Source organism: Reyranella sp., from assembly GCF_965229815.1.
GTDB lineage: Bacteria > Pseudomonadota > Alphaproteobacteria > Reyranellales > Reyranellaceae > Reyranella.
Genome location: NZ_CBDDJN010000002.1, coordinates 2,012,240 through 2,065,494 on the forward strand (window position 1 = coordinate 2,012,240; position 53,255 = coordinate 2,065,494).

Annotated in this window: 56 protein-coding genes and 1 tRNA gene (1 of these 57 cut by a window edge); 36 read left to right on the forward strand and 21 right to left on the reverse strand. The window is 69.1% G+C overall.

Annotated features, from left to right (window positions below):
- Positions 1-323 carry the beginning of a carbohydrate ABC transporter permease gene (locus tag ACO073_RS10110; RefSeq protein WP_421997134.1) on the reverse strand. Its footprint begins 631 nt before the window's first position, so 323 of the gene's 954 nt are visible here — the first part of the coding sequence; it begins with the start codon at positions 321-323; the stop codon falls past the left edge of the window.
- A 57-nt stretch (positions 324-380) separates the two neighbouring features.
- A complete protein-coding gene (locus tag ACO073_RS10115) occupies positions 381-1,712 on the reverse strand; it encodes an ABC transporter substrate-binding protein (protein WP_421997135.1) in 1,332 nt (443 codons plus the stop codon).
- 87 nt (positions 1,713-1,799) lie between these two features.
- Here ACO073_RS10115 and ACO073_RS10120 point away from each other — a divergent pair, with 87 nt between their 5' ends.
- The 11 genes from ACO073_RS10120 (at position 1,800) to ACO073_RS10170 (ending at position 11,742) form a co-directional block, all read left to right on the forward strand.
- Positions 1,800-2,573 carry a FadR/GntR family transcriptional regulator gene (locus ACO073_RS10120; RefSeq protein ID WP_421997136.1) on the forward strand — a complete coding sequence of 258 codons (774 nt, stop codon included), beginning with the start codon at positions 1,800-1,802 and terminating at the stop codon, positions 2,571-2,573.
- Positions 2,574-2,601: 28 nt separating this feature from the next.
- On the forward strand, positions 2,602-3,702 hold the full coding sequence (locus tag ACO073_RS10125) for a Zn-dependent alcohol dehydrogenase (RefSeq protein ID WP_421997137.1): 1,101 nt from the start codon (positions 2,602-2,604) through the stop codon (positions 3,700-3,702).
- Positions 3,703-3,909: 207 nt separating this feature from the next.
- A complete protein-coding gene (locus tag ACO073_RS10130; protein WP_421997138.1) occupies positions 3,910-4,950 on the forward strand; it encodes a rod shape-determining protein in 1,041 nt (346 codons plus the stop codon).
- A gap of 44 nt (positions 4,951-4,994) precedes the next feature.
- On the forward strand, positions 4,995-5,882 hold the full coding sequence (gene mreC, locus ACO073_RS10135; RefSeq protein ID WP_421997140.1) for a rod shape-determining protein MreC: 888 nt from the start codon (positions 4,995-4,997) through the stop codon (positions 5,880-5,882).
- Positions 5,882-6,454: a hypothetical protein gene (locus ACO073_RS10140; protein WP_421997142.1), complete on the forward strand. Its 573-nt coding sequence runs from the start codon at positions 5,882-5,884 to the stop codon at positions 6,452-6,454. The genes mreC and ACO073_RS10140 overlap by 1 nt, the downstream gene beginning before the upstream one ends.
- The gene (gene mrdA, locus ACO073_RS10145; protein WP_421997143.1) at positions 6,454-8,358 is read left to right on the forward strand and encodes a penicillin-binding protein 2; all 1,905 of its coding nucleotides are present in this window, start codon (positions 6,454-6,456) and stop codon (positions 8,356-8,358) included. The genes ACO073_RS10140 and mrdA overlap by 1 nt, the downstream gene beginning before the upstream one ends.
- Positions 8,355-9,488, forward strand: coding sequence for a rod shape-determining protein RodA (rodA, locus tag ACO073_RS10150; protein ID WP_421997144.1), 1,134 nt, complete (start codon positions 8,355-8,357; stop codon positions 9,486-9,488). The genes mrdA and rodA overlap by 4 nt, the downstream gene beginning before the upstream one ends.
- A gap of 82 nt (positions 9,489-9,570) precedes the next feature.
- Positions 9,571-9,646, forward strand: a tRNA-Lys gene (locus ACO073_RS10155).
- A 109-nt stretch (positions 9,647-9,755) separates the two neighbouring features.
- Positions 9,756-10,355: a LemA family protein gene (locus tag ACO073_RS10160; protein ID WP_421997145.1), complete on the forward strand. Its 600-nt coding sequence runs from the start codon at positions 9,756-9,758 to the stop codon at positions 10,353-10,355.
- Positions 10,352-11,131, forward strand: coding sequence for a TPM domain-containing protein (locus tag ACO073_RS10165; protein WP_421997421.1), 780 nt, complete (start codon positions 10,352-10,354; stop codon positions 11,129-11,131). Before ACO073_RS10160 ends, ACO073_RS10165 begins: the two co-directional genes overlap by 4 nt.
- Positions 11,131-11,742, forward strand: coding sequence for a TPM domain-containing protein (locus tag ACO073_RS10170; RefSeq protein ID WP_421997146.1), 612 nt, complete (start codon positions 11,131-11,133; stop codon positions 11,740-11,742). The genes ACO073_RS10165 and ACO073_RS10170 overlap by 1 nt, the downstream gene beginning before the upstream one ends.
- A 4-nt stretch (positions 11,743-11,746) precedes the next feature.
- Here ACO073_RS10170 and ACO073_RS10175 read toward each other — a convergent pair whose 3' ends face one another.
- The 3 genes from ACO073_RS10175 to prmB all read right to left on the reverse strand — a co-directional run bounded on the left by ACO073_RS10175 (position 11,747) and on the right by prmB (position 17,233).
- A complete protein-coding gene (locus ACO073_RS10175) occupies positions 11,747-12,256 on the reverse strand; it encodes a DinB family protein (RefSeq protein ID WP_421997147.1) in 510 nt (169 codons plus the stop codon).
- A 135-nt stretch (positions 12,257-12,391) separates the two neighbouring features.
- The gene (locus ACO073_RS10180) at positions 12,392-16,186 is read right to left on the reverse strand and encodes an autotransporter domain-containing protein (RefSeq protein ID WP_421997148.1); all 3,795 of its coding nucleotides are present in this window, start codon (positions 16,184-16,186) and stop codon (positions 12,392-12,394) included.
- 144 nt (positions 16,187-16,330) lie between these two features.
- Positions 16,331-17,233, reverse strand: a complete 903-nt coding sequence (gene prmB / locus ACO073_RS10185) for a 50S ribosomal protein L3 N(5)-glutamine methyltransferase (RefSeq protein ID WP_421997149.1) — start codon at positions 17,231-17,233, stop codon at positions 16,331-16,333.
- Between the two features lie 20 nt (positions 17,234-17,253).
- On the opposite strand from prmB, the gene ACO073_RS10190 reads away from it, so the two are divergent.
- Positions 17,254-17,643, forward strand: a complete 390-nt coding sequence (locus tag ACO073_RS10190; protein WP_421997150.1) for a TlpA family protein disulfide reductase — start codon at positions 17,254-17,256, stop codon at positions 17,641-17,643.
- Position 17,644: 1 nt separating this feature from the next.
- The gene (locus tag ACO073_RS10195) at positions 17,645-18,793 is read left to right on the forward strand and encodes a CaiB/BaiF CoA transferase family protein (protein WP_421997151.1); all 1,149 of its coding nucleotides are present in this window, start codon (positions 17,645-17,647) and stop codon (positions 18,791-18,793) included.
- A 15-nt stretch (positions 18,794-18,808) separates the two neighbouring features.
- Here ACO073_RS10195 and ACO073_RS10200 read toward each other — a convergent pair whose 3' ends face one another.
- The 4 genes from ACO073_RS10200 to ACO073_RS10215 all read right to left on the reverse strand — a co-directional run bounded on the left by ACO073_RS10200 (position 18,809) and on the right by ACO073_RS10215 (position 22,864).
- On the reverse strand, positions 18,809-19,276 hold the full coding sequence (locus tag ACO073_RS10200; RefSeq protein WP_421997153.1) for a thrombospondin type 3 repeat-containing protein: 468 nt from the start codon (positions 19,274-19,276) through the stop codon (positions 18,809-18,811).
- Positions 19,277-19,438: 162 nt separating this feature from the next.
- On the reverse strand, positions 19,439-19,786 hold the full coding sequence (locus tag ACO073_RS10205; protein WP_421997154.1) for a hypothetical protein: 348 nt from the start codon (positions 19,784-19,786) through the stop codon (positions 19,439-19,441).
- Positions 19,787-19,967: 181 nt separating this feature from the next.
- Positions 19,968-21,317, reverse strand: coding sequence for a tetratricopeptide repeat protein (locus tag ACO073_RS10210; RefSeq protein WP_421997156.1), 1,350 nt, complete (start codon positions 21,315-21,317; stop codon positions 19,968-19,970).
- Between the two features lie 23 nt (positions 21,318-21,340).
- Positions 21,341-22,864 carry an amidase gene (locus tag ACO073_RS10215; protein ID WP_421997157.1) on the reverse strand — a complete coding sequence of 508 codons (1,524 nt, stop codon included), beginning with the start codon at positions 22,862-22,864 and terminating at the stop codon, positions 21,341-21,343.
- A gap of 149 nt (positions 22,865-23,013) precedes the next feature.
- On the opposite strand from ACO073_RS10215, the gene ACO073_RS10220 reads away from it, so the two are divergent.
- Both ACO073_RS10220 and ACO073_RS10225 read left to right on the forward strand, forming a co-directional pair.
- Positions 23,014-24,174: a thiolase C-terminal domain-containing protein gene (locus tag ACO073_RS10220; RefSeq protein WP_421997158.1), complete on the forward strand. Its 1,161-nt coding sequence runs from the start codon at positions 23,014-23,016 to the stop codon at positions 24,172-24,174.
- Complete coding sequence (locus ACO073_RS10225; protein ID WP_421997160.1) at positions 24,171-24,599, forward strand: Zn-ribbon domain-containing OB-fold protein; 429 nt, start codon at positions 24,171-24,173, stop codon at positions 24,597-24,599. Before ACO073_RS10220 ends, ACO073_RS10225 begins: the two co-directional genes overlap by 4 nt.
- Positions 24,600-24,602: 3 nt before the next feature.
- Here ACO073_RS10225 and alkB read toward each other — a convergent pair whose 3' ends face one another.
- Complete coding sequence (gene alkB / locus ACO073_RS10230) at positions 24,603-25,238, reverse strand: DNA oxidative demethylase AlkB (RefSeq protein ID WP_421997161.1); 636 nt, start codon at positions 25,236-25,238, stop codon at positions 24,603-24,605.
- 106 nt (positions 25,239-25,344) lie between these two features.
- On the opposite strand from alkB, the gene ACO073_RS10235 reads away from it, so the two are divergent.
- Positions 25,345-25,884 (forward strand): methylated-DNA--[protein]-cysteine S-methyltransferase, encoded by a 540-nt coding sequence (locus tag ACO073_RS10235; protein ID WP_421997162.1) that lies wholly within the window; start codon positions 25,345-25,347, stop codon positions 25,882-25,884.
- Positions 25,885-25,902: 18 nt separating this feature from the next.
- Positions 25,903-26,286: a c-type cytochrome gene (locus ACO073_RS10240; protein ID WP_421997164.1), complete on the forward strand. Its 384-nt coding sequence runs from the start codon at positions 25,903-25,905 to the stop codon at positions 26,284-26,286.
- Here the strand turns inward: ACO073_RS10240 and ACO073_RS10245 are convergent.
- Entirely contained in the window at positions 26,267-27,481 is a 1,215-nt protein-coding gene (locus ACO073_RS10245) for an MFS transporter (protein ID WP_421997166.1), read from the reverse strand. The genes ACO073_RS10240 and ACO073_RS10245 overlap by 20 nt on opposite strands.
- A gap of 84 nt (positions 27,482-27,565) precedes the next feature.
- On the opposite strand from ACO073_RS10245, the gene ACO073_RS10250 reads away from it, so the two are divergent.
- From ACO073_RS10250 to ACO073_RS10275, 6 genes are all read left to right on the forward strand, one after another.
- Positions 27,566-28,447 carry an ABC transporter permease gene (locus ACO073_RS10250; protein WP_421997167.1) on the forward strand — a complete coding sequence of 294 codons (882 nt, stop codon included), beginning with the start codon at positions 27,566-27,568 and terminating at the stop codon, positions 28,445-28,447.
- Positions 28,444-29,259 (forward strand): ABC transporter permease, encoded by an 816-nt coding sequence (locus ACO073_RS10255; protein ID WP_421997169.1) that lies wholly within the window; start codon positions 28,444-28,446, stop codon positions 29,257-29,259. The genes ACO073_RS10250 and ACO073_RS10255 overlap by 4 nt, the downstream gene beginning before the upstream one ends.
- Positions 29,260-29,280: 21 nt before the next feature.
- Complete coding sequence (locus ACO073_RS10260; protein WP_421997170.1) at positions 29,281-30,318, forward strand: extracellular solute-binding protein; 1,038 nt, start codon at positions 29,281-29,283, stop codon at positions 30,316-30,318.
- A gap of 86 nt (positions 30,319-30,404) precedes the next feature.
- Positions 30,405-31,382, forward strand: a complete 978-nt coding sequence (locus ACO073_RS10265) for an ABC transporter ATP-binding protein (protein WP_421997171.1) — start codon at positions 30,405-30,407, stop codon at positions 31,380-31,382.
- A gap of 4 nt (positions 31,383-31,386) precedes the next feature.
- Positions 31,387-32,097: an AroM family protein gene (locus ACO073_RS10270; protein WP_421997172.1), complete on the forward strand. Its 711-nt coding sequence runs from the start codon at positions 31,387-31,389 to the stop codon at positions 32,095-32,097.
- Between the two features lie 127 nt (positions 32,098-32,224).
- Positions 32,225-32,545 carry a cytochrome c gene (locus ACO073_RS10275; RefSeq protein WP_421997174.1) on the forward strand — a complete coding sequence of 107 codons (321 nt, stop codon included), beginning with the start codon at positions 32,225-32,227 and terminating at the stop codon, positions 32,543-32,545.
- Between the two features lie 3 nt (positions 32,546-32,548).
- Here ACO073_RS10275 and ACO073_RS10280 read toward each other — a convergent pair whose 3' ends face one another.
- Positions 32,549-33,118, reverse strand: a complete 570-nt coding sequence (locus tag ACO073_RS10280; RefSeq protein ID WP_421997176.1) for an NADPH-dependent FMN reductase — start codon at positions 33,116-33,118, stop codon at positions 32,549-32,551.
- An 86-nt stretch (positions 33,119-33,204) separates the two neighbouring features.
- On the opposite strand from ACO073_RS10280, the gene ACO073_RS10285 reads away from it, so the two are divergent.
- From ACO073_RS10285 to ACO073_RS10305, 5 genes are all read left to right on the forward strand, one after another.
- Positions 33,205-34,284 (forward strand): DUF917 domain-containing protein, encoded by a 1,080-nt coding sequence (locus ACO073_RS10285; protein ID WP_421997177.1) that lies wholly within the window; start codon positions 33,205-33,207, stop codon positions 34,282-34,284.
- Positions 34,285-34,300: 16 nt separating this feature from the next.
- A complete protein-coding gene (locus ACO073_RS10290) occupies positions 34,301-35,377 on the forward strand; it encodes a DUF917 domain-containing protein (protein WP_421997422.1) in 1,077 nt (358 codons plus the stop codon).
- Positions 35,374-36,912, forward strand: coding sequence for a hydantoinase/oxoprolinase N-terminal domain-containing protein (locus ACO073_RS10295; RefSeq protein ID WP_421997178.1), 1,539 nt, complete (start codon positions 35,374-35,376; stop codon positions 36,910-36,912). Before ACO073_RS10290 ends, ACO073_RS10295 begins: the two co-directional genes overlap by 4 nt.
- A 201-nt stretch (positions 36,913-37,113) precedes the next feature.
- A complete protein-coding gene (locus ACO073_RS10300) occupies positions 37,114-37,431 on the forward strand; it encodes a hypothetical protein (protein ID WP_421997179.1) in 318 nt (105 codons plus the stop codon).
- Positions 37,432-37,630: 199 nt separating this feature from the next.
- Positions 37,631-38,107 carry an invasion associated locus B family protein gene (locus ACO073_RS10305; RefSeq protein ID WP_421997181.1) on the forward strand — a complete coding sequence of 159 codons (477 nt, stop codon included), beginning with the start codon at positions 37,631-37,633 and terminating at the stop codon, positions 38,105-38,107.
- A 30-nt stretch (positions 38,108-38,137) separates the two neighbouring features.
- On the opposite strand, the gene ACO073_RS10310 is transcribed toward ACO073_RS10305, so the two are convergent.
- Positions 38,138-38,800: a Crp/Fnr family transcriptional regulator gene (locus ACO073_RS10310; protein ID WP_421997183.1), complete on the reverse strand. Its 663-nt coding sequence runs from the start codon at positions 38,798-38,800 to the stop codon at positions 38,138-38,140.
- Positions 38,801-39,033: 233 nt separating this feature from the next.
- Here ACO073_RS10310 and ACO073_RS10315 point away from each other — a divergent pair, with 233 nt between their 5' ends.
- Positions 39,034-39,363, forward strand: coding sequence for a hypothetical protein (locus ACO073_RS10315; RefSeq protein ID WP_421997184.1), 330 nt, complete (start codon positions 39,034-39,036; stop codon positions 39,361-39,363).
- A gap of 14 nt (positions 39,364-39,377) precedes the next feature.
- On the opposite strand, the gene ACO073_RS10320 is transcribed toward ACO073_RS10315, so the two are convergent.
- The 3 genes from ACO073_RS10320 to ACO073_RS10330 are packed head-to-tail and all read right to left on the reverse strand — an operon-like array spanning position 39,378 to position 42,406.
- Positions 39,378-39,779, reverse strand: coding sequence for a GNAT family N-acetyltransferase (locus tag ACO073_RS10320; RefSeq protein WP_421997186.1), 402 nt, complete (start codon positions 39,777-39,779; stop codon positions 39,378-39,380).
- Complete coding sequence (locus ACO073_RS10325) at positions 39,776-40,474, reverse strand: alpha/beta fold hydrolase (protein ID WP_421997187.1); 699 nt, start codon at positions 40,472-40,474, stop codon at positions 39,776-39,778. Before ACO073_RS10325 ends, ACO073_RS10320 begins: the two co-directional genes overlap by 4 nt.
- A gap of 15 nt (positions 40,475-40,489) precedes the next feature.
- Positions 40,490-42,406: a potassium transporter Kup gene (locus tag ACO073_RS10330; RefSeq protein ID WP_421997188.1), complete on the reverse strand. Its 1,917-nt coding sequence runs from the start codon at positions 42,404-42,406 to the stop codon at positions 40,490-40,492.
- 134 nt (positions 42,407-42,540) lie between these two features.
- Here ACO073_RS10330 and ACO073_RS10335 point away from each other — a divergent pair, with 134 nt between their 5' ends.
- Positions 42,541-43,755: a cytochrome P450 gene (locus ACO073_RS10335; protein ID WP_421997190.1), complete on the forward strand. Its 1,215-nt coding sequence runs from the start codon at positions 42,541-42,543 to the stop codon at positions 43,753-43,755.
- On the opposite strand, the gene ACO073_RS10340 is transcribed toward ACO073_RS10335, so the two are convergent.
- Together ACO073_RS10340 and ACO073_RS10345 are read right to left on the reverse strand one after the other, a co-directional pair.
- Positions 43,742-44,140 carry a TfoX/Sxy family protein gene (locus ACO073_RS10340; RefSeq protein WP_421997191.1) on the reverse strand — a complete coding sequence of 133 codons (399 nt, stop codon included), beginning with the start codon at positions 44,138-44,140 and terminating at the stop codon, positions 43,742-43,744. The two genes, ACO073_RS10335 and ACO073_RS10340, sit on opposite strands and share 14 nt — an antisense overlap.
- Positions 44,137-44,856, reverse strand: a complete 720-nt coding sequence (locus ACO073_RS10345; RefSeq protein WP_421997192.1) for an HpcH/HpaI aldolase family protein — start codon at positions 44,854-44,856, stop codon at positions 44,137-44,139. Before ACO073_RS10345 ends, ACO073_RS10340 begins: the two co-directional genes overlap by 4 nt.
- A gap of 135 nt (positions 44,857-44,991) precedes the next feature.
- Between ACO073_RS10345 and ACO073_RS10350 the strand changes: the two genes are divergently transcribed.
- Complete coding sequence (locus ACO073_RS10350; RefSeq protein WP_421997193.1) at positions 44,992-45,618, forward strand: glutathione S-transferase family protein; 627 nt, start codon at positions 44,992-44,994, stop codon at positions 45,616-45,618.
- 108 nt (positions 45,619-45,726) lie between these two features.
- Entirely contained in the window at positions 45,727-46,722 is a 996-nt protein-coding gene (locus ACO073_RS10355; RefSeq protein ID WP_421997194.1) for an NAD(P)H-dependent flavin oxidoreductase, read from the forward strand.
- Here ACO073_RS10355 and ACO073_RS10360 read toward each other — a convergent pair.
- Complete coding sequence (locus ACO073_RS10360) at positions 46,699-46,965, reverse strand: usg protein (protein ID WP_421997196.1); 267 nt, start codon at positions 46,963-46,965, stop codon at positions 46,699-46,701. The two genes, ACO073_RS10355 and ACO073_RS10360, sit on opposite strands and share 24 nt — an antisense overlap.
- Before the next feature lie 268 nt (positions 46,966-47,233).
- Here ACO073_RS10360 and groES point away from each other — a divergent pair, with 268 nt between their 5' ends.
- Both groES and groL read left to right on the forward strand, forming a co-directional pair.
- On the forward strand, positions 47,234-47,551 hold the full coding sequence (groES, locus tag ACO073_RS10365) for a co-chaperone GroES (RefSeq protein WP_421997197.1): 318 nt from the start codon (positions 47,234-47,236) through the stop codon (positions 47,549-47,551).
- A gap of 49 nt (positions 47,552-47,600) precedes the next feature.
- Entirely contained in the window at positions 47,601-49,244 is a 1,644-nt protein-coding gene (gene groL, locus ACO073_RS10370) for a chaperonin GroEL (RefSeq protein ID WP_421997199.1), read from the forward strand.
- Positions 49,245-49,708: 464 nt separating this feature from the next.
- Here groL and ACO073_RS10375 read toward each other — a convergent pair whose 3' ends face one another.
- Entirely contained in the window at positions 49,709-50,869 is a 1,161-nt protein-coding gene (locus ACO073_RS10375) for an IS110 family transposase (RefSeq protein ID WP_421997200.1), read from the reverse strand.
- 488 nt (positions 50,870-51,357) lie between these two features.
- Between ACO073_RS10375 and ACO073_RS10380 the strand changes: the two genes are divergently transcribed.
- On the forward strand, positions 51,358-51,768 hold the full coding sequence (locus ACO073_RS10380; protein ID WP_421997424.1) for an NUDIX hydrolase: 411 nt from the start codon (positions 51,358-51,360) through the stop codon (positions 51,766-51,768).
- Positions 51,758-52,219 (forward strand): hypothetical protein, encoded by a 462-nt coding sequence (locus ACO073_RS10385; protein WP_421997201.1) that lies wholly within the window; start codon positions 51,758-51,760, stop codon positions 52,217-52,219. The genes ACO073_RS10380 and ACO073_RS10385 overlap by 11 nt, the downstream gene beginning before the upstream one ends.
- Positions 52,220-52,223: 4 nt before the next feature.
- Here the strand turns inward: ACO073_RS10385 and ACO073_RS10390 are convergent, their stop codons facing one another.
- Positions 52,224-53,231: a hypothetical protein gene (locus tag ACO073_RS10390; protein WP_421997202.1), complete on the reverse strand. Its 1,008-nt coding sequence runs from the start codon at positions 53,229-53,231 to the stop codon at positions 52,224-52,226.
- Positions 53,232-53,255 lie beyond the last annotated feature (24 nt).

The window sequence follows — 53,255 nt, forward strand, 5'->3', positions numbered from 1 at the left end:
TGCGCCAGCACCGTCCAGAAGGACAGCTTGACCTGCACCCAGATCGAGTTGAGGAAACGCGAATCGAGGCTGAGCTGGCGATAGTTCTCCAGCGGCTGCGAGAAGTCCCACAGCGTCTCGGGCCGCGTCAGGTTGAGCGGCGTGAAGCTGGTGGCGAGCAGGTAGAGCGACGGCAGCAGCGTGATCAGCGCCAGCACGGCGAGCGAGGGCGCGACGAGATAGACGAAGAAGCGCTGTTGCTGCCTTGAAATCCTCCCCAACGACGTTGGGGAGGTGCCCGCGAAGCGGGCGGAGGGGTCATGAGCGTCAGTGACGTTGCTCATGACCCCTCCGGCCCTGCGGGCCACCTCCCCAGCGGAGCTGGGGAGGAATGAGCCTCATTAGTTGTCAACCTTGATCCCGGCCTTCTGCAGGTCCTGGACCGACTGGGCCTGGGCCTGCTTCATCGCCTCCGGAGCGCCCTCCTGCTTGGTGGCGATGCGCTCGATCGCCTTGTTGATCTTGTCGCCGACCTGCGGGAACACCGGCACCGTGCGGTACTTCATGTAGCCGCTCTTGCCGCCGAGCTGCAGGACCTCGAGAAACAGCGAGGCGACGTCCTGGCCGTTGAGGGTCAGCACCTCCTTGAACTCGGGGCTCTTGATCACCGACATGCGGCAGACGCTGGGATAGCCGTGGTTCTTCACGACCATGTTCAGCGTCTCCTTGGACAGCGCCCACTTGATGAACTCCCAGGCCGCTTCCTTCTTCTTCGAGCCGGCGGCGATGCCGAGCCCGTGGCTGTTCGAGCCGGGGAAGTTGCCCGACGGGCCGGCCGGCATGAGGCCGTAGCGCACCGTCTTCTTCACCGTGCTCTCGGCATGCTTGGCCAGCGGCACCATCCAGGTGATGGCCTGGGTGCGGATGTTGGCGCGGCCCGACATCTGCGAGCGCATCGCCTGGTCGTCGGAGTAGGACAGGATTCCGTCCGGCCCGTACTTCATCAGCAGGTCGGCATACCAGCCGCCGGCCTTCGCGGCCTGCGGCGTATCGAGCGTCGGCGTCAGGTTCTCCGGCGGCGCCTTGAACACGCCGCCGCCCATGCCCATCAGGTACGGGATCCAGTTCCAGTGATGCAGCTTGTCGGCGGTGAAGGCCGCGACGTTCTCCTTGTTGTGCACGGCGTCGCACACCTTGACCAGCTCGTCGAAGGTCTTGGGCAGGCCGAGACCGGCCTTCTCGATCTGGTCGTAGCGGGCCGCGGCCAGGATCATGGCGCCGGCCTCCCAGGAGAAGCCGAACGTCTCACCCTTGGCGTTCTGCATCGCCGATTGCGGCCCGCCGGCGAAATCCTCCGGCGCCCAGTCGGCCGGCGTCAGCTTGCGGTCCTTGGTGAAGGTGTCGAGGTTGGTGAGCCAGCCGGCGCCGATCCAGCGGCCGGAGTAGATGAAGGTGACGTTGACGACGTCGAGCGCCGAGCCCTTGGTCGACAGCTCGAGGTCGGTGCGCTGGTTGTAGACAGGGAAGGCCTGCATGGTGAAGTTCACCTTGATGCCGGTCTTCTCCTCGAACTGCGGGAAGTACTTCTTCAGGTACTCGAAGTAGGTGGTCTGGAAGCACGCGGCGTTGATCGTCGTGCCAGCATAGGGTTTGCCGCCTTGGGCGTGGACGGCAGGTGCAGCCAGGGCGCCAATCGCGCCACCGAGAATCGTACGACGGCCAGGATGGGTCATGTGGGCTTCCTCCGAGACGATGTCTTGATGGCATCGTTTTATTATGTCTGACATATAGTCGTGCCACTTCCCTTCGTGTCAACGGGCATGACCGACAGAACTTCGAAGAATCGGGTCTCGGCTCCGCTCAGCGGAGCGACGCGCATTGCCGAAAAACTCGGCGCGGCGATCCTTGGCGGCGTCTACCGGCCGCATGACCTGGTGCCGGGCGAACTGGAGCTGAGCCGCCGGTTCGGTGCCAGCCGCACGGTCGTTCGCGAGGCCTTCAAGCTCCTGGCGGCGAAGGGCCTGATCGTGTCGCGCCGGCGCGCGGGAACCTATGTCCGCCCGCGCGAGGCGTGGCACATGCTCGACGCGGATGTGCTGGCCTGGCGCCTGCGGGACGGAGGCGCCGAGCCGAAGCTCGTATTCGACCTCATGCACGCGCGCGCTGTGATCGAACCGGCGGCGGCCGCAATGGCCGCGCGCCGTCATACGCCCGAGACGCTCGCGCCGATCGAGGACGCGTTCGCCGACATGGAGCGGACGGCGCACAGCGCCGCCCTGTTCGCCGAACCCGACGTCCGCTTCCACAAGGCGATCCTGACCGCGACGGACAACGACGTGATGACGGCGTTCGGGGCGTTGATCGAGGCGGCGCTGGCCATCTTTGTCCGTGTTGCCACCCGCCATCCTGGCGCACCGGCGCCGTCGGTGCCTCTGCACGGCGCGGTTGTCGAGGCGATCCGGCGCCGTGACGCCGAAGGTGCGCATGCTGCCATGATGGCCCTGTTGGAAAGGACGTCGCGCAACGTCGAGCGCAACGTCGAGGCGGTGAATCGCGCGACAGTCCGGCAGACATCGGTGGCGGGCCGGCTATAGTGGCCGCCTGCATCCGGAGGAAAACGCCATGAAGGCCGCCGTTCTGTTCAAGCCCAACGAACCCCTGCAGGTCGTGGAGTGCGAGCTCGATCCGCCGAAGGCGAACGAGGTGCGCGTGAAGATGAAGGCGTCGGGCGTCTGCCAGAGCGACTGGCACGTCATGAACGGCGACTGGCCCTCGCCGATGCCGATCGTGCCGGGGCACGAGGCGGCCGGCGAGATTGCCGAATGCGGCCCGGGCGTGACGACGGTGAAGCCGGGCGACCACGTGATCTTCTCGTTCCGTCCCCATTGCGGCCGCTGTCGCTACTGCAGCCAGGGCCGCACCGTGCTGTGCATCGGCCGCGCCGCGGTGCCGCCGGGCGCGCTCTACGACGGGACGCTGCGCATCAAGCACAACGGGCAGGGCATCAACCAGATGGCGCGCATCGGCACCTTCGCCGAGGAGGTGGTGGTGCCGGAGGAGATGGTCGTGCCGATCCGCAAGGACATGCCGTGGCCGCAGGCGGCGCTGGTCGGCTGCTGCGTGGCGACCGGCGTCGGCGCGGTGACGCGCCATGCCAAGATCGAGGCGGGCTCCAGCGTGCTGGTGATCGGCTGCGGCGGCGTCGGGCTGAACGCCATCCAGGGCGCCATGCTGTCGGGCGCGAGCCGGATCATCGCCGCCGACCTGCTCGACAACAAGCTGGAGATGGCGAAGACCTTCGGCGCCACCCACACGATCAACACCAGCACCAACGAGGATCCGGCCAAGAAGGTGAAGGAGATCACCGGCGGCCTGGGCGTCGACTATTCGTTCGACGCGGTCTCCGTCGACAGGACCCAGGCGCTGGCCTTCGACGCGCTGGCGCCGGGCGGCCATGCCGTCGCCGTCGGCATCTCGGCCGCCACGGTGCGGGCCTCCTACTCGCCGTTCATGATGGTGTTCACCGAAAAGAAGGTGAGCGGCACCTTCTACGGCTCGGTCCGCCCCGACCTCGATTTCCCGGTGCTGGTCGACCACTACATGAACAAGCGCCTGAACATCGACGGGCTGATCAGCCGGACCTACCGGCTCGCCGAAATCAACGAGGGCTTCAAGCGCATGATGGCGGGCGAGGTCGCCCGCGGCGTCGTGGTCTTCGACTGAGCGCCGGACCGCGCGCCCCGGCACGGTGCGCGCCGGTCTCGGCATCAGGCCTGCGATTGGGGTCAAATCGGGGTTGCGGGGCGGTCCTCCTTGAATCGCCTTGCGAGACCCCGCTGACCGGTCTAAACCCGAGCGCGCTTTCCGCAGCGGGCCCCGCAGATGCACTGCCCGACCTGTTTTTCTCAGCAATGACAGAGACTTAACGCAATGCTCTCGCGCGTCATCGGGCTTTTTTCGGCGGACATGGGCATCGACCTCGGAACGGCCAACACGCTGGTTTATGTGAAGGGTCGCGGCATCGTCCTGAACGAGCCCTCGGTGGTGGCGCTCACCACCCAGACCGGGAAGCGCCAGGTCCTGGCTGTGGGTGAAGAGGCCAAGATGATGCTCGGCCGCACCCCCGGCAACATCCAGGCGATCCGGCCCCTGCGTGACGGCGTCATCGCCGACTTCGAGGTCGCCGAGGCGATGATCAAGCACTTCATCTCGAAGGTGCACAATCGCCGCTCCTTCGCCCATCCCCAGATCGTGGTCTGCGTGCCCTCCGGCTCGACCGCCGTCGAGCGCCGCGCCATCCAGGAATCGGCCGAGAGCGCCGGTGCCCGCAAGGTCTGGCTGATCGAGGAGCCGATGGCGGCGGCGATCGGCGCCGGCCTGCCGGTCACCGAGCCCACGGGCTCGATGGTCGTCGACATCGGCGGCGGCACCACGGAAGTGGCCATCCTGTCGCTGGGCGGCATCGTCTACCCCCGCTCGGTCCGCGTCGGCGGCGACAAGATGGACGAGGCCATCATCGGCTACATCCGCCGCAACCATAACCTCCTGGTCGGCGAAAGCTCGGCCGAGCGGATCAAGAAGACCATCGCCTCGGCCTGCCCGCCCGACGACGGCGAGGGCCGGACCATGGAGATCAAGGGCCGCGACCTCATGAACGGCGTGCCCAAGGAACTCGTCATCACCGAGCGGCAGATTGCCGAGAGCCTGCAGGAACCGGTGAGCGCCATCGTCGAGGCGGTCAAGGTCGCACTGGAGAACACGGCGCCGGAGCTGGCTGCCGACATCGTCGACAAGGGCATCGTGCTGACCGGGGGCGGTGCCCTGCTGGCCAACATGGACACGGTGCTGCGCCAGGCGACCGGCCTGCCGGTGTCGGTGGCCGAGGATCCGCTGCTCTGCGTGGCCCTGGGGACCGGCCACGCGGTGGAGAACATCGACCGTCTGCGCGGCGTTCTGTCGTCCATGTACTAAATCCGCCGCGCGCCTCCTCCCGCTTGGAGTAGAATGGGCAGGAAATGGCGATCCGGGACGATTTCGAGGTAGCCGCCGCCCAGGTCCGCGCAGCCGTCCAGCGCTTCGCGCTCGGCCTGCTCGTGATCGCCGCGTTCGGCGCCATGCTGCTGGGCAAGGCCGACACCGTCCTGGTCGAGCATGCCCGCGTCCTCGCCCTCGACATGGCCAGTCCCGTGCTCGAGGCCATCGCGCGTCCGGTGGCCGTGGCCAACCGGGCCATCGCCGACCTCAAGGAGTTTGCCTCCCTGCGCGAGGAGAATGCCCGCCTGCGCGAGGAGAACGCCCGGCTTCTGGCCTGGCAGACGGCGGCGCGCCGGCTGGAGAATGAGAACGAGGGACTGCGGGCGCTGGCCAACTTCCGCGAGGGGCCGGAGGCTGCCTTCATCACCGCCCGCATCGTCGGCGACAGCGTCAGCGCCTATGTCCGCGGCGCCCTGCTGAACGCCGGCCGGCGGGCCGGCGTCGCCGCGGGCCAGGCGGTCGTGACCGGCGAGGGCCTGGCCGGACGGATCGCCGAGGTCGGCGACAACAGCGCCCGCGTCCTGTTCGTGACCGATGTCAGCTCCCGCCTGCCGGTGCTGGTCGAGCGCACGCGCGAGCGGGCCATCCTGGCCGGCGACAATTCCCCGCAGCTGCGCCTCACCCTGCTGCAGAGCGTGGCCGGCGTGCAGCGCGGCGACCGCATCATCACCTCCGGGCACGGCGGCAGCTTCCCGGTCGGCATCCCGGTGGGCGAGGTCGTCGACACCGGCGAGGGCGGGGTGCGGGTGCGGCCGTTCGCCGACTTCTCGCGGCTGGAGTTCGTGCGGGTGGTCGACTACGGCGTCACCGGCCTGGTGACCTCGGGACCGTCCGCGCCGTCGGTGGCGGCCGGCCAGCGGGGGCGCTGATGAAGGCCGAGGGGCTGCTCTCGACGCTCGACCGCTGGGGCCGGGCGGCGCTGCCCGGCACCGTGCTGCTGTTCTTCGTCCTGATGACCCTGGCGCCGCTGCGCGCGCCCTACCTGTCCGACGCCCTGCCGCTCCTGCCGGCGCTGGTCGTCTTCCAGTTCAGCCTGGTGACGCCGGAGCGCCTGCCGGGACCGCTCCTGCTGGCGATGGGCGTGCTGCTCGACCTGCTGCTGGGCGGGCCGGGCGCGCCGGTCGGCGTGAGCGCGCTGGGCTTCGTGCTGATCCGGGCCGCCGTCATGGCCAACCGGCGCTATCTCGTCGGGGTGCCGTTCCTGTTCCAGTGGGTCGGCTTCTGCCTGCTGGCCTTCGGGTTCGTGGTGCTGGTCTGGGTCTTTACGTCGCTGTGGACCTGGACGGCCATCGACCCGCTGCCGGCGATGATCCAGTATGTCGTCGTGGTCGTGATCTATCCGCTCATCGCCCCGCTGATGGCGCGCGTGCGTGCGCGCGATCCGCTGAACGTGCCCGAGCCGTCGCGCGGCACGGCACGGCCGGGCGAGACCACGTCGTGATGCGCTATCGCAAGGGCGACGGCGAGCGATCGGGCCTGTTCACCCGGCGATCGCTGCTGCTCGGCGGCGCCCAGGCGGTGCTGCTGTCGGCGCTGGCCGGCCGCCTCTACCAGCTGCAGGTCATCGAGACCCGCCGGTTCTCTATGCTGGCGGAGGAGAACCGCATCAACCTGCGCCTCCTGCCGCCGTCGCGCGGGCTGATCTTCGACCGTTCGGGCCAGCCGCTGGCCGTCAACCGCAACAATTTCCGCGCCATGGCGACGTCGGACCGCGGGCGCGGCGCCGAGATCCTGGTCGACCGCCTGGACCAGATCCTGTCGCTGGGCGAGGCCGACCGGAGCCGCCTGCTGCGCGACCTCAGGCGCAGCCGCAACGCCCAGCCGATCGTGGTGCGCGAGAATCTCGGCTGGGAAGAAGTGGCGCGTCTGGAGTTCAACGCGCCCGACCTGCCGGGGGTCTTCATCGACCTCGGCCAGACCCGCAACTACCCCGAGGGCGAGCTGACCAGCCACATCGTCGGCTACACCGGCCGCGTGTCCGACGAGGACCTGGCCGGCCGCGACGACCCCGTGCTGCAGCTCGCCACGATGCGCTTCGGGAAGAAGGGCGTGGAGCGCGCCTTCGAGGACAGCCTGCGCGGCCGCGCCGGCGCCGTCCAGGTCGAGGTCAACGCCGTCGGCCGCGTCGTGCGCGAGCTCGACCGCACGGAGGGCCAGCCCGGCGCCAACGCGCTGCTCACCATCGACCTCGAGCTGCAGCGCCTGGTCGCGGAGAAGCTGAAGGAGCACCAGAGCGGCTCGGTCGTGGTGATCGACGTCGTGACCGGCGACCTGCTGGCGATGGTCTCGACGCCCGGCTTCGATCCCAACACCTTCGCCCGCGGCATCACGCAGAGCGAATGGCGCGAGCTGCTCGACAGCCCGGAGCGGCCGCTGCACAACAAGGCGATCGCCGGCGTCTACCCGCCGGGCTCGACCTACAAGATGGTGACGGCGCTGGCCGCGCTCGAGGCCAAGGTGATCGAGCCGTGGACCCGGCTGCCCTGTCTCGGCTTCCTCGAGCTGGGCAAGATCAAGTTCCACTGCTGGCTGCGCGGCGGCCACGGCTCGACCAACGTCGTCGAGGCGATCGCCCAGTCCTGCGACTGCTTCTTCTACGAAGCCGCCCGCAAGGCCGGCGTCGACCGCATCGCCGAGGTCGCCGGCCGGCTGGGCTTCGGCCGCCAGAGCGACCTCGGGATGCCGGGCGAATCGGCCGGCATCCAGCCCAGCCGCGCGTGGAAGCAGGAGAAGCTCGGCAAGTCCTGGCAGCACGGTGACACCTTCAATCTCGGCATCGGCCAGGGCTACATGAACGCCACCCCGATGCAGCTCGCCGTCATGACCGCGCGTCTCGCCAACGGCGGCTACGACGTGCAGCCCAACCTGCTGCTCGCCCAGGCGACCTCGCGCGAGGAGCTGGTGCCGCCGCAGCCCTACGACAAGCCGACGGCGCCGTCGCTCCGCTTCGATCCGCAGCATCTGGCGCTGATCCGCGAAGGCATGATCCAGGTCGTCCAGTCCGGCACCGCCAACCACCTGCGCGTCGATGCCCAGAACAAGCCCATCGATCCCGCCTACCGCTTCGCCGGCAAGACGGGCACCGCGCAGGTCAAGCGCATCACCGAGCGCGAGCGCGAGCTCGGCATCACGCAGGCGCAGCTTCCCTGGCACCTGCGGCACCATGCGCTGTTCGTCTGCTTCGGCCCGCTGGACAAGCCGCGCTATGCCTGCGCGGTCATCATCGAGCACGGCATGGCCGGCGGCCAGACGGCGGGACCGATCGGCCGTGACGTCCTGGTGGAGACGATGAAGCGCGATCCGTCGCGTCGCATCGACGGGTTCCGCAAGATGGCGTCGCGATGACGCTGGCGCTGGACGCTCCGGCGCCCGTCGGGTTCGCCGAGAAGATCTGGCGCATCAACTGGGGCCTCGTGCTGGTGCTGACGACGATCGCCGGCATCGGCGTCCTCGCGCTGTACTCGGCGGCGGGCGGCCATTTCGATCCCTGGGCGGCCCGGCATGCGGTGCGCTACGGCGCGGCGCTGGGCATGATGCTGGTGGTGGCGCTGATCCATCCCAAGATCTGGCTGGCGCTCGCCTGGCCGATCTACATCGTGTCCATGCTGCTGCTGGTGGCCGTCGACATCGTCGGCAAGATCGGCATGGGCGCCCAGCGCTGGCTGGTCATCGGGCCGCTCCAGGTCCAGCCCTCCGAAGTCGCCAAGGTCGCGGTCATCCTCGTGCTCGCCCGCTACTATCACGGCCTGCGCCGCGAGGAAGCCTCGCAGCTGCTCTACACGCTGCCGGCGGTCGCGGCCATCCTGGCGCCGGTCGGCTTGGTGATGGTCCAGCCCGACCTCGGCACCGCCCTGATGGTGCTGCTGGGCGGCAGCGCGCTCCTGTTCGTGGCCGGCGTCCGGCTGTGGATCTTCCTGGCGGCGGCGCTCGGCGCCGTCGCCTGCCTGCCGGTGGCCTGGTCGTTCATGCACGAGTACCAGCGCAAGCGCGTGCTGACCTTCCTCGATCCCGATCGCGACCCGCTGGGCGCCGGCTACCACATCACGCAGTCCAAGATCGCCATCGGGTCGGGCGGCCTGTTCGGCAAGGGCTTCCTCAAGGGCACCCAGTCGTCGCTGAACTTCCTGCCCGAGAAGCAGACCGATTTCATCTTCACCACCTTCGTCGAGGAATGGGGCCTGCTCGGCGCCATGGTCCTGCTGGCGCTGTTCGCCCTGGTGCTGGTCTGGGGGTTCTCCATCGCGCTGCGCTGCCAGCACCATTTCGGCCGGCTGGTGGCGCTCGGCGTCACGGCGATGATGTTCCTCTACGTCTTCATCAACACCGCCATGGTGATGGGTCTGCTGCCCGTCGTGGGCGTGCCGCTGCCGCTGGTCAGCAACGGCGGCACCGCCATGGTGTCGGTGATGTTTGCCTGTGGCCTGCTGATAGGCGTCAACGTCTATCGCGATGCGCAACTGCCGCGGAAGCGGTAGCGCCGGGGGCTTCCCGCCCGACTCGACAAGGGGCTGCGTGCTTGGTATAGCCGCGCCGCTTTCGGCCATGTCCCGTGAGTTCGGGCGCATAGCTCAGTTGGTAGAGCAGCTGACTCTTAATCAGCGGGTCCCAGGTTCGAGCCCTGGTGCGCCCACCATGGACCGAAGCGCAAGCAGCCCCGCCCCGCGGGGCTTTTTGCTGTTCCCGCGGCTGTGCGCACGGCGCGCAGCCTGTATGGTGCGGCCTGCAAACCGGGGAGGACCCAGATGACCCTGCTGTTGCCGCGAGTCCGCGCCGCCGCCTTCGCCGTGCTGGCGCTCTTCGTCCTCTCGTCGTGCGGATACAACAACATCCCGACGCTCGAGGAGCAGGCCAAGGCCAAGTGGGCCGACGTCCAGAACAACTACCAGCGCCGCGCCGACCTCATCCCCAACCTGGTCGCGACGGTTCAGGGCTACGCCAAGCAGGAGAAGGACGTGCTGACGGCCGTGGTCGAGGCGCGCGCCAAGGCGACGCAGATCAAGGTCGATGCGTCGCAGCTCTCCGACCCGGCCAAGCTCAAGCAGTTCCAGGACGCGCAGAACCAGCTCACCGGCGCGCTCGGCCGCCTGATCGCGGTCAGCGAGGCCTATCCCGACCTCAAGTCCAACCAGAACTTCCTCGCCCTGCAGTCGCAGCTCGAGGGCACCGAGAACCGCATCGCCGTGGCGCGCCGCGACTACATCGAGGCGGTCCGCGTCTACAACACCGAGCTCAAGACCTTCCCCGGCCTGCTGTGGGCGGCGACCTTCTTCCGCTCCTACAAGCCGATGGCAGAGTTCACCGCCGGCGAAGACGCCCAGAAGCCGCCGCAGGTGAAGTTCTGACCGACCGGCCGCGGCGCCAACCGGTTGTCCGGAGCCTGCGGCTCGCGCTGGCGGCGCTGGTCTCGGTCGGCCTCGCGGTCGCCGCGCTCGCCGCCGACTTCCCCGCGCTCACCGGCCGCATCGTCGACCAGGCCGACATCATCCCGGCGCAGACGCGGCAGGCGCTCGAGCCCAAGCTGGCCGATCTCGAGGCGAAGTCCGGCATCCAGCTCGTCGTCGCCACCGTGCGCTCGCTGGGCGGCGAGGAGATCGAGCCCTACGCCAACGCGCTCTTCCGCCACTGGAAGCTTGGCGAGAAGGACAAGAACAACGGCGTGCTGCTGCTGGTCGCCCCCAAGGAGCGCCGGGTGCGCATCGAGGTCGGCTACGGGCTCGAGGGCACGCTCACCGACGCGCTGGCCTCGGTCATCATCAACAACGGCATCGCGCCGCGCTTCAAGGCCGGCGATTTCGCCGGCGGCATCACCCGCGGCGTCGACGACATCATCACCGTCCTGACGACGGACGCCTCGGAGTGGCAGAAGCGGCCGTCGCTGCGGCTCGACTACCAGCCGGCGCAGAAGCCAACGAACTGGTTCGGTCTCGTCCTGCTGCTGGTCGTGGTCGTTCTCCTGATCGTGTCGCGCCGGTTCCGGACGATCTTCTTCGCCATGCTGGTCGCGCGCGGCGGCACCGGCTCGCACCGCGGCGGCAGCTCGTGGGGCGGCGGGGGCGGCGGCGGCTTCTCGGGCGGCGGCGGCTCGTCGGGCGGCGGCGGCGCCTCGGGGAGATGGTAATGGAGCTTTCGTCCGAGGACCGCCGGCGCATCGCCGATGCCATCCGGGCGGCCGAATCCAGGACCGCCGGCGAGATCGTGTGCGTGCTGGCGCGCAGTTCCACGGAACCGGCAGCGCTCGCCATCCTGGTGGCCGCCCTGGCAGCGCTGGCCCTGCCGTGGCTGCTGGTGGGCCTGACCCGCCTGCCGGTGCAGGACATCCTCTGGCTCCAGCTCGCGCTGTTCCTGGCGCTCGGCCTGGTCCTCTGCCTGCCGGGGGTGCGCGTCGCCCTGGTCCCACCGGCGATGCGCCGCGCCGTGGCCCACCGGGCGGCGATGGAGCAGTTCGTCGCCCGCGGCATCGGCCGCACCCGCGGCCGCACCGGCATCCTGATCTTCGTGTCCCTGGCCGAGCGCTATGCGCGCATCGTCGCCGACGAGGCGATCGCCAGCCGGGTCGCGCCGGCCGAATGGCAGGAGGCCGTCGACGCGCTCGCCGGCCACATGGGCGGCGGCCGCATCGGCGAAGGCTTCGTGGAGGCGATCGGGCGCTGCGGCGCGGTCCTGGCCGAGCACTTCCCGCGGGCGCCCGACGACCGCGACGAGCTGCCCGACCGGATCTACCTGATCTGAGCCTTCAGGCGCGGCCGGCCTCGGCCTCGCGCTGGTAGTAGAGCAGGTCGAGCTCGGGAGCGGTCCTGCCCAGGCTGGTCAGGATCATGTGCGCCTGGCCGCGATGATGGGTCTGGTGGTTGAACCAGTGGTCGAGCGCCGGCATGAGCTTCTGCACGAAGGCCTCGGGCGTGGAGACCCGGCGATAGCGGATCACGCCGGCCAGCCGCTCCTCGTCGAGGCCCGCGGCGTAGGCGACGATGCGCCGGTCCTCGGCCTCGCGCGCGGTCCTGAGCGCGTCGAGCTCCTCGTGCAGGATGGTGTCGAGGCGGTCGGGCGCCTCGCCCTCGCCGGTGAAGCGCTTCATCCAGATGCGGTCGGTGACCAGCAGGTGATTGAGCGTGCCGTGCATCGACCGGAAGAAGGCGCCGCGATCGGCGCGATAGTCGCTGTCCGGGAGTTGCCGGGCCGCGTCGTACAGCCGGCGGTTGGCCCAGGCATTGTAGCCGGCGAAGGTCGTATAGTGCTCCTTCATGCCGGCATTGTGCGGCAATGCCGGCCGCCGGCAAGATTGATTGATTCGTTCAACCTTATGGCATCGAGCGTTCGGTCGGAATCGGCCGAACGCTCGATGTCGAAGGCGGGGCTAGCCGACTTATCGCAAGCCGCTCTACCAGACGATCCGCAGCCCGCCGGTTCCGGCGAGGGCGCTGGCGTTGGAGGAGAACTCGCCGTCGAACTGGCCGTAGAGGCGGAACGACCGGCTGAGCTCCAGGTCGAAGCCGGCACCGACGACCAGGGCGTTCGGCGCGGGCTCGGCACCGATCACCTGGAAGGGCGCGCCGGGCAGCACGGTGCCGAGGCTGACCGTGGCCGTGCGGCTGGTGTTGAACTCGTGCGCCCAGCCCAGCCGGAGATGCGGCCGCAGGACGGCATCGTCGACGGCGGTGATGGCAGCCTCGATGCGGGCGCCCAGCACGGAGCGGATGGAGGTGGTCGTCTGGGCCTGCACGCTGACCGCCAGCAGGCCCGGCGCGCCGGTTCCCGCCGTTCGCGAGCTCTCCGTATAGGCCGACTGGCTGAGCGCCTGCGCGGTCAGCCCGGCGAAGGGCGTGACCTGCACGTCCGCCAGGTCGAACCGCCACCCGCCTTCGACGCGGCCGCCATACTGCGAGCCGGCGAAGGAGGCGCTGGCGATCTCGCTGAGCGCCCCCGTGCCGATGAAGCGGCTGGAGGTGAAGGTGTTGTAGGCATAGGCCAGCGCGGCATCGACATAGGCGGGGCCCACCGAATAGCCGCCGTAGACCCCGGCCACGATGGAGCGCGCGCCGCCCGAGCTCAGCAGGTCGGTCAGGTTGTAGCCGGCGGACGTCGTCCCCAAGGTGAATCCGAGAAGAGCGCCCGGTGCCACCGCGAGGTCCATGCCGAGCGCGGCGCCGCCGGCGTTCATGTCGATGCGCGAGCTGCCGGCGCTCGCGCTGCCGTCGATGCTGCCCGAGCCGCCGAAGCCCTGCGCCCAGGCATTGTAGCGGGGCGCGAAGCTCTCGCCCTGGCAGGCGTCGCCGTTGCAGGGGGCAGCGGCCGCCACGGCGAGATGCGCGCTTCCGGTGGCCGCGCTGCCGCCCGGCGCGCGTGAACGGCCGGTCTGCTGGAAGATCGTGTCGAGGAACTGGCCGAACACGGTGAACGAGGCGGACTGCGGCGCGGTCGCGACCTCGCCCGTCAGCTGCGACAGCGTGTTCGGCGCCGTCGACAGGAGAAGGTCCATGTAAAAGGCGCCGAGCGGTCCGGTGAGCGACGGCGAGTAGTTGGCCTCGAGAACGTTGGCGACCGCCTGCGCGTTGGCGCCGCCGCCGGGGATCTGCGGGAACGGGATGCGCGACACGACGATGTCGACGCTCGTCGGATTGTAGACGGCCGACGCGCTGAGGAAGGTGTAGGGCTCGCTGACGAGCGTGAAGCGGCCGGTTGAGCTCGAGAAGGTCAGGACGCCGGCATAGGTCGTGTCGAGGGCGTAGAGGCCGGGCTGCAGGGCGAGCTGCACCGTGCCGGCGAGGTTGGCCACGCCGGTGCCGGGGACGCTGCTCGCGACCTGCAGCGTATCGTAGGTGCCCGGCGCGGTGCTGGTCGAGGCGCGGATGCCCAGCACGGCGGCGGAGGTCTGGGTGAACGTGCCGTCGACGACATGGGCGAGCGCGCCGCCGGGGGCGAGCGTGGCGGTCGTGCCGATCGTCCCGCCGTTGACGAGCGTGTTGCCGCCGGTTCCGGACAGCAGGACGAGCCCGTTCAGGGTGCCGGTGTTGGTGACCGAGGCGCCGCCGCCGCTTCCCATCGCGAGCACCGTGGAGGCGGAGATCAGGCCGGAATTGGCCAGCGTGCTGCCCGGCCCCAGCAGGACGCCGGTGGCCCCGCAGCCATTGGCAGAGATGCTGCCCGAATTGACGAGACGGGCGCCGGCGCCGGCCACGCTGATGCCGGTGCCGCAGGTGCTGATCGCGCCGCTGTTCGTCACGGCGACGTTGCTGCCGAGGGCCGCGATCCCGGTGCCGCCGCTGCCGACGCTGATGCTGCCGCTGCTGCCGATGATCGTGCTGCCGGCGCCGCTGATTCCGGTGCCGCCGGCGCCGACCGAGATCGATCCGGAATTGCCGACGACGCTGGAGCCGACGGCCTGGATGCCGATGCCGCCGCTCCCGGCATTTATGGCGCCACTGTTCAGGGCGGTCGTGCTGATGCCCTGGGCGTCGATGCCGATGCCGCCGTTGCCGACGTTGATGGTGCCGCCGTTGGTCAGGTGGCCGTTGACGCCCCGCAGCACCAGCCCGCCGCCGCTGGTGCCGACGGTGATCGTGCCGCTGTTGGCCAGGGTGACGCCGGTGCCGAGGGCGAAGATCGCGGGCGTGAAGGTGCCGCCGCCGATCGTGCCGGTGTTGGTGAGGATGAGCGAGTCGCCGACGGCGAGCATCCCGCCCGTCCCGAAGGTTCCCGAGCTGCCGACCACGATGGTACCGCTGTTTGTGATGTTGCCGCCGCTGCGGATGCCCACGCCGTTCTCGCCGGCCACGACGCTGCCGCTGTTGCCGACCGTCGTGGCGGCGTTGCCGCTGATGCCGATGCCCCCGGTACCCACCGCGATGCTGCCGGTGTTGAGCACCGCGCTCGAGCTTCTGGCCTGGATGCCGAAGCTGGCGGCGCCCCCGGTGATCGTTCCGCTGTTGGTGATGGACGAATCGGCGCCCTGGGCGTCGATTCCCAGGCCTTCCCGCCCGACGGCGATGGATCCGGCGTTCACGAAGACGTTCCGCCGGCCCTGGCCGACCATGCCGCCGCCGAACGTGCCGACCGAGATCGTGCCGCTGTTGGTGAGCGTGCTGTCGCGGCCCGTCACGATCATGGCGGGAAGGGCGGCGCCGCCGATGATCGTGCCCGTGTTGACCAGGGTCATGCGGTTGCCGTCGCCCAGCATGCCGGCGCCGGCGATGAACCCGTTCTGGACGACGATCGTCCCGCTGTTGCGCAGGACGCTGTCGCTGTTGGCGTAGAGTCCGACAGCCTCCTGGCCGGTGACGATGCGCCCCGCATTGGCGATCGCCGAACTTCTGCCCGCGAAGACGCCGGCGCTCATCGCATCGACGGAGATGACGCCGTTGTTGGTGACGGTGCTGCCGTCGCCGGTCTCGATGCCGACCCCGAACGCGCAGCCCCGGCCGGCGATGGTGCCGTTGTTGGTCACCGCGCTGCCGGTGCCTGTCGCCAAGACGCCGGTGGCGCAGCTTCCGAACGCGATCGTCCCGTTGTTGATGACGGTGACGGCGCTGTCGGTGCTGAGGATGCCAAAGGCGCCTTCGCCCACCGTGATCGACCCGCTGTTGACCAGCCGGCCGCCGTTGCCTTCGCCGTCGATGCCGATGCCGCCGTCGCCCATCACGATGGTGCCGGAGGCGGCATTGGTGACGTTGAGCGCGGTCAGTCCGACGGAACTGTCGCCACCGCGCAGCGTGCCTGTGTTGAGGATCGAACCGGTCCCCGTCACGATGATGCCCTCGGCGCCATTGCCCATCGTCATCGTGCCGCTGTGCGTGACGCTCGATCCGCTGTCGACGAAGATGCCCACCGCACCGTCGCCGCCCTGGATCGTGCCGCTGCTCGTGACCTGGTTGTTGATGCTTCCCAGGAGGCCGGAGCCGAAATCGCCGACCGCGATGGCGCCGCTGTTGCTCACGCTGTTGCCGCTGTTGAGCATCAGGCCGCTGCCCACCGTGGCTCCCGGCAGGACGTTCACGGTCAATCCGTCCTGGACGCCGGCATCGAAGCCGCCCGGCGAGGCGCCCGAGCAGGTGACGGTCGTGCCGGATTGCAGGCAGTCGGCCTCCGCCGCTCCCGCAAGAACGGTCAGGAGCAGGCCCGTCGCTACGACCAGCCGCCGCATCCAGCACCGTGCGGCGTTCTGGAAAATGGACGTCACGTTTCCCCCGAGCCTCTCCCCGACTCGCCGCGGAGTCTGGCCGCCGGTCGAGTCCGACGCAAGCGCGCGTCGCGGCAAAGTGCAGAGCCGGGACCGCAGAGTGCAAATTGATCGGATGGCCAACGCGGCAACGACGCTCGACCTCTAATCCTGTGCCGCGAGCAGGTCCGTCCTGGTGATCCAGAAGACCTCGCCTTCGCTCTGCTCGGTGTCGAGCCACAGGAAGGGCAGGCGCGGGTAGGCGTCGAGGAGCCGGTCGCGGCCGCGGCCGATCTCGCAGATCAGGGCCCCGTCGCGGGTCAGGTGGTGGGGCGCTTCGGCCAGGATGCGGCGCACCAGGTCGAGGCCGTCGTCGCCCGCCGCCAGCGCCATCCGCGGCTCGTGCCGGTATTCCGGCGGCAGCCGCCGCATCGCCCGCGCGTCGACATAGGGCGGGTTGGTGAGGATGAGCTCATAGCGCTGCCCGGCCAACGGGGCGAACAGGTTGCCGCGGTGAAGGTCGATGCGGTCGCCGAGCCGGTGGCTCGCCACGTTGCGCCGGGCCAGCGTCAGGGCACCGGCCGACAGGTCGGTCGCGTCGATCCGGGCGTGGGGGAAGGCGAGCGCCGCCAGCACCGCCAGGCAACCGGAGCCTGTGCAAAGATCGAGGATGCGCCCCACCTTTCGGGGATCGCCGATCGGCAGGACGCCGTCGGCGAGCATGTCGCCGATGAACGATCGCGGGATCAGTGCCCGGCGGTCGGCATGGAAGCGGATCCCGTGCATGTAGGCCGCGCCCACCAGGTAGGGCGCCGGCAGCCGGAGCTCGATTCGCGCCTCGATCAGCGTCAGCAGGCGGGCCCGTTCGGCTGCCGTCGGGCGCAGGTCGAGATAGGGTTCCAGCCGGTCGATCGGCAGATGCAGCGCCTCCAGCACCAGGAACGCGGCTTCGTCATGGGCGTTCGTCGTGCCGTGGCCGTAGACCAGCCGGGCGGCGCGGAAGCGACGGACCGCGAGCCGGAAGATGTCGCCCAGCGTCTCGACGGAGGGTTTGTTGGCGCGCGCCATGCGGGCCTACATTACCCGACATGAAACGCCGTGCCTTGCTTTTCGCGGTGGCGCCCGCCGTCCTGCTGCCCGGCGCCGCGCAAGCCCTGCAGGACCTCAAGGTCGTCTACATCGGAGGCCTCGACTGCCCGCCCTGCCGGCGCTGGAAGCAGGCCAGCCTGCCCGATTGGCTCGCCTCGCCCGAGTACCGGCGGGTCGCGTGGATCGAGGTCGAGGCGCCGAAGCTCAGGGAAGCCTATCAGGAGCGCTACTGGCCGGGCGATCTCCGGCCGATCCTCGACCAGCTGCCGCGCAGGGGCGGCACGCCGCGCTTCCTGATCGTCAAGGACGGGCGGGTCGTCGCCAACGAGTTCGGCTCGTCGAAATGGACGGCGATCGTCACCGAGCTCAAGAACCTTCTGGGAGAATGACATGGCAGGACTGGCCGCCGGCGCCCTCGACGGCATCGTGGTTCTCGACCTCACGACCCATCTGTCCGGGCCGTTCTGCGGCATGCAGCTGGGCGACCTCGGCGCCGACGTCATCAAGATCGAAAGCCCCCAGGGCGATCCGATGCGGGGCGCGCCGCCCTTCGTCGGCGGCGAGGGCGCGCCCTTCATGCTGTGGAACCGCAACAAGCGTGGCATCCAGCTCGACCTCAAGAATGCCGACGACGTGGCCCGCTTCTGGGAGCTGGTCGACGGGGCCGACGTCGTGCTCGAGAACTTCCGTCCCGGCGTGATGAAGCGGCTGGGCCTCGGCTGGGAGGCGCTGCATGCGCGCAATCCGCGGCTGGTGCTGGGCTCCATCTCCGGCTTCGGCCAGACCGGGCCCTATGCCGGGCGGGGCGGCTTCGACCTCATGGTGCAGGCCATGTCGGGCCTGATGTCGGTCACCGGCCCAAAGGACGGTCCGCCGTACCGCATCCCGCTGGCCGTCTCCGACGTCGGCGCCGGCCTCTATCTCACGATCGGCGTGCTGGCCGCGCTGCGCGCCCGCGAGCAGACGGGCGAGGGGCAGTGGGTCGAGACCTCGCTGCTCGAGGCGACGGTCTCGCTCGGCGTCTACGAAGCGGCCAACTACTTTGCGACCGGCGAGCGGCCCGAGAAGCTCGGCCAGGCCCATCGCGGCTCCTCGCCCTACCAGGTGTTCCAGACGGAAGATGGCTGGCTCACCATCGGCGGCGCCCAGCAGAACTTCTTTCGCAAGCTCTGCGCCATGATCGGCAAGCCCGAGCTGGCCGACGATCCGCGCTTCAAGGCCAATGCCGACCGGGTGCGCAACAACGAGGTGCTGGTCGATCTGCTCCAGGCCGAGGTGCGCAAGCGCTCCACCGCCGACTGGATGGCGGCGCTGGAGGCGGAAGGCATTCCGGCCGGCCCCGTCCTGCATCACGACGAGGTCTTTGCCGATCCGCAGATCCGGGCACGCGACATGGTGGTGGAAGTCGAGCACGCCAGGGCCGGCCGGCAGCGGACGCTCGGCGTGCCCCTGAAGCTGTCGGCGACGCCGGGCGCCGTGCGGCGCCCGGCGCCGACCCTCGGCCAGCACGATCGGGAGATCGGGCGCAAGGCCGACTGACGCGACGGCGCGCGTCTACCCCGGCTGTCCCCATCCGGAGCGGCTGCGACGCTGCTGGCGGTCGGGAATGCCGTCGTTGTTGCGGTCCTTGTCGTAGCGGTTGGGGATGCCGTCGCCGTCGCCGTCGCGGCGGCCCCAGGCTGCGCGCCGCTGCTGCGCCTGCTGGGTTCTGTACGAACTGCCGTAGTATCGAGACGGGGCCTGCTGTGGCGACGCCACTGGAACCGGCACGTATTGCACCGGCGCCGGCTGCGCGTACTGGATGGGCGCCGGTTGGGCGTAGCCCGGCGAGCCGAACAGGTTGCCGAGCACGCCGCCGGTCGAGCCGTAGCCGGGCTGGCCGTAGTAGCCGTTCGAAGAGCCGTAGTTCTGACCGTAGCCCGGATACGCGCCGTACGAGGTGCCCGGATAGCCAGTCATCTCGACGCACCCGGCTCCCGACGCGAGCACGCCCAGCGCCGCCAACCCTTTGACTTTGCGCATTGCCATTCTTCCACAAGGAAGGGGATGTTTCGAAGGTTCCTTCCGCATGCGGATACGATGTGGCTTCGGGCGGCGCCGCGGCGTGATGGCGGTGAAACGAGGGCACGAAAAACGGCTCCCGACCGAGGCCGGGAGCCGTTCTCTGATGCAATCGAAAAGCCGCTAGCGCTGGTAGCGATCCGAGACGCCGTCGCCGTTGGCGTCACGATCGTAGCGGTTGGGAACACCGTCGCGGTCGTAGTCGCCGCGCGCGCCGTAGCGGGAGGTCCGCTGCGGGGCATTGTAGCTGTCGTAGTAGCTGGCGTTCGGAGAGCGGTTGTAGGCGTAGCTGCTGCCCGTCGTGTAGTACGCCGTGTTGGCCGGCGCAACGTAGCGCCCGTTGTTGTAGTAGCCGCTGTTGTAGGCCGTGCTGGGATAGCCATAGGTCCCGGGATAACCGGTCTCGCCCGTGCAGGCTGCCGTCGTCGAGGCGACGAAGGCGGCGGCAACCAGCCACTTCACGTTCAGCATGTCATCCTCCTCAAGGGTGTGCCCACATCGGGCGTGCTGACCTAACGGGCTGGGTCGCCTTCGGTGTCGCGGGGCGCGAGGAAAAATCGCGGCGGAGGCGCGGCAACCGCTGCGCTGCCCGAGGCGTTTCGCGCGCTTCGATCTCCTCGTCGTCCCGACCGACAATGTGTGTTCGACAGGCCTAGAAGCTGTGGCGTGCCGCGGCCGTGGCGTATCCGACGCGGCGCGACGGCGGCACAGGGTGACGCCCCGCCACCCGCTCCAGCACCAGGCGGACATCGTCGCCGCTCTCGGCCCTGAGGGCGGAGTCGAGGAAGACCTGCTCCAGCACGTCCTGCTGGGCGTGGCTGCCGCCCAGGCGGAACATCTCGCCGATCACGGGGCGCATCGTGCGGAGCGCGTCGGCATGCCGGCCCTGGCCATGCGCCTGGACGGCCTCGCAGACCGGCAGCGCGACCTTGCCGACGAGGCGCTCGACGGTGCCGTTGCCGCGCGCGAAGGCGCGCATCGCCTCGAGCAGGCGCTCGCCCGCCGCCTCGCGACCGGTCGCCATCAGCGCCATCATCCAGTGCGGCAGCGTGAAGGCCGAGAGGCAGTCGCCGATGCGCGCCTCGGCCTTGTCGGCCAGCTCGACCCAGCGGTCGCCGACATCGACTCCCTGGCGCTGCAGGCGGAAGAGCATGGAGATGGCGTTCTGGACGTCGATGTACATGTCCGGCATCGCCTGGGTGAGCGGCGAGCCGAGGTCGCGGAAGCCGTGGTCGTAGAGCGATAGGACGTCGTCGAACTCGCGCCGCTCCAGGTGGAACATGGCGCGATGCCAGAACAGGTGGTGCTTGAGGTTGTTGGCGCCGCCCCATTTCGGTTCCAGCCGCTTCAGCCAGTCGATGCCTTCGACCCGGCGGCCCTGCATCTCGAGCACATGGGCGACGGCGTGGGCAGCCCACAGGTCGCCGGGGTCGACCTCGATGGCGAGCCGTCCCGCCCCCTCCGCCAGCGTGTAGTTGCCCGCCTCCTCGTGGGCGAAGGCGCGACAGGCCAGCACCATGCCCCAGCCGGCGAGCTCGTCGCTCCAGTGCGGGAAGACCCGCTCGACCGCCGCCTGCATGGCCGCCGGCCGGCCCAGCCAGAAGGCGTTGAAGTGGTGCAGGCGGAAAGCCAGCACGTCGTGCGGATGCTCGGCGCAGATCGTCTCCCAGAGGTCGAGCATGCGGTCGAGGTCGCCGTCGACCCAGCGCGACAGCGCCTCGACATGGGCGGCCTCTCGGGTCGTCGTGCGCCGCGAATGGCTGCGCGCCTCGGCCAGCGCCTCGGCCGCAGCTCCCACGTTGGCCCGATTGTAGGACAGCATCGCGAAGTAGCCGCGCAGCACGTGGGCCATGGCGAAATTGCCGTCGGCCTTGAGCGCCGCCGCCAGATGGCGGGCGGCGTCGGTCCGGTACTTGAGATAGGCCATCACGGCACGGTCGTAGGCGTCTACGGCCGTGCCGGAATCGGTCGAAAGGGTGAGGCCGTGCAGATCCTTGTGCATGATCCTCTCCTCGAGAGGTGGGGTCAGAGCGCTCCCGGGGCGGGCCCGCGCGTCGGCTTGGCGTTGAGCTTGGGCGGATGCGTGACGATCGACTTCAGGTCGGGCCGGGCCTTGCGCAGCTTGGCGATGTCCGGCAGCGGCCGGGCGAGGCCGGGGATCGCCTTGAAGGCCTGTTCCATCGCATGCGCGGCCCCCAGCACCTCGCCGTCGCCGCGGAAGCGGCCGATCACCTGCAGGCCGAACGGCATCTTCCTGTGGTCGAGGCCGCAGGGCAGCGACACGGCCGGGTTCGAGGTCAGGGTGACGAAGTACTTCGTCGCCATCCAGTGGTAGTAGTTGCGCAGCTTCTTGCCATCCATCTCGTCGATGTAGAGCTGCTTCCACGGGAAGGGCGTGAACCCGACGGTGGGACCGATCACCAAGTCGTAGTCCTTGTAGATCTCCTGGAAGGCGCGGAAGATCCGCGTCTGCTCGCCATGGGCCCAGGCGAAGTCGGCGAGCGAGAGCTTGGCGCCGATCTCGTAGTTGGCCACGATGTTGGGCCCGAGCATCTCGCGATTCTTGGTGTAGGCCTCCTGGTAGCGCGACAGGAAGCTGACCGCACGGATGACGTCGAAGCACCGGTCCGCTCCGCCATAGTCGACCTCGACCTTGTCGAGGCTGCGGAACAGCGGCTTCATCGCCTTGATGCGCGAGCGGAAGGTTTCGCGAATGCCCTTCTCGACCGGTGCGCCGCCGAAATCCTCCGTGTAGGCGACGCGCAGGCTGCCGAGATCGACCGGCCAGGGCTCGGCATAGGCGTCGGGCTCGAGCGGGAAGGAGAGCGGATCGGAATCGTGCTGGCCGACCTGCGTGGCGTAGAGCAGGCAGGTATCGGCCACGGAGCGGCCCATCGGGCCCAGCACCGAGATCGGCGTCCAGCCCATCGCGCGGCGTTCGACGGCGACCATGCCGGGCGAGGGCCGGAAGCCCACGATGCCGCAGAATGCCGCGGGATTGCGCAGGCTGCCGCCGGTGTCGGACCCGGTGCAGACGGGAAGCATGTCGGTGGCCAGCGCCACTGCCGAGCCGCCCGACGAGCCGCCGGGGTTGAGCGAGGGGTTGAACGGATTGCCGGTGGCGCCCCAGACCGGGTTGCGGCTGTTGGAGCCGGCGCCGAACTCGGGGACGTTGGTCTTGCCGACGACGACGGCGCCCGCGGCGCGAACGCGCCCGACCATGACGTTGTCGTAGGTCGGCACGTAGTCGCGATAGAGCGGCGAGCCGTAGGTGGTGAGGAGGTCCTTGGTCTCCTCGAGGTCCTTGATGCCGGTCGGCAGGCCGTGCAGCAGCGGCAGGTCCTCGCCGCGGCGCACCGCGGTCTCCGCGGCCTTGGCTTCCTGTCGCGCGCGCTTCACCGACATCGCCGTCACGGCGTTGACGGCCGGATTCACCGCATCGATGCGGTCGAGGCAGGCTTCCAGCAATTCGACCGGCGAAATTTCCTTGGTGCCGATGCGGCGGCGCAGTTCGACGGCGCTGAGCGAGACGAGTTCTTCTTTCGACATTCTTCCCCCGAGGTGGGCGGGAAGCTTAGAGCACATTTCGCCCGGCGGGTATTGTCCCGCCCACCGCCGGCGTGCCGTGCGCCATCGACGCGGCTCCGCCCTTTCCGTTTGGCCGGCGGAAGGGCACGATGGCGGCAGGAGGAAACGACATGGCGCATGCGCTGCGAGAGAAGGCCGCGATCAGCGGCATCGGCGAGACCGCCTATACGCGCGGCACGGCCAAGAGCGGCCTGGCCCTGCAGCTCGAGGCCAGCCTTGCCGCGATCGCCGACGCGGGCCTCGACCCGCGCGACATCGACGGCGTGGTGCCGTACTTCCCGGGCGCCGGGATCGCCGAGGACTTCATCGCCAATCTCGGCCTGCCCGATCTCGCATTGTCGGTCTTCGTGCCGATGGGTGGCGCCACCTGCGTTGCGGCGATCCAGACGGCGGCGATGGCGGTGGCGACCGGCGTCTGCCGCAACGTCCTGATCTCGGTCGGCCGAACCGGCTATTCCGGCGCGCGCGTCAGCACCCGCCTGCAGCAGTTCCCGCAGTTCGCGCTGGCGGCGGAATTCGAAGCGCCGATCGGCATGTTCGCGCCGGCGCAGCTCTACGCCCAGGGCGCCCGCCGGCACATGGAGCTCTACGGGACCACCTCCCGGCACTTCGCCGAGGTCGCCGTGGTGACGCGCGAGCATGCGATCCTCAACGGCAACGTGGTGATGAACAAGCCGCTCACCGTCGAGGAGCACCACGCCTCGCGCCTGATCGCCGATCCCTTCCGGCTGTTCGACTGCAGCCTCGAGAGCGACGGCGGCGCCGCCATCATCGTGAGCGCCGCCGACCGGGCCCGCGATCTCAGGCAGCCGCTGGTCACCGTGATGGGCGTGGCCGAGGGCCATCCCGAATCGCCGGCCTCGATCGCCCAGCGTCCCGACCTGCTGGAGTTCGGCCTCGCCCGTGCCGCGCCGCGCGCCTGGGCCATGGCAGGCGTCGGGCCGAAGGACATCGATGTCGCCGAGATCTACGACTGCTTCACCTTCACGGTGATCAACCAGCTCGAGCTGCTGGGCTTCTGCAAGAAGGGAGAGGGTGGGCCGTTCGTCATGGACGGCCGCATCCGCCTCGGCGGCGACCTGCCCATCAACACCCATGGCGGCCTGCTGAGCCAGGGCCACGTCGTGGGCCTCAATCACGTGATCGAGCTGACGCGCCAGCTGCGCCGGTCGGCGGGCAAGGCGCAGGTGAAGGATGCGGAGGTCGGCCTCGTCACCGGCTACGGCGACATGGGCGACGGCTCGATCGCCATCCTGCGGAGGGCGGCATGAGCGCTTCCGTCGCCCCGCCGCCGGCACCCGAGCGGCCGCTGCCGACACCGACGCGCGAGAGCCAGCCCTACTGGGACGGGCTGCGCGAGGGCCGGCTGATGCTCCAGCACTGCGCCCGGTGCGACAAGATCCGGCACTATCCGCGGCCGGTCTGCCCGCACTGCTTCTCGATGGAGAGCAGCTTCAAGGAGGCGCCGACCGGCGGGAAGATCCACGCCTGGACGGTCTGCCACCATCCGTTCAACTTCTTCTTCAAGGCCTCGGCGCCCTACATCGTGGCGCTGGTCGACATGGACGCCGGCGTGCGCGTGAACGCGCCGTTGCACGGCGTGGCCGAGTCCGACCTCGCGATCGGCAAGCGCGTGAAGCTGGGCTTCGAGCCGGTCACGCAAGAGGCGACCCTGCCGTTCTTCACCGCCGAATGACGCTCACAGCGCCTTCCGGAAGGTGAGGTTGTAGCGGCGGCGTCCGGTCAGCGGATGCTCGCCGTCCTTGAGCGCCGCCACGCCATGGAAGGCGAGGCGCGAGGGGCCGCCCCAGACGACGACGTCGCCGTGCTGCAGCGGCACCTTCGTCGGCCGGTCGGAGCGCTTCAGTCCGCCGAACTGGAAGGTGGCCGGAAGGCCGAGCGACACCGACACGACGGGATGGGCGTAGTTGCGCTCGTCCTTGTCCTGGTGCAGCGACAGGCGGGTGCCCGGCTCGTAGCGATTGACCAGGCAGGCCTCGGGCGCGAAGCCGTCGAACCCCGCCTCGCGCGCGGCCTCGCGCGCCAGCGTGGCGAAGACCTCCGGCATGTCGGGCCACGGCGTGCCGGTCTCCGGGTCGTTCGGGTCGTAGCGATAGCCCGACCGGTCGGTGACCCAGCCGACGCGGCCGCAGTTCGTCATCGCCACCGACATCTGGAAGCCGCCCGGCGTCACCATCCGGCGGAACGGGGAGCGGGCGGCGATCGTCTCGATCGCGGCCAGCAGCGCATGCTGGTGGGCCAGGGCGCGGCCGTGCAGGAGCACGGCGCCCTCGCCGATCTCCTGGCGGCCTTCCGGCGGGAAAAGGTCGAGCATCGCGCCTTCAATATGGCCGCCACGCCCCGAATTCCAATCCGCTACCGGAACGCCGGCAACCGGGCGGGTCGCTAGGGTATGCCATCGATCCACCAAGGAGACGGCAATGACCCAGACGATCCGATACGGCGGGGGCGGCAGTTCCCTCGGTCCCTTCCTCGCGGCCGTGTCCGGTCGCGGCCTGGCCTTCCTGGCCTTCGATGCGGACCGCGCCACGCTCGCCGCCCGTTTCCCCGGCGCCGAGCTGGTCGAGGATGCCGACGGCCTTCGCGAGGCGATCGCCGAGCTGGGCTCCCTGATCGACGGATCAGGCGGGACCTGCCGGTTGCCGCTCGACCTGCAGGGCAGCGACTTCGAGCGCCGGGTCTGGCAGGCCCTGCGCGACGTGCCGGCGGGCACGACCGCGACCTACGGCGAGATCGCGGCCCGCCTCGGCGTTCCCCGCCAGGCGCGCGAGGTCGGCGAGGCCTGCGCCGCCAACACCCTGGCGGTGGTCGTTCCCTGTCACCGCATCGTGAAGAAGGACGGCTCGATCTCGGGCTATCGATGGGGCGTGCGGCGCAAGCGCGAGCTGCTGGCGAGAGAACACAGCGCCCGTCTCTTGCGGCCCGTCGCCGCCGTCCCACATGGCACGGCAGCCTTCTAGCCAGATCGGAGACGCGTGATGAAGAGTTGGGCAGGTGTCGTCGTCGTTGCGGTGACGGTCGGAATCGCCGGGCAGGCCGCTGCCCAGTCGCCCGACACCGCCCGGGGCCAGCGCCTGTTCAACCAGCAATGTCGCGCCTGCCACACGCTGGAGAAGGGCGGCGCGAGCCCGGCCGGTCCCAACCTGCACGGCCTGTTCGGCCGCAAGGCCGGCACGGCCGAGGGCTACGAATTTTCCGAGGCGATGATCAAGTCGGGCATCGTCTGGGACGAGGAGACGGTCGCGGAGTACAGCCGCAATCCCAAGGGCAAGGTGCCGGGCACCAAGATGGTGTTCGCCGGCGTGCGCCCGCCGGCCCAGACTCCCGACCTGGTGGCCTACCTCAAGCAGGCAACGCAGTAGCGCTGTCGCGCGAGCGGACATAGACGCTCGCGCCCAGGACGAGGCCCGCCGCCAGGGCGCCGAAGGCCAGCCGGTAGGCGAGGTCCGTGCCGCCATAGGCCTCGACGATGTAGCCGACCATCGCCGGCAGGACGGTGAGGCCCAGGCACTGCGCCATGTTGACGGTGGTGACTCCGCGGCCGGCCAGCCGGTCGGGAAAGAGCGCGCGGCCCTGCGCCACGATCACGGTGCCGAAGGCGGCGAAGAAGCAGAGGGCCGTCAGCAGCACGATGGCGACGGCCAGCGGCGGATGCGGCCACAGCGCCAGCGCGGCGAGCAGCGACATCGAGAGCATCGCCCCGCCCAGGACGACCTTCTTGCGCGACCGCAGCAGCCGGTCCATCGGCCCGTAGGCCAGGATGCCGGCGATCTGCGCCAGCCCCATGGCCAGCAGCACGTTGCCGCGCTGGACCGCATCGAGCCCGTGGACGGCGTAGAGATAGGGGCCGCCCCAGACGCCCAGCACGGTCAGCATGGTGGCGTAGGCGAAGAAGTGCATGGCGAGCACCGGCCCGAGGCCGGGGGTGGTCCAGACCTCGACCAGGCCGGCGGCGACTTCGCGCAGGTTCTCGCGGCGCGCCGGCGGCGCGGGCCGGTCGGGCGGACGGTCGCGCACGACGGCGAAGAAGGAAACGGCCACGACGACGGTGACGGCGGCGAGCCCGACGAAGCCGTTGCGCCAGCCGATCGTGGCGGCGATCCAGGCGAGCGGCGTAGCGGCGGCCAGCGTGCCGATGTTGGAGGCGGCGAACACCCAGGAGAGCGCGGTGGCGAGCCGGGCCGGCTCGAACCAGCGCGAGCACAGGAAGACCACCGACATGAACGAGGCGGCGCAGCCGACCCCGACCACGGCGCGGCCGCCGATCAGGCCGGCGGCGTCGCGGGCGGTGGCGATCCACAGGGCGCCCAGCATCGCCACGAGCGACAGCGCCGCCACCGTGCGCCGCGCACCGTAGCGGTCGAACCACATCCCGACCGGCACCTGGACGGCGAACAGGGCGAAGAAGAAGGCGCTGCCGGCCCAGCCGAGCTCGCGCGCGCTGAGGCCGAGGTCGCGCGTCAGTTCCGGCGCGATCACGCTGTTGGAGACGCGATAGAACTGGCTGAGGCAGGTGACGGCGATCAGCAGGAGGAGGAGCGGCAATTTCGATGCCATGTCGGCAGAGCCGTAACACGGGTCGGTCGACACTGTCCTTCGGCGTGGACCGAAGCATCGCGTTCGGCCACGATGGCCCGCGACATGGCTTCCGCCGCCACCCCCAGACCCTCGCCGATCGCCTGGCTGCTGGCGCCGGCCGTCCTGCTGTTCGTGCTGTTCTTCGTGCTGCCGTTCGGCGTCATGGCCGCGATGTCGTTCTACTCGGGCAATCCCGCGAACAATCCCAACGCCTACCTGACGACGCGGCACTACGAGCGCTTCATCCTCGACAATGCCGGCATCTTCCACGATGCGCTCTGGTCGACGCTGCGCATCGGGCTGGTCACCACCGTCGTGGCGCTGCTGATCGGCTACCCGCTGGCCCACTGGATGGCGCGCATGCACTCGCGGCTGGGCCATGCCCTGGTGCTGATGGCGGTGATCGCGCCCATGCTGACCGGCATCGTGGTGCGCACCTTCGCCTGGATGACCATCCTGCAGGACAAGGGCGTCATCAACACGCTGCTGATCCAGTGGGGCGTGATCGAGAAGCCGCTGCCCCTGATGTACAACGAGTTCGGCACGGTGGTGGCCCTCGTGCACATCTACGTGCCCTTCATGGTGCTGACGCTGACCGGCGTGATCGGGCGCATCGACGAGCGGCTGGAGCAGGCCGCGCGCAGCCTGGGCGCCGGCCGGTTCCGCGCCTTCCTCGAGGTGACGCTGCCGCTCAGCCTGCCGGGCATCCTCGCCGGGTCGCTGCTGGTCTTCGCCCTGTCGATCAGCGCCTACGTCACGCCCTCGCTGATGGGCGGCACCGACGTGCTGACCCTGCCGATGCTGATCGCGCAGCAGGTCGGCACCAGCTTCAATCCCAACTTCGCGGGCGCGCTGGGCGTCATCCTGCTCTTGGTGTCGCTGATCATCGTGATCGCCTACAACCGGATCCTCGCCCGCCTGTCGGGCGAGCAGGGCCTGGCATGAGCGCGCCCCCGAACCGCCGGCCGTTCGACCCCGGCCGGGCCGCCTACCTGGCGCTGAACGGGCTGCTGCTGGCCTTCCTGCTGGCGCCGATCGCCATCATCCTGATCTTCGCGCTCAATCCGACGCCCTACATCTCCTTCCCGCCGGTCGGGGTGAGCCTGCGCTGGTTCGAGAAGTTCTTCGGCAATTCCGAGTTCATGGACGCGCTCGTCCTGTCGCTGTGGGTGGCGTGCTGCGTGCTCGTCCTGTCGGTCCTGGTGGGCGGCGCCTGCGCGCTCGCGCTGGCGCGCGGCAACCTGCCGGGGCGGTCGGCGCTGACGGCCTTCTTCATGTCGCCGCTGATGCTGCCGGCGATCCTGACCGGCCTCGCCCTGTTCCAGTCGTACCTGCTGGCGGGCGTCGGACGGCCGATCTGGGGCCTGATCCTCGCCCATACGCTGGTGGCGGTGCCCTACGTCATCCGGACGACGCTGGCGGTCCTGTACAATTTCGACCGCCGCATCGAGGAAGCCGCGTCCGTCCTGGGGGCCAGCCCGGTCCGCGTGTTCTTCGAGGTCACGCTGCCGCTCATACGGCCCGGCGTGTTCGCCGGCGGCGTCTTCGCCTTCATCGTCTCCTTCGACCAGTTTCCGGTGTCGCTGTTCCTGGTCGTCCCGAAGGGCGAGACCCTGCCGGTCGTGCTGTTCAACTACATGAAATTCGACCTCGACGGCGCCATCGCGGCGGCGTCGATGGTCTCGATCTTGCTCGCGCTCACCGTCGTGCTGGTGCTCGAACGGCTGATCGGGCTGAAGGCCTACGTCAAGCTCTGAGGGAAGACAGGAGGGGTTGCCATGGTTTCACGTCGTACAGTCCTGCGGGTGGGGGCCGGCGCCGCCACGATGCTCGCCGCGCCCGCGATTCTCCACGCCCAGACCAAGACGCTCAAGATCACGACCTGGGGCGGCAAGTGGGGCGAGATCATGAAGGGCACGGTGCTGCCGGCCTTCGAGAAGGAATTCAAGTGCACGGTCCAGGCCGACCAGGCCTTCCCGTTCGTTCCCAAGCTGCAGGCCAGCCCCAAGAACGACCCGCTCTACGACGTCCTGCACACCAACTCGAACGAGCAGTGGAACTGCGTCGTCGAGGGGCTGGTGATGCCCAAGATCACCGTCAAGGAAGTGCCCAACGTCGCCGACGTCTATCCCTATGCGGTGAGCGACAAGATCGTCGGCGTGTCGATCTTCACCAGCGCCATCGGCCTCGGCTACCGGACCGACAAGGGGCTCAGCAAGCCGACCTCGTGGAAGGACCTGGCCGACGCCAAGCTGGCCGGCGTGCGCGGCGGCTACATCATCCCGGTGAACAGCCTCGGCCAGTGCCACCTGATGATGCTGGGCAAGGTCTACGGCAAGGGCCTGCAGGACCTCGACGCCGCCTACAAGGCGCTGGAGGCGCTGAAGCCCATCAAGCTGGTCGATTTCACCGGCCAGATGGAGAAGATGCTGCTGTCGGGCGAGGTCATCGAGGGCGTCATCCACGATTCGGGCGTCTATCGCTACGACGGCCAGAACCAGCCGGTCGACTTCGCCAGCCCGTCCGAGGGCGTGCTGGCGCTGGAGCAGGTGCTGAACGTGACGCCGGGCTCCAAGGTCAAGGAGCTGGCCTTCGCCTACATCGACTACATGCTGCGGCCCGACGTGCAGAAGCTGCTGGCGGAAGGCGTCTGGTATTCGCCCTCGAACAAGAAGGTGAAGCTCGGACCGAAGTACGACGCCAAGCTGCTGACGACGGAGGCCAAGGTCGCCACGCTCATCCAGCCCGACTGGAAATGGTACAACGCGCGCAAGGAAGACATCGACGCGCGCGTGACCAAGATCCTGAAGGGCTGAAGACTGTCATCCCGAGGGCGAAGCCCGAGGGACCTTCCCGATCCGGAATGGTCCCTCGCTTCGCTCGGGATGACGATCATGCGCTCATGACCGCCGCCACCATCACGCTCGACAATGTCACCAAGACCTTCGACGGCCATGTCCTGGCCGTCGACGGCGTCACGCTCGAGATCGCGGCCGGCGAGTTCTTTTCGCTGCTCGGGCCGTCGGGCTGCGGCAAGACCACCTCGCTGCGCATGATCGCCGGCTTCGAGCGGCCGGACTCCGGCCGGGTGCATGTCGCGGGCCGCGACATCACCGACGTCGCCGTGCACAAGCGCGACATGGGCATGGTCTTCCAGTCCTATGCGCTGTTCCCGCACCGCACCGTGGCCGAGAACGTCGCCTTCGGCCTGCGCATGCGCGACGTGCCCAAGGCCGAGATCGAGCGCCGCGTGGCCGCCGCCCTCGCCCAGGTGGCGCTCGGCGATCTCGCCGGCCGCAAGCCCGGCCAGCTCTCGGGCGGCCAGCAGCAGCGCGTGGCGCTCGCCCGCGCGCTCGTGGTCGAGCCGCCGGTGCTGCTGTGCGACGAGCCGCTGGGCGCGCTCGACCGCAAGCTGCGCCAGCAGATGCAGTTCGAGCTGAAGGAGCTGCAGAGGCGGCTGGGCGTCACCCTGGTCTTCGTCACCCACGACCAGGAGGAGGCGCTGGCGATGAGCGACCGCATCGCGGTGATGAACAACGGCCGCGTCGAGCAGGTCGGTGCGCCGACCGAGATCTACGAGCGGCCGCGCACGCGCTTCGTCGCCGACTTCATCGGCGAGATCAACATCCTCGAGGACGGCGGCACCCCCCGTGCCCTGCGACCCGAGAAGATCCGGCTGGTGGGCGAGGGCGCCCGGCTGACCGGCACCGTCGAGACCGCCAACTTCCTCGGCGGCTCGACGCTGCTGCGCGTCGCCGCCGCCGACGGCCGCTCCCTGCTGGTGCGCGAGACCCATGCCGGTGAGCGGGCGTCGCGCCGGCCGGGTGACGCGGTCGGCCTGGCGTGGAACGATGGCGACACCGTCGTCCTGGAGGGCTGAGCCCATGTCGAATGGCGTTTCCCCCGGCAAGCCCCGCACCCTCGGCATCGTCACGATCGGCCAGGCGCCGCGCGACGACATCGCCGCCCTGTTCGCCGCCCAGGCACCGGCCGGCACCCGCGTCGTGCTGCGCGGGGCGCTCGACGGTCTCTCGGACGCGGAGGTCGACCGGCTGACGCCGGAGAGCGGCGCGGACGCGCTCTACACCCGGCTGCGCGGCGACGGGAAGGGCGCCGGCCGCGATGTGCGGATCTCCAAGAAGGCCGTCATCGCGCGCTCGCCGGCCGCTCTCGCTGCGCTGCGCGGCGATGGCTGCGACGTGCTGGTCTATGCCTGCACCGGCGAGTTCCCGCCGATGGAGGGCGACGAGAACGTGCTGTTCCCGTCGCGCCTGCTGAACGGGCTGGCGGCCGGCCTGCTGCCGCGCGGACGGCTCGGCCTGCTGATCCCGCTGGCGGAGCAGGCGGAGAAGCTCGCCTCGAAATGGGCCCGGCCGGGGCTGGAGGTCGTGGCCGAGGCGCTGGCGCCCAGCGCCGGCGCCGGCGAGGCCGAGGCGGCGGCGGAGCGCCTCGCGGCGCGCAAACCCGATCTCGTGGCGATGGACTGCATGAGCTACACGCCCGAGACCAAGCGCTGGGTGAAGGAGCCGCTCGGCGTGCCGGCGCTGCTCGCCATCACCGCGACCGGCCGCGTCCTGCGCGAGATGCTCGACTGACGGACGGCCGTCGGGCGCGGCCGATGCATCGCCCACGCCGGACCGACGTGCTGGCGAGAGCGGCCTTGTCCCAGATCAAGGTCGGTGCCGGCCGGCCGTGTCAGCATGACCCCACGAGGGAGACGCCATGAGAGCCATTCTTGCCGCCGCCGTGCTCGCCCTGTCGTCGGCCGCCGCGTCCGGGCCGGCCGACGCCCAGGATGTCCTGCGCGGTCAGGCGCTGGCCGAGCGCTGGTGCGCCAACTGCCACGTCGTCACCCGGACGGCGGCGACGGCGCGCTCGGATGGCCTGCCGACCTTCCCAGCGCTGGCGGCGCGCAAGGACGTCACCGCGGCCACGCTCAAGGGCGCCATGAGCGCCAGCCACAGCCGCATGCCCGACCTTCAGCTCGGCGCACGCGACCAGGACGACCTGGTCGCCTATATCTTCAGCCTGCGCGGTCGCTGAGGATTACTTGACTCCGGCTGCCGCCCTGGACTGGCGGACGGCCAGGAGCAGCGCCGCGCCGAGGTCCGCCAGCAGCTTGCCGGTGGCCTCGTCGGTGAGCTTGCCGTCGGCGAAGCGGTTCTGCGCCTGGCCGATCATGACCTCGGGCTTGTTGACCGGCCGGCCGTCGAGGAACACCAGCGTCTGGCGCAGCTGGTACTGCGCCCGCGCCGTGCCGAGCACGCCGCCCGACGCGCCGAAGAGGGCCGTCGGCTTGGCGGCGAACGGCTGCGGCGTCATCCGCGACAGCCAGTCGATCGCATTCTTCAGCACGCCCGAGATGCCGTAATTGTACTCGGGGGAGACCAGCACGACGCCGTCGGCCTCGAGCATGGTCTTCTGCGCGGCCTGGACCTTGTCGGGAAATCCCTTGGCCTGGATGTCGGCATCGTAGAGCGGCCAGTCGCCGATTTCGATGGTCGACACGGTGACGCCGGCCGGCAGCCGCTCGATGAAGGCGTGAAGCGCCATGCGGTTGAACGATCCCTGGCGCAGGCTGCCGCAGAAGGCGGCAAGCTTGATTGGCTCGGACATTGCTCGGTTTCTCCCCGGTTACTTCGCTTTGTCAGCGTCTGCACGGACGGTTACATAGAAGGGCTTGGGGAGAGTTGGCAAACGTCATGCCGCTGCGCGATATCACTCTGGACGACATCGAATCGCTGGCCGTCGGCGCCTGGGTGCTGGGCACCGGCGGCGGCGGCAGCCCGTATCTCGGGCTGCTCAACATGCGGGCTCTCTACAAGGAGGGCCATCGCGTGCAGCTCATGCCCGCGGAGGAGCTCGCCGACGACGACTGGGTGGGCGCCGTGTCGAACATGGGCGCGCCGCTGGTCGGCCAGGAGCGCCTCACCGACAGCCGCACCATCGCTCGCGCGGTCGCACTGATGGAGGAGCATATCGGCGAGACGTTCCGCGGCATCATGGCGCTCGAGATCGGTGGCGGGAACTCGATCCAGCCATTGATGGCGGCGGCACATCTCGGCCGGCCGGTGATCGATTCCGACATGATGGGGCGGGCCTATCCCGAGGCGCAGATGACCTCGGTCGCGGTCGGCGACCTGCGGCCCTGTCCGCTGTCCTCGGTCGACGTGCGCGGCCTCGAATCCATCGTCGAGAGCGTGCCGACCTGGAAATGGATGGAACGGGTGAGCCGCAAGATCTGCGTCGAGTACGGCTCGATCGCCTCGACCTGCAAGGCGCCGCGCACCGGGGCCGAGGTCAAGAAATGGGGCATCCACGGCACGACCACCAAGGCGATCGCCATCGGCCACGCCGTGCGCGAGGCGCAGCGCCGGCACGAGGACCCCGTCGCGGCGATCCTGGCGGTCGAGCCGGGCAAGCTGCTCTACCGCGGCAAGGTGGTCGACGTGGAACGCCGCGCCACCGAAGGCTTCCTGCGCGGCCGCACCCGCTTCGACGGCGTCGACGACTGGCGCGGCGCGGCCATGGAGATCAACTTCCAGAACGAATGGATCGTGGCGTGGCTCGACGGCAAGCCGGTCGCCATGTCGCCCGACCTGATCTGCGTGGTCGATTCGGTGTCGGGCGAGGCGGTCGGCACCGAGACCATCCGCTACGGCCAGCGCGTCACCGTGATCGCCCTGCCGCCGCCGCCGGTCTTCCTGTCCGAGAAGGGGCTGGCCCATGTCGGCCCGCGGGCGTTCGGCTACGACATCCCCTTCAAGAGCGTGTTCGCGTGAAAGCTGTCCGGTGAAGATGCGCGAACTGTCGCTGGACGACATCGAATCGCTGGCCGTCGGCGCCTGGGTGCTGGGCACGGGCGGTGGCGGCAACCCCTACCTGCCGCTGCTCAACATGCGCGCGCTCTACAAGGAAGGCCGCCGCGTCCGGCTGATGGACGCCGCCGACCTCGCCGACGACGACTGGGTCGGCACGGTCGCCAACATGGGCGCGCCGCTGGTCGGGCAGGAGCGGCTGACCGACAGCCTGACGCTCGCGCGCGCGGTGTCGGTGATGGAGCGCCATCTCGGGCGGCGATTCCAGGCGCTGATGAGCATGGAGATCGGCGGCGCCAACGGCGTGCGGCCGTTCATGGCGGCCGCCCATCTCGACCGGCCGGTGGTCGATTCGGACACGATGGGGCGGGCCTATCCGGAGGCCCAGATGACCTCGGTGTCGGTCGGCGGCCTCGTGCCCTATCCCCTGACGGCAGTCGACGTGCGCGGCTTCGAATCCATCGTGCACAGGGTGCCGACCTGGAAGTGGCTGGAGCGCGTCGCCCGCAAGATCTGCGTCGAGTACGGCTCGGTCGCCGCCACCTGCCAGCCGCCGCGCACCGGCGCCGAGGTGAAGCAGTGGGGCATCCACGGCACGACCACCAAGGCCATCGCCATCGGCCGGGCGGTGCGCGACGCCCAGCGCCGGCACGAGGATCCGATCGCCGCGCTCCTGTCGGTCGAGCCGGGCAAGCGCCTGTTCACGGGCAAGGTGCTCGACGTGGCGCGCCGCGCCACCGAGGGTTTCCTGCGCGGCGTCGTGCGGCTCGACGGGCTCGACGACTGCCGCGGCTCGGCGATGAGCATCAACTTCCAGAACGAATGGGTGGTGGCCTGGCGCGACGAGCAGCCGCTCGCCATGACGCCGGACCTGATCTGCGTTCTCGACTCGGTATCCGGCGAGGCGGTCGGCAGCGAGACGATCCGCTATGGCCAGCGCGTCACGGTGATCGCCCTGCCGCCGCCCGCCGTGTTCCTTTCGCCGCGCGGCCTCGAGTTCGTCGGTCCGCGCGCCTTCGGCTACGACATCGATTTCAGGAGCGTGTTCGACGCATGAGACGCATCGGCATTGACGTGGGCGGCACCAACACCGACGCCGTCCTCATCGAGGAGGGCAAGGTGGTGCGCGCCGTGAAGGCGCCGACCAGCGAGGATGTCACGACCGGCATCCTGCAGTCGCTGAAGAGCCTCGGCTCGACCGGCGTGCTCGAGGGCAAGCGCATCGACGGCGTGATGATCGGCACCACGCACTTCATCAACGCCGTCGTGCAGCGCCGCCACCTCACCAAGGTCGCCGCCCTGCGGCTCGGCATGCCGGCCTCGGCGTCCCTGCCGCCGTTCTGCGACTGGCCCGATGACCTCGCCGAGATCGTGAGTGGCGGCGTCTGGATGGTCGAGGGCGGCCACGAATACGACGGCCGGCCCTTCATGCCCCTCGACGAGGCGGCCGTGACGCAGGCGGCCCGTGAGATGAAGGCGAAGGGTCTGAGGTCGGTCGCGATCTCGGCGATCTTCTCGCCCCTCGACCCGGGCCACGAGAAGCGCGCGGCCGAGCTCGTCGCCGCCGAGCTGCCCGGGGCGGAGATCACCTGCTCGTCGGACCTCGGGCGCATCGGCCTGCTGGAGCGCGAGAATGCCGGCCTGCTGAACGCGGCCCTGGCCGACCTGGCGCGCGACACGATCGCGGCGTTCGAGAAGGCGATCGCCGATTCGGGCATCGCCGCGCCGCTGTTCATCACCCAGAACGACGGCACGGTGGCGGAAGCGTCCCAGGCCCGCCGTCTGCCGGTCTATTCCTTCGCCTCCGGCGCCACCAACTCGATGCGCGGCGCGGCCTACCTGTCGGGCCTGTCGGACGCCATGGTCATCGACGTCGGCGGGACGACCACCGACGTCGGCCAGCTCAAGAACGGCTTCCCGCGCGAGGCCAACTCGGTCGTCAAGGTGGGCGGGGTGCGCACGCTCTTCCGCATGCCCGACCTGCTGTCGATCGGCCTCGGCGGGGGCAGCCACGTCTCCCTCGATCCGCTGACGATCGGGCCGCTGTCGGTCGGCTATCGCCTGCTCAAGGAGGGCATCGCCTTCGGCGGCAGCCAGCTCACCACGACCGACGTCGCGATCGCCGCCGGCCGGCTGGCGATCGGCGACACGGCCCGGGTCGCGCATCTCGACGCCGCCACCTGCGACAAGGTCTTCGCCGAGGCCGCCCGCATGGCCGACGAGGCGATCGATCGCATGAAGACGGAGGCAGGCGACGTGCCGCTGATCGCCGTCGGCGGCGGCGCCTTCCTGGTGCCCGACACGCTGCCGGGCGTGTCCCAAGTGATCCATGTCGAGCACGGCGATTGCGCCAATGCCGTCGGCGCCGCCATCGCCCAGGTTTCGGGCGAGTGCGACCAGATCTTCCGGGACATGACGCGCACCGACGCCATCGCCGCCGCCCAGGGCATCGCCAACGACCGCGCCGTCGCGGCCGGTGCCGACCGCCGGACGCTGGCGACGATCGAGACGGAGGACATGCCGATCGCCTACCTGCCCGGCAACTCGGTGCGGGTCAGGGTGCGCGTCGTCGGCGACGTCGGGGCGAGCTGAGGCGGGTGATCATGGTTCCACTGGGCGCGCAGGTGCTGTCGGCGCAGTCATGATAAAATGACCGAAGTGGCCAAAAATAAACTGTAGTTATTGACGTCCCGGATTGTGCCGGCATGGGCATCCTTCTTGGTCTTGAAGGTCTCCCCCTCGCTCCTTTCGCGATGCTTGGCGACGCCTTTCGTGCGTTAGAAAAAGGCCACAATGCTGTCGATGCTGGGTTGTATGGGCTCTTCGGCGCTCGCCCGGGAGGTCGATAGCATGGGTTGGAAAGAGTTGGTGGCAGCGGCCAGGTCTCGGCCCTATGCCACTGGCGCTCTGATGGGCTTGCCGCTGTCGGTTGCGGTCACGATGCTCTTCGTGAATCAGCATCCCCTGGGCTTGTTGTTCATCGCGCTGTGGGTGGTCTTCAGCTCGTGTTGGTTTCGCAGCCCCATATACCGGATGATCGTGGTCGCGTGGTTTGTCAGTACGATGCTCGCGCTCACCTTCTGGGGATATGTTTTGCCAAACTGGCATTGAAATTCCTCCATGGCGCCTGGCGCGGAGGGGACCTGTCCGCATTTCCAACCTTGGGCAATCAGTCAATAGCGGTCTCGGCGCGGAGACGGAGACCTGCTAGAGCGTGATGTCGCCGGTTGCGGGAGGGCATGAGGAGATTGGCTGTTTCCAGTCAATCCCATCATGCTTTAGGGTGACTGCGCATGAACGAGAGATAGTGATGAAGCGATTCGCCGTCGGTCTTGGCCTCAGTCTTCTGGCCGCCTCTGCCTCTGCCCAGCCCGTCGGGCAGAACCAGCCGCCCGACCAGTGGGTGATGAACTGCAACTACGAGAAGGGCAAGGACTGCACGGTCTCGGCCATGATCGACGGCGGTCCGAACAACCTCTTGGGCACATTCCTGATCGTCAGCTACTCGGTGGCCTACACGACGCTCACCGTCGCGGTCGACGGGATCGGCCAGCGCGCCAGCATCCAGGTCGACAGCTGGCCCTTCGTCTCGACCACGATCTGCACCGGCGGCGCCTGCTCCTTCGAGCAGGGGCGCTCGGCCGAGCTGCTGAAGGAGTTCCTGCGGGGGTCGCAGGTCACGGTGCAGGTCTCGACGCGCGAGGACGTGGTGGTCGGCCCGCTGCAGAACACGCTCAAGGGCTTCGCGGAAGCCTATCAGCAGGCCGTGGCGGCCCAGAAGCGCTGACGCACGCCCCCCCCCCCCCCCGGCGAGGCCCTACTCGGCCTCGCCGTGCTTCAGCTTGTCGATGTCGATGATGCGGATCTGGCGCCGCCGCACCTCGATGATGTTCTCGGATTCGAGCCGGTTGAATTCCCGCGTCACCGCCTCGCGATGGGAGCCGATTCGGGCCGCCAGCTCGTAGTGGGTCGGCGCCGGCCGGATCACGATCCCGTTGCGGAAGGCGGTGCCTTCCGTCGAGAGGCGCAGCAGCTCGCGCCGCACGCGCTCGCGGACCGCCAGCGCGCTCACTTCGAAGACCCGCTCGGACATCGCCCTGATCTTGCCGACCAGGACCTCGATCAGCCGCGAGGCGATTGTCCCGTTGCCCTTGAGGAGCTCGAAGAAGCGCCCGGCCGACATGGTGGCGACGACGCAATCCGAAAGGGCCAGGACGCTGGCCGAGCGGGGAAGCTGGTCGACCGCCGAGAACTCGCCGAACATCTGGCCGGCCGACATCTCGGTGAAGATGACCTCGCGGCCGCCTTCGGTGAAGCTGCTGACCCGCACCGTGCCGGACAGGATGAAGAACACGTCCGTCGTGCGGTCTTCCTGGCTCAGCACCTCGGCCTGCTTGGTGCAGCTGCGGATGTTGCACAGGGCGGCGATGCGCGAAAGTTCCGCATCGTCCAGGTCCCTGAACAGCGCAATCGTCCGCAACTGGTCGATATGTCGGTTGTCGACGGCCAAAAGGCGCCTCCGGGACGCATTGAGGTGCAAGGAACCGCATTTGCCGGGGTCGTGCAACGTCCATCTGGAGCCGGCGCGACCTTTTGGGCGCGCCGGTCGCCGCGCTCAGTGACAAATCTCACAGTCACGGCTCGTCCAATCGGCCATTCTGTCGGGCCGCGCTGAACGCGGGCTTCGGACCGGGCCGGATCAAGAGGAGCGAGATGGTCGAAAGGGCCTATGTCGACGAGTTGCTGGAGACCTACGTCCTCTCCCTGGCGGGACTGGACCAGTGTCCCGATATCGTCGCTGACGAGGTCAAGAGCCGCCTGACGGCCAATGTCGAGCGCGCCGAGCAGGCATTCGCCCAGGCCGTCGCCGATGGGCTCGACGGCGGGACGGACGGGCTCCGGAATGCCGTGAGGGACCTCGCCGACGCCAACGAGACCGTCCGATCGGCCTTCCACACCGGCCGTTCGATCGGCGACCTGCTGGTCGATCTCGAGCGGGCGACCGCGCAGGCCGGGCGGGTGCTCGCGGCCGGCCGGGCCTGACCCGAAGGTCCCGCTCAGGCTTCCCGGCGGTAGAGGAAGCAGTTGTCGGCCTTGGGCATCCGGATGCCTTCGTAGAAGGACATCGCCGTCGGCGCCGACAGGAGCAGCGTGGTGGTCTTCGGCCCGCCGGCCTCCCGGCGGGTCTCCTCGATCAGCCGCTTGCCGATTCCCTTACCCTGGCATTCCCTGTCGACGGCGAGATCGGACAGGTAGCAGCAGAAGCAGAAGTCGGTGAGCGACCGGGCGAAGCCCACCAGTCGGCCATCCTGCCGCGCGGTCACGATCAGGTTCGCATGGGCCAGCATGCGCTCGACGCGGCCGCGGTCCTCGATCGGGCGGTTGAGCCCCGACTTGCGCACGACGTCGATGTACTCGTCGGCGCCGAGATGGTCTTCGCGGGCGTACACGATGCTCATGGGGTCAGCCATCCTCTCAGCGCGGCAGTGACGTCGTCGGGTTTTTCCAGCGGACTCATATGGCCGCATTCTTCCACGACCACCAGCCGCGAGGTGGCGATGTCGGCGGCCATCTTCTGCGACTGCGGCGGGGGCGTCGCCCGATCCTCGCGCCCGACGATCACCAGGGTCGGCACCCGGATGTCGACCAGAAGGGGGCGGCTGTCGGGGCGGCCCATGATCGCCGTCTGCTGCCGCACGAAGCCCTCGGCTCCGACCTCGCGGGCCATGTCGACGATCGGCTGAGTGATCGCGGTGTCGCGCAAATGGCTGCGATGGACGATCTGGCGCAGCAACGACGGTCGCACGCCATGGAAGCGCCCGATCTTCGTCTGCTCGAGCAGGCCTTGCCGGCGCTTCGTCGCTTCGGGCGTGTCGGGGACGGCCTGGGTGTCGAGGAGCGCCAGCCGCTCCACGCGCTCGGGTGCCTGTCGCAAGATCTCGAACGCGACGTAGCCGCCCATCGAGAAGCCGGCCAGCGCGAAGCGCCGCGGCGCGGCGGCGAGTGCCGCGCCCGCCAACGCCGCCATCGTGTCGTGGTGCCACAGCTCGGGCACGATGCAGTCGGCGATGTCCGAGAGGCCGGCGATCTGATGCTCGAACAGCCGGCGCGTGTTGAGCAGGCCCGGGAGCATCACGAGGGGCGTTCCCGCCATGGCCCGGCCCGCCGCCTAGATCTGGATCTGGTTGCCCAGCTCGATCGCACGATTCGGCGGAATGCGGAAGAAGGTCTTCGTCGCGGAGGCCGAATGCGAGAGCGAGATGAACCAGTCGCGGCGCCACTTGCCGAGCTTTGAATGCTGGCTGGGCACCAGCGTCTCGCGGCCGAGGAAGAAGCTGGTCTCCATCTCGTCGTAGGCGATGCCGTGCGGCCGGCAGGCCCTGAGCGCCTCCGGCACGTCGGGCTGCTCGGTGAAACCGTAGCGGGCGATCACGGTGTGGAACCCCTTGCCCAGGCGCTCGACCTCGACCCGGTTGGCGTCGGCGACGCGGGGCACGTCCATGGTCTCGACCTGGAGCATGATGATGCGCTCGTGCAGCACCTTGTTGTGCTTGAGATTGTGCAGGAAGGCCGCAGGCGTGTGGCTGGCGTCGGCGGTGAGGAAGACCGCGGTGCCGGCGACGCGGTCAGGGGCCCGCTCCATGCGCTCGAGGAACTGCTTCAGCGGCAGCGTGCCTTCGCTCATCTCCGTGGCGACCAGGCGTCGACCGTAGCGCCAGGTGGCGATCGTGAAGTAGATCAGGCCCGCCACCACCAGGGGCAGCCAGCCGCCGTCGGGGATCTTGAGCGCGTTGGCGATGAAGAAGGCGAGATCGGGGATCGCCAGCAGGCCGAACACGAGGGCCGCCAGCGCCGGGCTCCAGCGCCACACCAGGATGGCGACCGCCAGGGCCAGCGCGGCATCCACCAGCATCGCGCCGGTCACGGCGAGGCCGTAGGCGCCGGCCAGCGCGCCCGAGGAGCCGAAGCCCACGACCAGGGCGACGACGCCGCCCATCAGGAGCCAGTTGACGCGCGGGATGTAGATCTGGCCGATCGCGGTCTCGGACGTGTGCTGGATCTCCATGCGCGGCAGATAGCCGAGCTGGATGGCCTGGCGGGTCAGCGAGAACACCCCGGTGATCACCGCCTGGGAGGCGATGACCGTGGCGCAGGTCGAGATCACCACCAGGACGATGATGAAATCCTTGGGCACGAGCTCGAAGAAGACCTGCCGGATGCGCGACGGATCGTCGATGATGAGCGCGCCCTGGCCGAAGTAGTTGAGGAGCAGGCCGGGCATCACGATGCCCAGCCAGCCGATCCGGATCGGCCGCCGCCCGAAATGACCCATGTCGGCGTACAGCGCCTCGGCGCCGGTCACGGCCAGCACGATGGCGCCGAAGGCCCAGAAGATGCCCAGCCCCTGGTCGCCGATGAGCTCGACGGCATAGACCGGATTGACCGCCTGCAGCACGTAGGGGTTCCGGACGATCTGGACCGCGCCGAGCACGCCCAGGACCAGGAACCAGACCAGCATCACCGGCCCGAACAGGCGGCCGACATCGGCCGTGCCGCGGGCCTGGAGCATGAACAGGCCCACCAGGATGAGCAGGGCGAGCGGGACGACGAACGGCTCGAAGGTCGGCGCCACCGCCGAAAGCCCCTCGACGGCGCTCATGACCGAGATGGCCGGGGTGATGATCGCGTCGCCGTAGAACAGGGCCAGGCCGATCACCGCCAGGGTGATGATGGACCTGCGTACCCCGCGACTCTTGCCGTTCAGCCCGTGGCTGGCCAGGGTCGCCAGCGCCAGCACGCCGCCTTCGCCCTTGTTGTCGGCGCGCATGATCAGGGTGACGTATTTGATGGTGACGGTGAGCGTCACCGCCCAGAACAGGGTCGACAGGACGCCCAGCACGTGCACCGGCGTCGGCGCCAGGCTCGTATCGTGCAGGAAGGTCTCGCGCAGGGCGTAGAGCGGACTGGTGCCGATATCCCCGAACACCACCCCCAGCGCGCCCACGACCAGGGCGGGCGTAGCCTCAGTGTGGGAATGGGGGGCGACGTCGGAAGCGGTCGACGGGCTGGTACTGTCTGATGCCATGGAAGTCGAACGCCGCCCTGGGTGGCGGCGGCGCGCCGGTGTGCGCCCCCGCCCAAGGACTGTCAACGCACCATTGGGGGGTGCGTTGCGACGAAAGCGCTTGACTTGCCGGGCGGCGGGTTCCGCCATGGGTCATGGCGCTCTCCCAGGCCCACGCCGACGTCAGCGATCCCCGCCTCTATCGCGAAGATTCGTGGTCCGGGCATTTTGCCCGCCTGCGCCGCGACGATCCCGTGCACCGGCACGAGGCCAGCCCCTACGGACCCTACTGGTCGGTCACCCGATACGCCGACATCATGCGGGTCGAGCTCGACCCGGCGACCTATTCGTCGGCGTCGGAGATGGGCGGGATCCAGATTGCCGACCAGCCCAGGGGCCAGGAACTCCCCAACTTCATCCGCATGGATCCGCCGCGCCACACGGCACAGCGCCGGACCGTGGCGCCCATCGTGGCGCCGACCAACCTCGCCAACATGGAGGGGCTGATCCGCGAGCGTACGGCTTCGGTCCTCGACGCCCTGCCGCGCAACGAGGTGTTCGACTGGGTCGACCGGGTCTCGACCGAGCTCACCGCGCTGATGCTGGCGACCCTGTTCGACTTCCCGCAGGCGGAGCGGCGCAAGCTCACCCACTGGTCCGACGTCGCCATCGCCAATGTCGAGGCCGAGGATGCCGTGGTCCGCAGCGAGGCCGAGCGCATGGCCGAGCTGCGCGAGATGGGCGCGACCATGGCGGCGCTGTGGAAGGAGCGCGCCGCCCAGCCGCCGAAGTTCGACCTGATCTCGATGATGGCCCACGCCGAGGCGACGCAGAACATGCCGCCCAACGAGTTCATCGGAACGTTCGGGCTGCTGATCGTGGGCGGCAACGACACGACGCGCAACTCGATGACCGGCGGGCTGATGGCGGCGGCGGCCAATCCCGGGGAAATCGACAAGGTCCGGCGCGACGCCGCCCTGATGCCGAGCCTGGTCTCGGAGATCATCCGCTGGCAGACGCCGGTCATCCACATGCGGCGCACGGCGACCCGCGACGTCGAGCTGGCGGGCCGCACCATCCGGCGCGGCGACAAGGTGGTGATGTGGTACGTCTCGGGCAATCGCGACGAGGAGGCGATCGAGGCGCCCGAGCAGTTCGTCGTCGGCCGGCCGCGGGCGCGTCATCATCTGGCGTTCGGCGCCGGCATCCATCGCTGCGTCGGCGACCGGCTGGCCGAGATGCAGCTCCGCATCCTGTGGGAGGAGATCCTGGGTCGCGACCTCGCCATCGAGATCGTCGGCCCGCCGGTCCGCCTCTACTCGAACTTCATCCGCGGCATCCGCTCGCTGCCGGTCGTCATCCGCGCCTGAGCCTCTTCGCCGCCGGCTTTGCCTTCGCCGGCGATTTCGGCGCCTTGGGCGGCAGCGTCCCGACGAAGGCGATGGCGCGGTCGAGCCAGCCGCCGAGGCCCTTCGCGTCGGCGACGATCGCAGCCGGCAGCACGACGTACTCGCGCATCGGCCGGCCGCCCGGCGCGAACGGCACGGCGGCGGCATCGAGGCTCGCCGTCGCGCGGTCGGCCTCCGACAGCCGCACCATCATCTGGTCCTGGAAGAGGCCGGTCAGCATGTTGCCGTTCAGAAAGGCGCAGGGGTAGCCGAACATCTGACGGCGCTCGACGCCCGGCCGGCCGGCGATCGCCGCATCGAAGGCCGCGACCAGCTCGGACGGCGCCTTCTTCCACGTTCCCTTCATGGATTGCCCCGCACCGTCGCCAATCCGTCGGCGAAGGCCTGCTGCAGCAGCCAGACGTCACCGGCGATGGCGACGAAATCGTAGCCCATGGCGGCGAACTGCGCGCCCTGCCGCGCGTCGACCGACAGGCGGCCGACCGACTTGCCATGCTTGCGGGCGGCCTCGATCGTCGCCTTCTCCGCCTTGGCGAAGTCGGGATGGTCGAACGCGCCGGGCTCGCCCATGGCCACGGAGAGGTCATTGTGGCCCAGCCACAGCATGTCCACGCCGGGCAGGGCGGCGATCGCGTCGGCCTGGGCGGCGCCGCGCGGATCCTCGATCTGCAGGATGATGGCGGTGCGCGCATTCTGCTCGGCGAGGCGGGGCAGCAGCGGCTCCCGCCGCATGGCGTAGCGCTCGTGGGCGAGGCCAAGCGCCACGCCGCGCGTGCCGTCGGGCCAGTACTTGGCGGCCTCGAGCACGGCCTTGGCCTGCTCCACCGAGGACACGATGGGAACCATGACGCCGTCGGCGCCGGTGTCCAGGGCACGCGATATGTGGTGGCGCTGCTGGCTGGGCACGCGCACGACCAGCGGCAGGCCGGCCGCCTGGCAATAGCGCACGACCTGGCGGACGGTATCGAAACCGAAACCGGCATGCTCCATGTCGAGCACCGCGTAGTCGGCGCCGGCGGCCTTGAGGATCTGGCCGATGCCGGGCGTGGCGAACTCGAACACGAATGTCCCGACTTTCGTTGCGGACGTTCCAACGAGTGAACGCACACCGGATGACGCCATTGTTCCTTCCCCCTCTTGCGACCGCGATGCTAGCGTCGCCCGTCCAGGACGACCACCCACCCGAGGGAGACTGACATGAAGCTCTACTACATGCCCGGCGCCTGCTCGATCGGCATCCACGTGCTGCTCGAGGAGATCGGCAAGCCCTACGACCTGCACAAGATCGACGGCGCCAAGCAGGAGCAGTACGGACCGGACTTCGTGAAGCTCAACCCGAAGTCCAAGGTGCCGACCCTGCAGCGCGACGACGGCTCGGTGCTCACGGAGTTCCCCGCCATCGCCACCTGGCTCGCGCGCAAGAATCCCGACAAGGGCCTGCTGCCGAGCGATCCCGACGCCGAGGCCCGCGTGCTCGAGGCGATGGACTACGTCGTCTCCACCATGCACATGCAGGGCTTCTCGCGCATGTTCCGCCCGGCCAACTACGCGCCGAGCGAGGCCGACCACGACAAGGTCAAGGCGCGCGGCAAGGAGATCATGGAGAAGGGCCTCGCCATCATGGACAAGGCGCTGGAAGGCAAGGAGTACATCGCCGGCCAGTTCTCCGTCGCCGACGCCGCGCTGTTCTACGTCGAGTTCTGGGCGGCGGCGCGCATGAAGATGACGCTGCCCAAGAACTGCGCCGCCCACTACGAGCGCATGAAGAACCGTCCGGCGGTGAAGCGCACGTTCGAGCAGGAAGGCCTCACGGCCGCCGTCTGACGATCGCGGGCGGTCCGCCCCGATGTCATCCTGAGCACAGCGAAGGATCTCATGCCGGCCGCCGGCGGCGATGAGGTCCTTCGCTGACGCCGGGGACGACACACGCTCATGTCTCTGCCGATTTCCCTCCGATCCCGCCTCCGCCTGCCGCTGATCGCGGCGCCGATGTTCCTCGTGTCGGGACCGGCGCTGGTGACGGCGGCCTGCCGCGCGGGCGTGATCGGTTCCTTCCCGACGGCCAACTGCCGCACGGTCGAGGAGCTCGACCGCTGGCTGGCCGACATGGGCGCGGACCTGAAGCGCGCCGCCGACGAGACAGGGCGGGCGCCGGCGCCGCTCTGCCCCAACCTGATCGTCCACCGGTCCAATCCGCGCGTGCGCGAGGACCTGGCGGCCGTGCTGCGCCACGGGGCCGAGATGGTGATCACCAGCGTCGGCTCGCCCGAGCCGGTGCTGCCGGCGCTGAAGGACGCGGGCTGCCTGGTGCTGGCCGACGTCGCCTCCGTGCGCCACGCCGAGAAGGCGGTGGCGGCCGGCGTCGACGGGCTGGTGCTGCTGACGGCGGGCGCCGGCGGCCAGACCGGCTGGGCCAATCCCTTCGCCTTCGTGCGGGCGGTCCGCGCCTGCTGGGACGGCATCGTCGTCATGGCGGGCGGCATGGCCGACGGCCACGCGGTGGCCGCGGCCGAGATGCTGGGCTGCGACCTCGCCTACATGGGCACCCGGTTCATCGCCACGCGCGAGAGCCTGGCCAAGGACGGCTACAAGCAGATGCTGGTGAAGAGCCGGCTCGACGACGTGCTGCTGACGCGGGCCTTCACCGGGCTCGAGACGAACATGCTGCGTCCGTCGATCGCGGCCGCCGGCCTCGATCCCGACAACCTGCCGGTCCGCGGATCGATCGACATCTCGAAGGACATCAATGCCGCCGAGCGCGAGCGGCAGGAGGCCGCGGGCTCGGGGGCCAGGCGCTGGAAGGACATCTGGAGCGCCGGCCACTCGGTTTCGGGCGTGGCCGACGTGCCGACGGTCGCCGAGCTGGTGGCCCGGACGGCGGCCGAATACGCCGCCGCGAAGGGGTCAGTGCAGGGCGTACAGTCCTGAGGCGAAGCGGAATTCCGCCGGCTTGATCAGGGCCGTGTTGGCCACCCGCACCCGGTGCAGCTTGCCGTCGAGATTGCTTTCCCAGAACTCGAGGAATTTCGCGAGGGCGGGGAAGCGCGGGGCGAGATCCAGGTTCTGCCAGACGAAGCTTTGCAGCACGTGCCGATGATCCGGCATCCAGTAGAGGATCTCGGCCGTGGTGATGCGATAGTCGTCGAGTTGCGCAACAAAACTACGATCCATTGAGCCACCCCCTTGACACGACACAGGTAAGGGAATAGTCACGCACCCTTCACCAAAAATCAATATTCTTTATTTAAATCAAAGGCTTAGCAGCAGTCTCGTGAGATTGCTGCTAGTGCGAAGTGACTTCGTCTCCATCGCTTGACTCCGGCCCGGCATGCCCCTAAATCCTGCGCGCATTGGCACTCACCGTAGGAGAGTGCTGACAGCAGGTTCTCGCGGCCTTCCGGTCGCGGCAGGCACAACCAGGATCCATTGGAGGACAAGCATGAAGTTCCGTCCGCTTCACGATCGCGTCGTGGTCAAGCGCGTCGCGGAGGAGGAGAAGACCCGGGGCGGCATCATCATTCCGGACACGGCCAAGGAAAAGCCGATGGAGGGCGAGGTCGTCGCCGTCGGTCCGGGAGCCCGTGATGAGAAGGGCGCGCTGGTCGCTCTCGACGTCAAGGCCGGCGACCGCATCCTGTTCGGCAAGTGGTCCGGCACCGAGGTCAAGCTCGACGGCGTCGAGTACCTCATCATGAAGGAAAGCGACATCATGGGAATCCTCGAGGGTTCCGCGGCAGCCACCAAGAAGGCCGCCTGATCGCTTCCGATCCATCCGTTCCAGACATTCCAACCAAGAGGGATAAGCAATGGCAGCCAAGGAAGTCCGCTTCAGCGGCGACGCACGCGAGCGCATGCTGCGCGGCGTCGACATTCTCGCCAACGCGGTCAAGGTGACGCTGGGCCCGAAGGGCCGCAACGTCGTGCTCGACAAGAGCTTCGGCGCGCCGCGCATCACCAAGGACGGCGTCACCGTCGCCAAGGAGATCGAGCTCGGCGACAAGTTCGAGAACATGGGCGCCCAGATGGTGCGCGAAGTGGCCTCGAAGACCAACGACATCGCCGGTGACGGCACGACGACGGCGACCGTGCTCGCCCAGGCGATCGTGCGCGAGGGCGTGAAGTCGGTCGCGGCCGGCATGAACCCGATGGACCTCAAGCGCGGCATCGACCTCGCCGTCGACGCGGCCGTCGAGGACATCAAGGCCCGCGCCAAGAAGATCACGGGCTCCGACGAGGTCGCCCAGGTCGGCACCATCTCGGCCAACGGCGACAAGTCGATCGGCAAGATGATCGCCGAGGCGATGAAGAAGGTCGGCAACGAGGGCGTGATCACGGTCGAGGAGGCCAAGAGCCTCGAGACCGAGCTCGACGTCGTCGAGGGCATGCAGTTCGACCGCGGCTACCTGTCGCCGTACTTCATCACCAACGCCGACAAGATGATCGCGGAGCTCGACAGCCCGTACATCCTGCTGTTCGAGAAGAAGCTCTCGGGCCTGCAGGCGATGCTGCCGGTGCTCGAGGCGGTCGTGCAGTCGGGCAAGCCGCTGCTGATCATCGCCGAGGACGTCGAGGGCGAGGCGCTGGCCACCCTGGTCGTCAACAAGCTGCGCGGCGGCCTCAAGATCGCTGCCGTCAAGGCGCCGGGCTTCGGTGATCGCCGCAAGGCGATGCTGGAGGACATGGCGATCCTGACCGGCGGCCAGCTGATCTCCGAGGATCTCGGCATCAAGCTCGAGAACGTGACGCTCGACATGCTGGGCAAGGCCAAGCGCGTCATCGTCGAGAAGGAGAACACCACGATCGTCGACGGCGCCGGCAAGAAGGCCGACCTCGAGGGCCGCATCAGCCAGATCCGCGCCCAGATCGAGGAGACCACCTCGGACTACGACCGCGAGAAGCTCCAGGAGCGCCTGGCCAAGCTGGCGGGCGGTGTCGCCATCATCAAGGTCGGCGGCGCCACCGAGGTCGAGGTCAAGGAGAAGAAGGACCGCGTTGACGACGCCATGCACGCCACCAAGGCGGCCGTGGAAGAGGGCGTGGTCGCCGGCGGCGGTTCGGCTCTGCTGTACGCCATCCGTGCGCTCGACAAGCTGCGCTCGGCCAACGACGACCAGAAGGTCGGCATCGAGATCGTGCGTCGCGCGCTGCAGGCGCCGGTCCGCCAGATCGCCGAGAACGCCGGCTTCGACGGCGCGGTGGTCGCGGGCAAGATGCTCGACCAGAAGGACGCGAACTACGGCTTCGACGCCCAGAAGGGCGACTATGTCGACATGATCAAGTCCGGCATCATCGATCCGGTCAAGGTCGTGCGCACCGCCCTGCAGGACGCCGCCTCGGTGGCCGGACTGCTGGTGACGACCGAAGCCATGGTCGCCGAGAAGCCCGAGAAGAAGGCCCCGATGGGCATGCCGCCGGGCGCCGGTGGCATGGGCGGCGACATGGACTTCTAAAGTCCGGTCGACGACAGAGGATACGGAAGGGCCGGGGAGCGATCCCCGGCCTTTTCTTTTGCGCGCCTCCGGTCGGTCGGCGCTGCGGTCGGGACGACAGAGGCGAGTGGCGGGATCGACCCCGACGCAACAATCCGATTGGTCGATGATTCCCTTGTCATCCTTACATGGGGCTTGAGAAGTCAAGAGGTAGTCACGGTTCTGCCGTCTGGTTTTTTTGCCGGTGACAGGATGACGTCTTGGGTGCTTGCGTTGGGACGTTGGGCATTGCTGGGGCGCTCGTCGCTGGACGGCATCACCTTACATACGGTCCGGCGACAGTTGAGCCGGTACCCTGGTTCCTCATGCACGCGTGAGGCTTTGCCCAAGAGACGATGAGACCCCTCTGAGACGGCGGCGCCGTACGGTCCTTGGATGACAACGGTCATCATCCGTCCCTCTTCAAGGCACCCTCTGCTCCTCTGCTAGACGGCGCGCAGCTGGGCGCCGTCGGGCACCACGCCATGGTGGAGGAAGCGCCACAGCGCGACCATCAGCTTGCGTGCCAGGGCGACGATGGCGATGCGCTTGCCGGCCCCCTTCTGCTGGCCGACGCGTTCACGGAACCAGCGGCTGAGCGCGCTGGCGGGCTGATTGCGCAGCCACAGCCAGGCGAGCTGCACCGCGATGGTGCGGGCGCGCGCATTGCCGGCCTTGCTGATGCCCTGCTCATGACGACTGTCGCCACTGTTGTAGGGCGTGCCGGTCAGCCCGAAGTAGCTGCCGACCTGGCGGCGGTTCTGGAAGTCGCGGAAGAAGGCCTCGCCGACCAGGATCTGGCTGCCGACGGGGCCCAGGCTCCTGAGTTCGAGGAGCTGGTTGACCCTGGCCGCCATGCTGCTGACGGGAGCGACCTTGCGCACCGCCCGGGCTTGCGCCTCGATCTCGTCGAGTTGTTCCTCCACCAGCAGCAGCCGGCTATGTTCGCGCCTCAGTTCAGCCACCAGATGATCCGGCAGGGGCCGACCGTCGCCGGTGCACAGCGTCGCCAGCCACGCCGCGAAGTCCTTGGCCCGGCCCCAGGTCTGGCGAACGCCCTGGCCGTGCAGCAGGCCCTTCAGCCGATTGACGTGGCTGGTTCGCTCCTTGACCAGCCGCTGTCGCTCGCGTGACGGCCGCCGCTCATCTTCCTGCGCCGCCGTCGGAACGTGCACCGCCCTGCAGGCGAGGCGATCGCCACCCTCCAGCCGCAGCAGGGCACGCATCAGTTTCTCCAGGTCCAGCCGGTCGGTCTTGGCGCGCCGCGCCCGGCGGTCGACCTCCACGCTCGCCGCATCGAGGACCCGGCTCTCGATCCCCTGCGCCTCGAGCCAGCGATGCAGCCAAAAGCCATCGTAGCCGGCCTCGTAGCAGCTCACGACCCGCGCGGCCTCGCCGAGCTTCTTGGCGGCTCTGGCACGGGCCTTGCCGATCAACTCCGACACCGCAGCCACATCACCCCCGGCCACCGTGTACTGGCTCAGCTTGCCGAGGCCCGGGACCACGATGCCCAGCTTCCACTTCGCCTTGCCCAGTTCAAACGCCACGAACACTGTGCGATGCTCCACCCCAGCGGCGAGGGTGTCGAAGATGTATGGGGACTTCATTGGCTCCTCTGTAGGTTCGGTGGGTCACGCTCCAAGCCTACCTCTCGACCTCTCGTCGCCCCATAGAATCTGAGCGCAGCGAAGGATCTCATGCTCGCTGCACACGGCGATGAGGTCCTTCGCTTCGCTCAGGACGACAGAGGCAGACTTCCCCCGAACCGCACCGCTGTCATCCCGAGGCCACAGGCCGAGGGACCCTTCCCGTGGCCTCAAAGGTCCCTCGCTACGCTCGGGATGACAGGGGTGCGTGTGACTAAAGGCGGCTTTGGCGATGACGACACCGCTGTCATTCCGAGGCCGCAGGCCGCGGGACCTTTCCGGTGGCCTCAAAGGTCCCTCGCTGCGCTCGGGATGACAGAGGTGCGTGTGACTACAGGCAGCTTTGACGATGACGACACCGATGTCATCCCGAGGCCGCAGGCCGAGGGACCTTTCTCCGGCTCGAAGGTGCATGTGACGGCGCGGCAACGACCGTTATGCTGATGCCGATGCCAGCTACCCCACCCCTCTCCGTCAAAGGCGTCCTGATCCACGACGGGCGCGTGCTGCTGCTGCTGAACGAGCGCGGCGAGTGGGACCTGCCGGGCGGTCGCCCCGATCCGGGCGAGGACCATCGCGCGGCGCTCGCACGCGAGGTGCGGGAGGAGGCTGGTCTCGACGTCGCGGTCGAGGCGGCGCTGGACGAGCACCTGTTCGAGGTCCTGCCGGGCCGCTTCGTGCGCATCCTGCCGTTCGTCTGCCGACTTGTCGGTGGCAACGCCATCGCGCTCAGTTCAGAGCATCTGGAGGCACGCTGGATACCCCTCGAGGACCTTGGCGAGAGTTTGGCTGGCCACCGTCTGCCGGCCGGCTATCTCTCGGCCATCAGGATGTCGCAACGGCTTGCCGATGCGCGCTGAGACAGCGGCGGCCCGCGATGTGCTGCGAGGGAGGACTGCCGCCTGCGTTCTGTGGCTGAGCATCAGCCTGTATCTGCTCAGCCTTTCCCAGATCGCGATCTGTCTCGATCCGGGCGAATGCTACCGCGGCTGGGAAGTCCTGGCTTTCGGATGGTTGGGCATCGGCCAACTTGCGAACCTCACGTGGCTCGCCAATCCGCTACTTTTCTTTGGTTGGCTGTTTGCTCCGAGTGGCCCCAGGTTTCTGGCCGCGTCGTTTTGCGGAGCCGCCCTCATGATTGCGGGCGCATTCCTGTTCGCGACGGAGGCCACCGGGTCCGCTCCGGGCGGCTTTCTACGCGAAGCCGATCTGGTGAGCCGAGGAGCAGGCTATTGGCTCTGGCTTGCGAGCAGCGCTACGGCGCTTGCAGCAGCGCTGCTCTTTCCTCGCAGCAAGCTGCGATGGCCTTGACCCGTCACCGGCCCGCGATTCGCCAGGCGATCTCCCAGCCGCGGTCGCCGAGCGAACGGGTCGTCTGAACCGCGAGGAAGCGGTCGTGCGCCGCGGCGGCGCCGAGCCACAGCTCGTTCCAGGCGTCGAAGGCCGCGAGCGGATCGGGCAGGGCGAGCTCGCGCACCGCCCGCCAGCCGGCCTGGCGCACCGTGACGGCGCCGTCGGCTTCCACGGTCTCGACCTCCTCGCCCTGCGCGGCCAGCACCGCCGACAGCCAGCGCGCGAAGGCCCGCGCGCTGTCGCGGTCGCCGCGCTCCAGGTCGGTCGGCAGGTCCATCTCGCGCGCCGTCTCCTCGTGGAACTGCAGGCCGACCAGGCGGGCGACGCGCCCCAGCTCCTGTCGCGCATCCTCGCCGCCGAGCTGCTCCTGCAGGGTCGGCAGCATGGTCCGCAGGTACTCCACCGCGTACGACCGGAAGGTGCGCAACTGCCGCTCCTCGGGCCAGCTCGCCGTTTCGAGCTTCGGCTGGGCCGCCCAGTCGACTCGCGGCATCTCCTCGTCGTAGGCGAAGCGCACGCGCTCCTCCTCGGCGATCGGCCTTCCATGGTCGAAGTAGTAGCCTTCGAGACCGGGCTTGCCGTCGACCGTCATGCCGGTGCAGACGAAGCCCAGGCGGGGATTGCCGAGCGACACGCCGTTGTGGCCGTGCCAGCCGTGCAGCATCGCCGCCGATACCGAATGCGGTACCGCGGCGATCGCCGTGCCGCGCCAGATCCAGCGCGGCGGCGGATAGCGCACCCAGGCCTTGGCGTCGCTCTCGCGCAGGTAGCCCGTCTTCACGCCGCCCAGCGCGTTGGAGTGATAGTGATAGAGGGCGCAGGCCGGCGCGTCCTTCTCGTCGGCCAGGCCGAGCTTCTGCAGGCCGGGCAGGAACTTCTCGAGATGCTGGCGGCGGAAGTGGCGGAACACATAGTCGCGCGCCGTCTCCTCGCCGCGCCGCGTGACGAGCCCCAGGATCAGGGCCGTCATCAGGGCATTGTAGAGAGTCCCGAC

Coding starts and splice junctions, on each gene's coding strand:
- ACO073_RS10240 (WP_421997164.1), top strand. CDS start 25,903: ATGAAGAGTTGGGCAGGTGTCGTCGTCGTTGCGGTGACGGTCGGAATC.
- ACO073_RS10300 (WP_421997179.1), top strand. CDS start 37,114: ATGCTGTCGATGCTGGGTTGTATGGGCTCTTCGGCGCTCGCCCGGGAG.
- ACO073_RS10350 (WP_421997193.1), top strand. CDS start 44,992: ATGAAGCTCTACTACATGCCCGGCGCCTGCTCGATCGGCATCCACGTG.
- ACO073_RS10340 (WP_421997191.1), bottom strand. CDS start 44,140: ATGAAGGGAACGTGGAAGAAGGCGCCGTCCGAGCTGGTCGCGGCCTTC.
- ACO073_RS10200 (WP_421997153.1), bottom strand. CDS start 19,276: ATGCGCAAAGTCAAAGGGTTGGCGGCGCTGGGCGTGCTCGCGTCGGGA.
- ACO073_RS10125 (WP_421997137.1), top strand. CDS start 2,602: ATGAAGGCCGCCGTTCTGTTCAAGCCCAACGAACCCCTGCAGGTCGTG.
- ACO073_RS10140 (WP_421997142.1), top strand. CDS start 5,882: ATGAAGGCCGAGGGGCTGCTCTCGACGCTCGACCGCTGGGGCCGGGCG.
- mrdA (WP_421997143.1), top strand. CDS start 6,454: ATGCGCTATCGCAAGGGCGACGGCGAGCGATCGGGCCTGTTCACCCGG.
- prmB (WP_421997149.1), bottom strand. CDS start 17,233: ATGGCGCGCGCCAACAAACCCTCCGTCGAGACGCTGGGCGACATCTTC.
- ACO073_RS10260 (WP_421997170.1), top strand. CDS start 29,281: ATGGTTTCACGTCGTACAGTCCTGCGGGTGGGGGCCGGCGCCGCCACG.
- groL (WP_421997199.1), top strand. CDS start 47,601: ATGGCAGCCAAGGAAGTCCGCTTCAGCGGCGACGCACGCGAGCGCATG.
- ACO073_RS10275 (WP_421997174.1), top strand. CDS start 32,225: ATGAGAGCCATTCTTGCCGCCGCCGTGCTCGCCCTGTCGTCGGCCGCC.
- ACO073_RS10175 (WP_421997147.1), bottom strand. CDS start 12,256: ATGAAGGAGCACTATACGACCTTCGCCGGCTACAATGCCTGGGCCAAC.
- ACO073_RS10385 (WP_421997201.1), top strand. CDS start 51,758: ATGCGCGCTGAGACAGCGGCGGCCCGCGATGTGCTGCGAGGGAGGACT.
- ACO073_RS10270 (WP_421997172.1), top strand. CDS start 31,387: ATGTCGAATGGCGTTTCCCCCGGCAAGCCCCGCACCCTCGGCATCGTC.
- ACO073_RS10380 (WP_421997424.1), top strand. CDS start 51,358: ATGCCAGCTACCCCACCCCTCTCCGTCAAAGGCGTCCTGATCCACGAC.
- ACO073_RS10130 (WP_421997138.1), top strand. CDS start 3,910: ATGCTCTCGCGCGTCATCGGGCTTTTTTCGGCGGACATGGGCATCGAC.
- ACO073_RS10205 (WP_421997154.1), bottom strand. CDS start 19,786: ATGCTGAACGTGAAGTGGCTGGTTGCCGCCGCCTTCGTCGCCTCGACG.
- mreC (WP_421997140.1), top strand. CDS start 4,995: ATGGCGATCCGGGACGATTTCGAGGTAGCCGCCGCCCAGGTCCGCGCA.
- ACO073_RS10195 (WP_421997151.1), top strand. CDS start 17,645: ATGGCAGGACTGGCCGCCGGCGCCCTCGACGGCATCGTGGTTCTCGAC.
- ACO073_RS10330 (WP_421997188.1), bottom strand. CDS start 42,406: ATGGCATCAGACAGTACCAGCCCGTCGACCGCTTCCGACGTCGCCCCC.
- ACO073_RS10390 (WP_421997202.1), bottom strand. CDS start 53,231: ATGACGGCCCTGATCCTGGGGCTCGTCACGCGGCGCGGCGAGGAGACG.
- ACO073_RS10120 (WP_421997136.1), top strand. CDS start 1,800: ATGACCGACAGAACTTCGAAGAATCGGGTCTCGGCTCCGCTCAGCGGA.
- ACO073_RS10315 (WP_421997184.1), top strand. CDS start 39,034: ATGGTCGAAAGGGCCTATGTCGACGAGTTGCTGGAGACCTACGTCCTC.
- rodA (WP_421997144.1), top strand. CDS start 8,355: ATGACGCTGGCGCTGGACGCTCCGGCGCCCGTCGGGTTCGCCGAGAAG.
- ACO073_RS10285 (WP_421997177.1), top strand. CDS start 33,205: ATGCCGCTGCGCGATATCACTCTGGACGACATCGAATCGCTGGCCGTC.
- ACO073_RS10115 (WP_421997135.1), bottom strand. CDS start 1,712: ATGACCCATCCTGGCCGTCGTACGATTCTCGGTGGCGCGATTGGCGCC.
- ACO073_RS10325 (WP_421997187.1), bottom strand. CDS start 40,474: ATGGCGGGAACGCCCCTCGTGATGCTCCCGGGCCTGCTCAACACGCGC.
- ACO073_RS10160 (WP_421997145.1), top strand. CDS start 9,756: ATGACCCTGCTGTTGCCGCGAGTCCGCGCCGCCGCCTTCGCCGTGCTG.
- ACO073_RS10335 (WP_421997190.1), top strand. CDS start 42,541: ATGGCGCTCTCCCAGGCCCACGCCGACGTCAGCGATCCCCGCCTCTAT.
- alkB (WP_421997161.1), bottom strand. CDS start 25,238: ATGCTCGACCTTTTCCCGCCGGAAGGCCGCCAGGAGATCGGCGAGGGC.
- ACO073_RS10210 (WP_421997156.1), bottom strand. CDS start 21,317: ATGCACAAGGATCTGCACGGCCTCACCCTTTCGACCGATTCCGGCACG.
- ACO073_RS10170 (WP_421997146.1), top strand. CDS start 11,131: ATGGAGCTTTCGTCCGAGGACCGCCGGCGCATCGCCGATGCCATCCGG.
- ACO073_RS10265 (WP_421997171.1), top strand. CDS start 30,405: ATGACCGCCGCCACCATCACGCTCGACAATGTCACCAAGACCTTCGAC.
- ACO073_RS10225 (WP_421997160.1), top strand. CDS start 24,171: ATGAGCGCTTCCGTCGCCCCGCCGCCGGCACCCGAGCGGCCGCTGCCG.
- ACO073_RS10220 (WP_421997158.1), top strand. CDS start 23,014: ATGGCGCATGCGCTGCGAGAGAAGGCCGCGATCAGCGGCATCGGCGAG.
- ACO073_RS10245 (WP_421997166.1), bottom strand. CDS start 27,481: ATGGCATCGAAATTGCCGCTCCTCCTCCTGCTGATCGCCGTCACCTGC.
- ACO073_RS10355 (WP_421997194.1), top strand. CDS start 45,727: ATGTCTCTGCCGATTTCCCTCCGATCCCGCCTCCGCCTGCCGCTGATC.
- ACO073_RS10320 (WP_421997186.1), bottom strand. CDS start 39,779: ATGAGCATCGTGTACGCCCGCGAAGACCATCTCGGCGCCGACGAGTAC.
- ACO073_RS10255 (WP_421997169.1), top strand. CDS start 28,444: ATGAGCGCGCCCCCGAACCGCCGGCCGTTCGACCCCGGCCGGGCCGCC.
- ACO073_RS10280 (WP_421997176.1), bottom strand. CDS start 33,118: ATGTCCGAGCCAATCAAGCTTGCCGCCTTCTGCGGCAGCCTGCGCCAG.
- ACO073_RS10295 (WP_421997178.1), top strand. CDS start 35,374: ATGAGACGCATCGGCATTGACGTGGGCGGCACCAACACCGACGCCGTC.
- ACO073_RS10375 (WP_421997200.1), bottom strand. CDS start 50,869: ATGAAGTCCCCATACATCTTCGACACCCTCGCCGCTGGGGTGGAGCAT.
- ACO073_RS10190 (WP_421997150.1), top strand. CDS start 17,254: ATGAAACGCCGTGCCTTGCTTTTCGCGGTGGCGCCCGCCGTCCTGCTG.
- groES (WP_421997197.1), top strand. CDS start 47,234: ATGAAGTTCCGTCCGCTTCACGATCGCGTCGTGGTCAAGCGCGTCGCG.
- ACO073_RS10290 (WP_421997422.1), top strand. CDS start 34,301: ATGCGCGAACTGTCGCTGGACGACATCGAATCGCTGGCCGTCGGCGCC.
- ACO073_RS10305 (WP_421997181.1), top strand. CDS start 37,631: ATGAAGCGATTCGCCGTCGGTCTTGGCCTCAGTCTTCTGGCCGCCTCT.
- ACO073_RS10250 (WP_421997167.1), top strand. CDS start 27,566: ATGGCTTCCGCCGCCACCCCCAGACCCTCGCCGATCGCCTGGCTGCTG.
- ACO073_RS10215 (WP_421997157.1), bottom strand. CDS start 22,864: ATGTCGAAAGAAGAACTCGTCTCGCTCAGCGCCGTCGAACTGCGCCGC.
- ACO073_RS10235 (WP_421997162.1), top strand. CDS start 25,345: ATGACCCAGACGATCCGATACGGCGGGGGCGGCAGTTCCCTCGGTCCC.
- ACO073_RS10360 (WP_421997196.1), bottom strand. CDS start 46,965: ATGGATCGTAGTTTTGTTGCGCAACTCGACGACTATCGCATCACCACG.